Source organism: Streptomyces sp. AP-93, from assembly GCF_022808175.1.
Lineage (GTDB): Bacteria > Actinomycetota > Actinomycetes > Streptomycetales > Streptomycetaceae > Streptomyces.
Window position 1 is genome coordinate 450644 of the sequence record NZ_JALGBX010000001.1, and the last position, 57671, is coordinate 508314.

General features: G+C 71.9%; 52 protein-coding genes and 1 riboswitch (2 of these 53 running past the window's edge). Of the genes, 34 read left to right on the top strand and 18 right to left on the bottom strand.

From position 1 onward, the window contains the following. The 3 genes from MTF69_RS02145 to MTF69_RS02155 all read left to right on the top strand — a co-directional run. Positions 1–154, top strand: the 3' end of a protein-coding gene (locus MTF69_RS02145; RefSeq protein WP_243330081.1) for a 6-phosphofructokinase. The gene continues 875 nt to the left of window position 1, outside the view; the window shows 154 of its 1029 coding nt (coding positions 876–1029); the start codon falls outside the window, past its left edge; its stop codon occupies positions 152–154. 102 nt (positions 155–256) lie between these two features. Further along, on the top strand, positions 257–1258 hold the full coding sequence (locus tag MTF69_RS02150) for a 2-hydroxyacid dehydrogenase (RefSeq protein ID WP_243330086.1): 1002 nt from the start codon (positions 257–259) through the stop codon (positions 1256–1258). A 91-nt stretch (positions 1259–1349) separates the two neighbouring features. Beyond that, on the top strand, positions 1350–1631 hold the full coding sequence (locus MTF69_RS02155) for a hypothetical protein (RefSeq protein ID WP_243330088.1): 282 nt from the start codon (positions 1350–1352) through the stop codon (positions 1629–1631). A 21-nt stretch (positions 1632–1652) separates the two neighbouring features. Here MTF69_RS02155 and MTF69_RS02160 read toward each other — a convergent pair whose 3' ends face one another. After that, a complete protein-coding gene (locus tag MTF69_RS02160) occupies positions 1653–3563 on the bottom strand; it encodes an anthranilate synthase family protein (RefSeq protein WP_243330089.1) in 1911 nt (636 codons plus the stop codon). Positions 3564–4115: 552 nt separating this feature from the next. Between MTF69_RS02160 and MTF69_RS02165 the strand changes: the two genes are divergently transcribed. Together MTF69_RS02165 and MTF69_RS02170 are read left to right on the top strand one after the other, a co-directional pair. Beyond that, on the top strand, positions 4116–5471 hold the full coding sequence (locus tag MTF69_RS02165; protein WP_243330091.1) for a class II 3-deoxy-7-phosphoheptulonate synthase: 1356 nt from the start codon (positions 4116–4118) through the stop codon (positions 5469–5471). A gap of 169 nt (positions 5472–5640) precedes the next feature. Then, complete coding sequence (locus tag MTF69_RS02170; RefSeq protein WP_243330093.1) at positions 5641–5919, top strand: bacterioferritin-associated ferredoxin; 279 nt, start codon at positions 5641–5643, stop codon at positions 5917–5919. Positions 5920–5934: 15 nt separating this feature from the next. On the opposite strand, the gene bfr is transcribed toward MTF69_RS02170, so the two are convergent. Then, the gene (bfr, locus tag MTF69_RS02175; RefSeq protein ID WP_112446344.1) at positions 5935–6411 is read right to left on the bottom strand and encodes a bacterioferritin; all 477 of its coding nucleotides are present in this window, start codon (positions 6409–6411) and stop codon (positions 5935–5937) included. Between the two features lie 173 nt (positions 6412–6584). On the opposite strand from bfr, the gene MTF69_RS02180 reads away from it, so the two are divergent. Beyond that, positions 6585–7217, top strand: coding sequence for a sulfite oxidase-like oxidoreductase (locus MTF69_RS02180; RefSeq protein ID WP_243330094.1), 633 nt, complete (start codon positions 6585–6587; stop codon positions 7215–7217). A gap of 40 nt (positions 7218–7257) precedes the next feature. Here MTF69_RS02180 and MTF69_RS02185 read toward each other — a convergent pair whose 3' ends face one another. The 3 genes from MTF69_RS02185 to pknB all read right to left on the bottom strand — a co-directional run bounded on the left by MTF69_RS02185 (position 7258) and on the right by pknB (position 10705). Next, entirely contained in the window at positions 7258–7812 is a 555-nt protein-coding gene (locus MTF69_RS02185) for a DUF4396 domain-containing protein (RefSeq protein WP_243330095.1), read from the bottom strand. A gap of 88 nt (positions 7813–7900) precedes the next feature. Continuing rightward, a complete protein-coding gene (locus MTF69_RS02190) occupies positions 7901–8776 on the bottom strand; it encodes a deoxyribonuclease IV (protein WP_243330096.1) in 876 nt (291 codons plus the stop codon). Positions 8777–8785: 9 nt separating this feature from the next. Continuing rightward, entirely contained in the window at positions 8786–10705 is a 1920-nt protein-coding gene (pknB, locus tag MTF69_RS02195) for a Stk1 family PASTA domain-containing Ser/Thr kinase (protein ID WP_243330097.1), read from the bottom strand. Positions 10706–10963: 258 nt separating this feature from the next. Between pknB and MTF69_RS02200 the strand changes: the two genes are divergently transcribed. Continuing rightward, positions 10964–11419, top strand: coding sequence for a GNAT family N-acetyltransferase (locus MTF69_RS02200; protein ID WP_243330098.1), 456 nt, complete (start codon positions 10964–10966; stop codon positions 11417–11419). 53 nt (positions 11420–11472) lie between these two features. On the opposite strand, the gene MTF69_RS02205 is transcribed toward MTF69_RS02200, so the two are convergent. The 3 genes from MTF69_RS02205 to thiO form a co-directional block, all read right to left on the bottom strand. Continuing rightward, positions 11473–12267 carry a thiazole synthase gene (locus tag MTF69_RS02205; RefSeq protein ID WP_243330099.1) on the bottom strand — a complete coding sequence of 265 codons (795 nt, stop codon included), beginning with the start codon at positions 12265–12267 and terminating at the stop codon, positions 11473–11475. A gap of 4 nt (positions 12268–12271) precedes the next feature. After that, entirely contained in the window at positions 12272–12472 is a 201-nt protein-coding gene (gene thiS, locus MTF69_RS02210) for a sulfur carrier protein ThiS (RefSeq protein WP_243330100.1), read from the bottom strand. After that, positions 12469–13680, bottom strand: coding sequence for a glycine oxidase ThiO (gene thiO / locus MTF69_RS02215; RefSeq protein WP_243330101.1), 1212 nt, complete (start codon positions 13678–13680; stop codon positions 12469–12471). The genes thiS and thiO overlap by 4 nt, the downstream gene beginning before the upstream one ends. Then, a riboswitch (TPP riboswitch) is annotated at positions 13678–13790 on the bottom strand. Its footprint overlaps the gene before it by 3 nt. A gap of 158 nt (positions 13791–13948) precedes the next feature. On the opposite strand from thiO, the gene MTF69_RS02220 reads away from it, so the two are divergent. From MTF69_RS02220 to MTF69_RS02240, 5 genes are all read left to right on the top strand, one after another. After that, positions 13949–15193: an FAD-dependent oxidoreductase gene (locus tag MTF69_RS02220; protein WP_243330103.1), complete on the top strand. Its 1245-nt coding sequence runs from the start codon at positions 13949–13951 to the stop codon at positions 15191–15193. A 349-nt stretch (positions 15194–15542) separates the two neighbouring features. Continuing rightward, positions 15543–15908, top strand: a complete 366-nt coding sequence (locus tag MTF69_RS02225) for an Rv2175c family DNA-binding protein (protein WP_243330105.1) — start codon at positions 15543–15545, stop codon at positions 15906–15908. A gap of 89 nt (positions 15909–15997) precedes the next feature. After that, complete coding sequence (gene thiE / locus MTF69_RS02230) at positions 15998–16648, top strand: thiamine phosphate synthase (protein WP_243330108.1); 651 nt, start codon at positions 15998–16000, stop codon at positions 16646–16648. Positions 16649–16760: 112 nt separating this feature from the next. Further along, complete coding sequence (gene metF / locus MTF69_RS02235; RefSeq protein ID WP_243330109.1) at positions 16761–17675, top strand: methylenetetrahydrofolate reductase [NAD(P)H]; 915 nt, start codon at positions 16761–16763, stop codon at positions 17673–17675. 50 nt (positions 17676–17725) lie between these two features. Then, positions 17726–18634, top strand: coding sequence for a hypothetical protein (locus tag MTF69_RS02240; RefSeq protein ID WP_243330111.1), 909 nt, complete (start codon positions 17726–17728; stop codon positions 18632–18634). A 13-nt stretch (positions 18635–18647) separates the two neighbouring features. On the opposite strand, the gene MTF69_RS02245 is transcribed toward MTF69_RS02240, so the two are convergent. From MTF69_RS02245 to MTF69_RS02265, 5 genes are all read right to left on the bottom strand, one after another. Next, entirely contained in the window at positions 18648–20051 is a 1404-nt protein-coding gene (locus tag MTF69_RS02245; protein ID WP_243330113.1) for an NAD(P)/FAD-dependent oxidoreductase, read from the bottom strand. 10 nt (positions 20052–20061) lie between these two features. Continuing rightward, positions 20062–20676: a DUF4126 domain-containing protein gene (locus MTF69_RS02250; RefSeq protein WP_243330115.1), complete on the bottom strand. Its 615-nt coding sequence runs from the start codon at positions 20674–20676 to the stop codon at positions 20062–20064. Between the two features lie 118 nt (positions 20677–20794). After that, positions 20795–21196 carry a DUF3040 domain-containing protein gene (locus MTF69_RS02255; RefSeq protein ID WP_243330117.1) on the bottom strand — a complete coding sequence of 134 codons (402 nt, stop codon included), beginning with the start codon at positions 21194–21196 and terminating at the stop codon, positions 20795–20797. Between the two features lie 284 nt (positions 21197–21480). After that, the gene (locus tag MTF69_RS02260) at positions 21481–22239 is read right to left on the bottom strand and encodes a bifunctional 2-polyprenyl-6-hydroxyphenol methylase/3-demethylubiquinol 3-O-methyltransferase UbiG (RefSeq protein ID WP_243330119.1); all 759 of its coding nucleotides are present in this window, start codon (positions 22237–22239) and stop codon (positions 21481–21483) included. 70 nt (positions 22240–22309) lie between these two features. Further along, on the bottom strand, positions 22310–22807 hold the full coding sequence (locus MTF69_RS02265) for an SAV_6107 family HEPN domain-containing protein (protein ID WP_243330121.1): 498 nt from the start codon (positions 22805–22807) through the stop codon (positions 22310–22312). A gap of 234 nt (positions 22808–23041) precedes the next feature. On the opposite strand from MTF69_RS02265, the gene MTF69_RS02270 reads away from it, so the two are divergent. Genes MTF69_RS02270 through MTF69_RS02280 form a run of 3 tightly spaced genes read left to right on the top strand, consistent with a single transcriptional unit; the run spans position 23042 to position 26744 of the window. Then, entirely contained in the window at positions 23042–24019 is a 978-nt protein-coding gene (locus tag MTF69_RS02270; RefSeq protein ID WP_243330122.1) for an ATP-binding cassette domain-containing protein, read from the top strand. Then, positions 23991–26075, top strand: a complete 2085-nt coding sequence (locus tag MTF69_RS02275; protein ID WP_243330124.1) for a YhgE/Pip family protein — start codon at positions 23991–23993, stop codon at positions 26073–26075. The genes MTF69_RS02270 and MTF69_RS02275 overlap by 29 nt, the downstream gene beginning before the upstream one ends. A 21-nt stretch (positions 26076–26096) precedes the next feature. Further along, on the top strand, positions 26097–26744 hold the full coding sequence (locus MTF69_RS02280; protein WP_243330126.1) for a TetR/AcrR family transcriptional regulator: 648 nt from the start codon (positions 26097–26099) through the stop codon (positions 26742–26744). A gap of 666 nt (positions 26745–27410) precedes the next feature. On the opposite strand, the gene MTF69_RS02285 is transcribed toward MTF69_RS02280, so the two are convergent. The 4 genes from MTF69_RS02285 to MTF69_RS02300 all read right to left on the bottom strand — a co-directional run bounded on the left by MTF69_RS02285 (position 27411) and on the right by MTF69_RS02300 (position 33016). Next, positions 27411–29837 carry a DUF3488 and transglutaminase-like domain-containing protein gene (locus tag MTF69_RS02285; RefSeq protein WP_243330127.1) on the bottom strand — a complete coding sequence of 809 codons (2427 nt, stop codon included), beginning with the start codon at positions 29835–29837 and terminating at the stop codon, positions 27411–27413. After that, on the bottom strand, positions 29834–31252 hold the full coding sequence (locus tag MTF69_RS02290; protein WP_243330129.1) for a DUF58 domain-containing protein: 1419 nt from the start codon (positions 31250–31252) through the stop codon (positions 29834–29836). The genes MTF69_RS02285 and MTF69_RS02290 overlap by 4 nt, the downstream gene beginning before the upstream one ends. After that, positions 31252–32262, bottom strand: coding sequence for a MoxR family ATPase (locus MTF69_RS02295; protein ID WP_243330131.1), 1011 nt, complete (start codon positions 32260–32262; stop codon positions 31252–31254). Before MTF69_RS02295 ends, MTF69_RS02290 begins: the two co-directional genes overlap by 1 nt. A 166-nt stretch (positions 32263–32428) precedes the next feature. Further along, a complete protein-coding gene (locus MTF69_RS02300) occupies positions 32429–33016 on the bottom strand; it encodes a beta-class carbonic anhydrase (protein WP_374321945.1) in 588 nt (195 codons plus the stop codon). Positions 33017–33321: 305 nt separating this feature from the next. Here MTF69_RS02300 and rsmH point away from each other — a divergent pair, with 305 nt between their 5' ends. From rsmH to MTF69_RS02380, 16 genes are all read left to right on the top strand, one after another. Further along, on the top strand, positions 33322–34251 hold the full coding sequence (gene rsmH, locus MTF69_RS02305) for a 16S rRNA (cytosine(1402)-N(4))-methyltransferase RsmH (RefSeq protein ID WP_243330449.1): 930 nt from the start codon (positions 33322–33324) through the stop codon (positions 34249–34251). Next, complete coding sequence (locus MTF69_RS02310; protein ID WP_243330135.1) at positions 34248–34787, top strand: hypothetical protein; 540 nt, start codon at positions 34248–34250, stop codon at positions 34785–34787. The genes rsmH and MTF69_RS02310 overlap by 4 nt, the downstream gene beginning before the upstream one ends. 354 nt (positions 34788–35141) lie before the next feature. Then, positions 35142–37151, top strand: a complete 2010-nt coding sequence (locus tag MTF69_RS02315) for a penicillin-binding protein 2 (RefSeq protein ID WP_243330137.1) — start codon at positions 35142–35144, stop codon at positions 37149–37151. 46 nt (positions 37152–37197) lie between these two features. Further along, positions 37198–38913, top strand: a complete 1716-nt coding sequence (locus MTF69_RS02320; RefSeq protein ID WP_243330139.1) for a UDP-N-acetylmuramoyl-L-alanyl-D-glutamate--2,6-diaminopimelate ligase — start codon at positions 37198–37200, stop codon at positions 38911–38913. Further along, entirely contained in the window at positions 38910–40328 is a 1419-nt protein-coding gene (gene murF / locus MTF69_RS02325; RefSeq protein WP_243330141.1) for a UDP-N-acetylmuramoyl-tripeptide--D-alanyl-D-alanine ligase, read from the top strand. The genes MTF69_RS02320 and murF overlap by 4 nt, the downstream gene beginning before the upstream one ends. After that, positions 40325–41395, top strand: a complete 1071-nt coding sequence (gene mraY / locus MTF69_RS02330) for a phospho-N-acetylmuramoyl-pentapeptide-transferase (protein WP_243330142.1) — start codon at positions 40325–40327, stop codon at positions 41393–41395. Before murF ends, mraY begins: the two co-directional genes overlap by 4 nt. After that, a complete protein-coding gene (gene murD / locus MTF69_RS02335) occupies positions 41377–42825 on the top strand; it encodes a UDP-N-acetylmuramoyl-L-alanine--D-glutamate ligase (RefSeq protein WP_243330144.1) in 1449 nt (482 codons plus the stop codon). Before mraY ends, murD begins: the two co-directional genes overlap by 19 nt. Before the next feature lie 77 nt (positions 42826–42902). Next, positions 42903–44333, top strand: a complete 1431-nt coding sequence (gene ftsW / locus MTF69_RS02340) for a putative lipid II flippase FtsW (RefSeq protein ID WP_243330146.1) — start codon at positions 42903–42905, stop codon at positions 44331–44333. A gap of 6 nt (positions 44334–44339) precedes the next feature. Continuing rightward, positions 44340–45434, top strand: a complete 1095-nt coding sequence (murG, locus tag MTF69_RS02345; RefSeq protein ID WP_243330148.1) for an undecaprenyldiphospho-muramoylpentapeptide beta-N-acetylglucosaminyltransferase — start codon at positions 44340–44342, stop codon at positions 45432–45434. 31 nt (positions 45435–45465) lie between these two features. Further along, positions 45466–46341, top strand: a complete 876-nt coding sequence (locus MTF69_RS02350) for an FtsQ-type POTRA domain-containing protein (protein WP_308401354.1) — start codon at positions 45466–45468, stop codon at positions 46339–46341. Positions 46342–46621: 280 nt separating this feature from the next. Then, complete coding sequence (gene ftsZ, locus MTF69_RS02355) at positions 46622–47821, top strand: cell division protein FtsZ (protein WP_243330151.1); 1200 nt, start codon at positions 46622–46624, stop codon at positions 47819–47821. Then, positions 47818–48549 carry a peptidoglycan editing factor PgeF gene (gene pgeF, locus MTF69_RS02360; protein ID WP_243330153.1) on the top strand — a complete coding sequence of 244 codons (732 nt, stop codon included), beginning with the start codon at positions 47818–47820 and terminating at the stop codon, positions 48547–48549. Before ftsZ ends, pgeF begins: the two co-directional genes overlap by 4 nt. Positions 48550–48552: 3 nt before the next feature. Next, entirely contained in the window at positions 48553–49272 is a 720-nt protein-coding gene (locus tag MTF69_RS02365; protein WP_243330180.1) for a YggS family pyridoxal phosphate-dependent enzyme, read from the top strand. A 151-nt stretch (positions 49273–49423) separates the two neighbouring features. Beyond that, on the top strand, positions 49424–50044 hold the full coding sequence (locus MTF69_RS02370) for a cell division protein SepF (RefSeq protein ID WP_243330182.1): 621 nt from the start codon (positions 49424–49426) through the stop codon (positions 50042–50044). A gap of 60 nt (positions 50045–50104) precedes the next feature. After that, positions 50105–50401 carry a YggT family protein gene (locus tag MTF69_RS02375; protein ID WP_112450285.1) on the top strand — a complete coding sequence of 99 codons (297 nt, stop codon included), beginning with the start codon at positions 50105–50107 and terminating at the stop codon, positions 50399–50401. Positions 50402–50483: 82 nt separating this feature from the next. Further along, complete coding sequence (locus tag MTF69_RS02380) at positions 50484–51755, top strand: DivIVA domain-containing protein (RefSeq protein ID WP_243330184.1); 1272 nt, start codon at positions 50484–50486, stop codon at positions 51753–51755. A gap of 345 nt (positions 51756–52100) precedes the next feature. On the opposite strand, the gene ileS is transcribed toward MTF69_RS02380, so the two are convergent. Next, positions 52101–55247, bottom strand: a complete 3147-nt coding sequence (gene ileS, locus MTF69_RS02385; protein WP_243330186.1) for an isoleucine--tRNA ligase — start codon at positions 55245–55247, stop codon at positions 52101–52103. 586 nt (positions 55248–55833) lie between these two features. Here ileS and MTF69_RS02390 point away from each other — a divergent pair. From MTF69_RS02390 to MTF69_RS02400, 3 genes are all read left to right on the top strand, one after another. Continuing rightward, entirely contained in the window at positions 55834–56706 is an 873-nt protein-coding gene (locus MTF69_RS02390) for a TraR/DksA family transcriptional regulator (protein ID WP_308401355.1), read from the top strand. A gap of 228 nt (positions 56707–56934) precedes the next feature. Further along, entirely contained in the window at positions 56935–57498 is a 564-nt protein-coding gene (lspA, locus tag MTF69_RS02395) for a signal peptidase II (protein ID WP_243330189.1), read from the top strand. 41 nt (positions 57499–57539) lie between these two features. Further along, positions 57540–57671: the 5' end (the start) of an RluA family pseudouridine synthase gene (locus MTF69_RS02400; protein WP_243330191.1), read on the top strand. Its footprint extends 810 nt past the window's final position; only the first 132 of its 942 coding nucleotides appear in the window; it begins with the start codon at positions 57540–57542; its stop codon lies off the right edge, out of view.

The following is a 57671-nucleotide window of genomic DNA, read 5'->3' on the forward strand; positions in this document are numbered from 1 at the left end:
GCACGCGATCGACGCGGTGCGCGACGGGGACTTCGGGAAGATGGTCGCGCTGAAGGGGACGGACATCGTGCGGGTGCCGATCGCCGAGGCGACGGCGAAGCTGAAGACGGTGGACCCGGCGCTGTACAAGGAGGCCGGAGTGTTCTTCGGCTGAGTGGTCGGCTACCCGGCTGGGCCGCAGGGCGGGTCGGGACCATGGGTCGTAAGGTGACAAACGACCCATGGTCCGATTCTTTGGCGCAGTACGGGAGCGAACGTGGAAATCCTGGCATTCGGGGTGCAGGGAGACGAGAAGCCGCTCATCGAGAGGGCCTTCGCGGGACAGCACGAGGTGCGCTGCCTCGACGTCTTCCTGAGCGAGGACACCGCCCCCATCGCGGCCGGGTACGAGATCGTGTCGTCGAGCGTCAACGCGGACCTGAGCGGCCGGGTGCTGCGGACCCTGGCGGCGGGCGGGACGAAGATGATCGCCCAGCGCTCGACCGGCTTCAACAACATCGACCTGGACGTCGCGCGGCAGCTCGGCCTGACGGTCAGCCGGGTGTCGTACTACTCCCCGTACTCGGTGGCCGAGTTCGCGTGGACCCTGGCCATGGCGGTGAACCGGCGGATCGTCCGCGCCTCGAACCGGACGCGGGACTTCGACTTCCGGCTGAACGGCCTGATGGGCCGCGACATGCGCGGCCGCACGGTGGGCGTGCTCGGCACCGGCAAGATCGGCGAGGCGTTCACCCGGATCGCGCACGGGTTCGGCATGAACCTGCTGGGCTGGGACGTGGCGCAGAACCCGGCGTGCGTGGAGCTGGGCATGAAGTACGTGGACAAGGACGAGCTGTTCGCGTCCTCGGACCTGATCAGCCTGCACGTTCCGCTGCTGGAGTCCACGCACCACATCATCGGCGCCGAGGCGCTGAAGACGATGAAGGACGACGCGATCCTGGTGAACTCCAGCCGCGGCGGTCTGGTGGACACGGACGCGCTGGTCACGGAGCTGCGGTCCGGGCGCTTCGCGGGGGTGGGCCTCGACGTGTACGAGGCGGAGGCCGGGCTCTTCTTCCTGGACAAGTCCCTGGTGGTCGTCGAGGACGACACCCTGGCCCGGCTGATCACCTTCCCGAACGTGGTCGTCACCTCCCACCAGGCGTACTACACCCACGACGCGGTGGGCCAGATCATCGACACCACGGTCGCCAACGTCGCGGACTACCTGGCGGGCCGCCGCTCGGAGAACACCCTGAGCCCCGCCGTTCCCTCCTGACGCCCCCCGGGCCGTGGCTTCGGCCCTCCGCGCGGCGCCTCGGTACGGGGCGCCGCGCGGAGGGGCGGGGGCAGGGCCTAGATTCGGCCGCGTGACCATACCTGCCGTCTTCTTCTGGATCCTGCTGGCCTTCGCGGCCGTACAGCTCGTCTACGCCGCCCGGGCGCTGCCGCGCGCGCTCCGGGCCGGACCCGGCGCCCGGACCGACCCGTGGCTGACCTTCACCGACCACGTGCTGTCGATCCCGCTCACCGTCTTCCTCGCGCTGGGCGAGATGGAGGCGGCGTTCTACGCGACGCTCCTGCTGGGCCCGGTCCTCACCTGGAGCCTGGTCCGCTCCTTCCGCTCCGCCACCGCGTCGAAGGAGGCCTAGCGGCCTGGTGGCCTGGTGCGGCTAGGCCTCGGCCGGGGCCCGGACCCCGGCGATCAGCTCGCGGACCAGTTCCGCGCCGCGCAGGGTCAGGACCGACTCCGGGTGGAACTGGACCCCCGCGAAGCCGCCGGAGGCAGAGCGCAGCGCGTGGACCTCACCCGTGACGGGGTCCCGGGAGACCTCGATGCCCCGCAGGGCCAGGGACCGCTCCCGCTCCGCGGAGCAGTGCGCCGCGTACGTGTTGTAGAAGCCGACGACCTCCTCGGCCCCGAACAGCGGGATCCGCGTCTGCGCCCCCTGCGCCGGCTCCGCCTTGCGGACCAGCGGGAGCCCCAGCTCGGCGGCCAGCAGCTGGTGGCTGAGGCAGACCCCGAGCAGCCCGCCCCGGTGCGAGGTCAGGAGCTCGGCCGCCAGCTCGCGCATCGTCCGGATCTTCGGGTCGCCGAAGTCGGCCGGGTCGCCCGGGCCGGGGCCGAGCACGACCGGCCCGTCCCAGGCCAGGGCGGCCGCCCGCAGACCCGGGTCGTCGTAGCGGCGTAGGGTCACCTCCAGCCCGGCCACCCGCAGCACGTGGCCCAGCATCGAGGTGAAGGTGTCCTCCCCGTCCACCACCAGCGCGTGGCCCGTCACCTCCGCCGGCCGCTCCTGCATCCGCAGCCAGAACGGCGCCAGGTCCTCGCGCCGTGCCGCCAGGGCCGCCTGCACGCGGGGGTCGTCGGCCAGCCGCGGCCCGCTGAAGGAGGGCGGCACCGCCGCCGGGCGCACGCCCAGCGCCGCCAGCACCCCCGCCGCCTTCGCGTGCGTCTCCGCCACCTCGCCCGCCGGGTCGGAGTGGCGTACGAGGGTGGCCCCGACGGGCACCCGCAGCGTGCCGTCCGGGGCGATGTCCGCCGTGCGGATGAGGATGGGGGAGTCGAGGGTCTGGGCGCCCGAGGCGTCGAGGCCCAGCAGGGCCAGCGCGCCCGCGTAGTAGCCGCGGCCGCCCGTCTCGTACCGCTCGATGACCCGGCAGGCGTTCTGCACCGGCGATCCGGTCACCGTCGCCGCGAACATGGTCTCCTTCAGGACCTCGCGGACGTCCAGGGAGGAGCGGCCGCGCAGCTCGTACTCGGTGTGCGCGAGGTGCGCCATCTCCTTGAGCCGGGGACCGACGACCACCCCGCCCATGTCCCCGACCGTGCACATCATCTTGAGCTCCTCGTCCACCACCATGGACAGCTCCTCGGTCTCCTTGCGGTCCCCGAGGAAGGTGAGGAGGGAGTCGGCCGTCGGCCCCCCGGCCGGATAGCGGTACGTACCGCTGATCGGGTTCATCACGACCGTGCCCCCGGACATCCGCACGTGCACCTCGGGGCTGGCCCCGACGAGGGTGCGGTCCCCGGTGTGGACCACGTACGTCCAGTACGCGCCCCGCTCGCCCTCCAGCAGCCGCCGGAACAGCGCCAGCGCGTCGGCGCGGCCGAAGCCCTCGATCCGGCCCCCGTAGGTGCGCCGGATGACGAAGTTCGCGCCCTCGCCCCGGCCGATCTCGTCCTCGATGACCCGACGGACGGTGTCCGCGTACTCCTCGTCGGGGACGTCGAAGCCGCCGTCGTCGACCCGCACCGTGTGGGCCGGCAGCGCGGCCAGCGCCTCGGCGAGCGGGATCTCGTACTCCTCCTCGGCGACCAGCACGCTCAGCGGCGTGCCGTCGTCGCGCACGTCGAACCCGCGCTCCCGCATCTGCCGGAAGGGGACGAGGGCCAGGGCGGGCCGCTCGCCGACGGGCAGGTCGGCCAGGTGCCGGGCCTCGTGGACCGGGCCGATCAGCACCTCGACGGTGTCGTGGTCGCGGCCGGGCGTGCGGCGGCGCAGCAGCGCGAAGGGCGGGCAGGTGTCGTCGAGCAGGCGGCTCAGGTGCGGGTGCGAGTACGAGTGCGAGTGCGCGTGCATGGAGTGGGCGTCCTATCCGGTTCCGGAGGGTGGGACGGCCCAGGTGTTCCAGCGGAAACACGGAAGGCCGCCCCTCGGGGCGGCCTTCGTTTCGCTCGTGTCTTCAGGTACGCGCGAGAAGTGGGCCGCCGGGAGCGGGCCACCACCAGTTCTTGTTGGAGTGCGCGTACATGCCGTGAACCCTAGCCCAAGCGGGCTAGTGTAGTGAACGGGTCAGTAACACATTGAATCCTCCCCCAGCCGAAGCGGGGGGATTCCTGGCTCACGCTGCTTGATCGCTCAGCGAGCGACCGAGTCTTCCACGATCAACACCAGCCGGGTTGAAACCAGCCCGGGTGTATGAAGTTATGTAGGTGCTCGTGTCGGCTTGGTTCTCGCTCGGCACGTTGTACGCGCTTGGTTCTCGCAGCGCACGACATGCACGTTACCCAGGGGTGGTTCGCCTTTGGGGCGAAACGGCGCTTCTCGCCATGCGCACATCCGTGCGAGACATCCGTCTCACGTAGTGGTCTCCGACCGGGACGTGCGGTGTGACGCCGTAATGTGTGTGGGGTGACCGTGAACGCAGAAACCCAAGCCCCCGCCTCCAAGGCGACCTGGCGAGACCTTCCCGCGGCGCAGCAGCCTTCGTACCCCGATGCCGAGGCCCTGCGCGCTGTTGTCGCGGACCTCGAGTCGTATCCTCCCCTCGTTTTCGCGGGCGAATGCGACCAGCTGCGCGCCCGTCTGGGAGCCGTCGCCAAGGGCGAGGCGTTCCTGCTGCAGGGCGGCGACTGCGCCGAGGCCTTCGATGCCGTCTCCGCCGAACACATCCGCGCCAAGCTGAAGACGCTGCTCCAGATGAGTGCCGTCCTGACGTACGCGGCCTCCGTGCCGGTGGTCAAGGTCGGCCGCATCGCGGGCCAGTACTCCAAGCCGCGCTCCAAGGACACCGAGACCCGCGACGGCATCACCCTGCCGACCTACCGCGGCGACTCCGTGAACGGCTTCGCCTTCACCGAGGCGTCCCGCGTCCCGGACCCCGAGCGCCTGAAGCGCATGTACCACGCGTCGGCCTCCACGCTGAACCTGGTGCGCGCCTTCACCACCGGCGGTTACGCCGACCTGCGCCAGGTGCACGCCTGGAACCAGGACTTCGTGAAGAACTCCCCGTCCGGGCAGCGCTACGAGCAGCTCGCGCGGGAGATCGACAACGCGCTGAACTTCATGAAGGCCTGCGGCACCGACCCGGCGGAGTTCAAGGCCGTCGAGTTCTACGCCTCCCACGAGGCGCTGCTCCTCGACTACGAGGGCGCCCTCACCCGTACGGACTCCCGCACCGGGCGGCTGTACGACACCTCGGCCCACATGGTCTGGATCGGTGAGCGCACCCGTCAGCTCGACCACGCGCACATCGAGTTCTGCTCGCAGATCGCCAACCCGATCGGCATCAAGCTCGGCCCCACCACCACCGTGGACGAGGCGCTCACCTACGTCGACCGCCTCGACCCCGACCGCGAGCCGGGCCGGCTGACCTTCGTCGTCCGCATGGGCGCCGACAAGGTCCGCGACAAGTTCCCCGAGCTCGTCGAGAAGGTCACCGCTTCCGGTGCGACCGTCGCCTGGGTCACCGACCCGATGCACGGCAACACCTTCGAGGCGGCCTCCGGCCACAAGACGCGCCGTTTCGACGACGTGCTCGACGAGGTCAAGGGCTTCTTCGAGGTCCACAAGGCCCTCGGCACCCACCCGGGCGGCATCCACGTCGAGCTCACCGGTGACGATGTCACCGAGTGCGTGGGCGGCGGCGACGAGATCTTCGTCGACGACCTGCACCAGCGCTACGAGACGGCCTGCGACCCGCGCCTGAACCGCAGCCAGTCCCTGGACCTGGCGTTCCTCGTCGCCGAGATGTACCGCGACCAGTAAGAGTGGGCGCAGTGTGAGCACCGACGCGTGACGGCGGATGGGGCGCGGATCGAATGTGATCCGCGCCCCATCGTCGTTCCCGGCTCTTTTAGGGAACCCTAAGTTTGGGTATGGTTAGGTAAGCCTCACCGAATAGGGGATGGCTCGCCGAACCATTCCTGCCAGGGAGGTGAACCGCGTGTACGTCTGCTCTTGTTTCGGGATCACCGACAAGCAGGTCAAGGACCACGCGGCCGCCGGTGCCTGCACCCCCCGCCAGATCGCCTCGGCGACGAAGGCCGGCACCGACTGCGGGTCCTGCGTGCGAACCATCCAGGGCCTCCTCGGCCGCGGGGCCTGCCCGCGCCGTGAGCTGCTGGAGAAGGGCGACGCCGCCGCCGTGCTCGCGGCCGATCCGCTGGTACCGGCACTGGTACCGGCTGGTGCAGAGCTCGCCGAAGCCGCGTAGGGCGCCCCGCAAGGACTAGCTCGGCTGCTCGATGAGCTGCGCGATGTAGAGCGCCTCGCCGATGGACTCGATGAGCTCCAGCTGGGTGTCGAGGTAGTCGATGTGGTGCTCCTCGTCCTCCAGGATCTCCTCGAAGAGCCGCGCCGAGGTGACGTCACCCTTGCCGCGCATGACCTCGATGCCGCGCTTGAGGCGGTCGATCGCCTCGACCTCGACCTGCCGGTCGGCCTGGAACATCTCCGTCAGCGTCTGGCCCACGCGGACGTGGAAGAGGCGCTGGTAGTTCGGCAGACCGTCGAGCATGAGGATGCGCTCGGTGATCTTGTCCGCGTGCTTCATCTCATCGATGGACTCTTCGCGCGTGTACTTGGCGAGCTTGGTCCAGCCCTTGTTGTCCTGGATCCGGTAGTGGAGCCAGTACTGGTTGATGGCCGTAAGTTCGCCGGTCAGCTGCTCGTTGAGAAACTCGAGGACCTCGGGGTCGCCCTGCATCGCAGAGGCTCCTTCCAAGCAATGTCAGCAATGTGACGGGGCAGGTGCGCGCATCCTTGCACCGCCACAGGAGGCCGTCCAGTAAGTGCCTCCTTAGTGGGAGTTACCTGGACTTGCCCGAATCCGGGCGAAGCTGGTCATGACCACCCCGCCAAGTCTGTCACCATGGAGACATGGGTCAGCCGGAAAGCCGGGAATCTCCGGGATCAGAGCAACTGGAGCTTCCCCCGGGGCAGCGGTTGCAGCGAGGCTGGCCGGTCACCCACTACGGACCGGTACCCAAGTTCAAGCCCGAGCGCTGGGAGTTCCGCGTCTTCGGCGCGACGGCCGACGGTGAGAAGCACTGCTGGAACCACGAGGAGTTCGCGGCCCTGCCGTTCGACTCCGTCGAGGCGGACCTGCACTGCGTGACGAAGTTCAGCATGACCGGCGCCGAATGGGGCGGCGTGCTCACCCGTACGATCCTCGCCCTCGCTCCTCCGTCCCCGCAGGTCACGCACGTGATGGTGTGGGCCGAGTACGGCTTCAGCTCCAACATGCGCCTCGCGGACTTCGCCTCCGAGCGGGCCGTCTTCGCCACCCATCAGGGCGGTGAACTGCTCACCGCCGAGCACGGTTTCCCGCTCCGGCTGGTCGTGCCGCACCTCTACGCGTGGAAGGGCCCCAAGTGGGTCCGCGGCATCGAGTACATGACCGCCGACCGCCGCGGCTTCTGGGAGGAGCGCGGCTACCACAACATCGGCGACCCCTGGCGCGAGCAGCGCTACTCGTACCAGGAGGAGCCGGGGGACGGCCCCGAGCTGTAGTCCCGCAGGTCAGGGGCGCGCGGTTTGGCAGGTCAGGGGATCAGTGGTGGTACTGGTGGACCACCGCGTGGCCCTTGCCGCGGCCGATCAGCCACTTGTTGACCGGCGTCGTGACGATGAAGGCCACCGCGAAGGCGATCGCGAGCGCCGTCCAGAACAGCGCGTCCGACAGCATCGCGTCCATGGCTCCGGGCCAGAGCAGGAGCACCCCGTTGTCGATCACTTCCATGACGGTGATCGAAAGGGTGTCCGCCGCCAACGCCACCCGGATGGCCGTACGGAAGTCCAGGCCGGCGGAGCGGATCCCGCGCAGGGTGAGCGCGTAGCCGAAGACGAACGCCAGGGTGATCGCGAGGACCATCGTCGGGGCGTTCCCCCAGCCGAGTGCCGTGCCGATGACCATGCCGAGCACCTCTCCGATGGCGCACCCGGTGAGGCAGTGGAGCGTGGCCTGCGCGGCGGCGGCCCAGGTGACCTTCCCGCCGCCCGTGGTGTGGTGGTGGCCGTGGTGCTCGTGCCCCGCGTGGCCTTGCTGCTGCTGCTGGTGCTGCTGCCCCTGGTGGTGCTCGTGCTGCTGCTCGTGCGCGTGTTCCATGACAACCCCCTGGCGTGGCACGCCGGATAGCGGCTCTGTCGGTCGATATGACAGAACCGTATACCCCCCAGGGGTATTCCTCAACAGATCAGCCGAGCTCGCGCAGCTCCTTCAGCAGCGCCACGTCCGCCGCGTGCCCTTCCTTGCCGCCGGGCGTCTCGGTGATCAGGGGTACGCCCTCCATCGCCGGATGCGTGAACAGTTCCGCGAAGGCGTCCCGGCCGATGTGGCCCTGCCCGATGTTCTCGTGCCGGTCCTTGTGGGCGCCCACGCCCTCCTTGGAGTCGTTGGCGTGCACCAGCTTCAGCCGGCCCTCGCCCACCGTGTCCACCAGCAGGTCAAGCGTCTGCTTCGTCCCGCCCGGCTCCGCCAGGTCGTGCCCGGCCGCGAAGATGTGGCAGGTGTCGAGGCAGATCCCCAGCATCGGATGGCGGTCGAGGGCGTCGAAGTACGGGCCGAACTCCTCGGCGGTCGAGCACAGCGAGGAACCCTGCCCGGCCGTGGACTCCAGCAGCAGGAAGGGGTCGTCGTCATGGGTCAGCTCGTCCAGCAGCGGCAGCATGTGCTCCCTGATCTGCGCGTACGCCGCCTCGCGCGGCCGCCCGCCGGTCGCCGAGCCGGTGTGCACGACCACCCCGAGCGCGCCGATCGCCCGGGCCCGGCGCAGCGAGTGCCGCAGCGATTCCACGGACTTCAGGGCGGTCGCCTCGGTGTGCGAGCCGAAGTTGATCAGGTAGGGCGCGTGGACGTAGGCCGGGATCCCTTCCGCCGCACAGGCCTCGCGGAACAGCTCGTCCTGCGCCGGATTGCCGACCGGGGTGGCCCAGCCGCGCGGATTGGCGACGAAGACCTGGACGGCCTCGGCACCCATCTCGCGGGCGTACGCCAGCCCCACCGAGGCGAGCCCGCCCGCGACGGGCACGTGCCCGCCGACTGGATTGCGGCCCATTGAATTGTTGTTCATGGCGTGCTGTTACAGCCCCTTGGTCCTGATGGTGATCGTGCTGCCCTCGGCGGCGTTCTGGCCCGCGGGGACCGACTGGGAGTCGACGGTGTTGCTGAAGGAGAGGAAGGGCCTGTCGACCTTCACCTTGAAGCCCAGGCCCTCCAGGGTTGCGCGGGCCGCGTCGACCTCCTGGTCGGTGACGTCCGGGACCGGGATCTGGCGGGGACCCTTGGATACGGTGAGGGTGACCGTGTCGCCCGTGGCGGCCTGGGTGCCGGCGCCGATCGACTGGTTGGCGACCGTACCGGCGGGGGAGGGGGAGTTGACCGCCTCCGGGGCCGTCTCCACCTTCAGGCCGAGGCCCTCCAGGGTGGAACGGGCCTGGTCGAGGGAGGCGCCCGTGACGCGGGGGACCGGCACCGGGCGGCCCTTGCTGACGACCATCGCGACCACGGTGTCCAGGGCCCGCTTCTGGCCGCCCGTCGGGTCCGTGCTGATCACGGAGCCCTGCGCGACGTCCTGGCTGAAGGCCTGCGTCACGGCGCCCGGCGTCAGGCCGGCCGAAGTCAGCTCGGCCTTCGCGGCCTCCAGGGGCTTGCCCTTGAGGTCGGGAACGATCACGACTTCGGGCCCGCGCGAGATGGTGAGCGTCACCGCGCCGTTGCCGCGGATGCGCTTGCCCCCGGCGGGGTCGGTGTTCATCACGGTCCCCTTGTCGAAGGCCGCGCTGAACTTCCGGTCGATCCGCTTCACCCCGAGCCCGGCCGCCGAGAGCTGGGACTTGGCCTCCGTCTCGGTCTTGCCGAGCAGGTTCGGGACCTTGGTGAACTGGCCGGAGCTGATGTACCAGACGCCCGTACCGAGGCCGAGGAAGAGCAGGACGCCGAGCACGGTGAGCAGCACGCCGGGACGGCGGAACCGGGCGGCGGCCGGCGCCGACGCCGGCGCCGGGGGCAGGGGCAGGGGCGGAGCCGCGAGCCGGGAGGTGTGGGACACGGGCTCGGCGTGCGAGGTCACCGGGCGGGGGATCACGCTGGTGCGGTCCTCGGCGGCGGTCCGCTCCGCGGCGCGGGCCTGCGGCGGTACGGCATCCAGCTCGGCGTCGCCGAGCTGCGCGCGGGCGTCCATGGCCAGCCCGAGGAGGGCGGCGGCGTCGTAGGGGCGCAGATCGGGGTTGCGCGCGGTGGCCTGGGCGACGAGCTCGTCCAGCGCGGCGGGCAGCCCGGGGACGGCGGCAGAAGGGGGCGGAACGTCCTCGTTGAGGTGCTGGTAGAGCACCTGGGCGGGGTTGGCGCCGGTGTGCGGCTTGGAGCCGGCGAGCATCTCGTAGAGGACGACACCGCAGGCGTAGACGTCCACGCGGGTGTCGGCGACGCCGTTCTCGATCTGCTCGGGTGCGAGGTAGGAGACGGTGCCGAGGACGGACCCGGTGGTGTTGGTCACGGAGTCCACGGACCGGACCAGCCCGAAGTCGGCCACCTTGACCCGGCCGTCGTCGCCGATCAGCACGTTCTCGGGCTTCATGTCCCGGTGTACGAAGCCGGCCCGGTGTGCGGCGCCGAGGGCGGCGAGCACCGGTTCGAGGATGTCGAGGGCCGCGCGGGGCTGGAGCGCGCCGCGCTCGCGGAGCACGTCGCGCAGCGTGCAGCCGGAGACGTACTCCATGGCGAGGTACGTGTACGGGCCGTGCGTGCCCTGGTCGAAGACGGCCACGACGTTGGGGTGGGCCAGGCGGGCCACGGACTTCGCCTCACGGATGAACCGGTCGACGAAGCCGGGGTCGGCGGCGAGGGCCGGGTGCATCACCTTCAGCGCGAGGACCCGGTCCAGGCGGGTGTCGACGGCCCGGTAGACCGTGGCCATGCCGCCGGCCGCGATGCGGGCGTCCACGCGGTAGCGGCCGTCGAGCGTCTGCCCGACGAGGGGGTCATCCAGGGTCGTGTCCACCCGGCGATTCTACGAGGGTCGCTCGGACTCCCGTCCCGGGTGGTGGGTGCTTGCAGCCCATCTGTGACGTGGTGCGGGGCCCTCGCCCCAGGCGCTGGACATCGCATCGCCTCAGAGGTCTGAACGCCCGGCGCGGGTGCGCTGTTCGAGCGTGGCAAACTCGTCGAGCGTTCTGAGGGCCGGCCCCGATCCCATGTGGCCTGGTGAACGCGATGCGGCACCCCGTGGCACCGAGTGACCAGAAGAAGGAGGAGCACAGTGAAGATCGTGGTCGACGACCTCTCGGGCCCCGAGGTCGCCAGGTTCCTGGACGAGCATGTCCGGCAGATGCGGTCCATCACGCCTCTGGAGAGCAAGCACGCCCTCGATCTCGATGCCCTCCGCAAGCCCGAGATCACGTTCTGGTCAGTGAGGGATGGCGATGCCTTGGTGGGCTGCGGTGCGATCAAGAGGCTGGACGCGGGCCACGCAGAGCTGAAGTCGATGCGCACTGCACCCATACGCAAGCGGAGCGGGATCGCCTCCCTGCTGCTGGAGCACATCATCGCCGAGACCAAGCGCATGGGTTTCACGCGACTGAGCCTGGAGACCGGTACGGCCGAGTTCTTCCTACCAGCCAGGAAGCTGTACGAGAAGTTCGGCTTCATCCCCTGCGCGCCGTTCGCTGACTACCAGCCCGACCTGAACAGTACGTTCATGACAAGAAAGTGCTAAAGGCCGGCCCGAATCCCTCTCTCCCCCCACCCGCGGGAACCCGTACCGCCCCCTCAGAACGCCGGGCGTTCCGGGTCGAGGGTGGCGCGGCCCTCCACCGGGGAGGAGGCTTCCGCGAAGCGGCGTTGGGGGATGCGGCCCGCGCGGTGGGCCAGGCGGCCCGCCGATACCGCGTCCCGCATGGCCGCGGCCATCAGGACGGGGAGCTGCGCCCGGGTCACCGCCGAGGCGAGCATGACCGCCGCGCAGCCCAGCTCCATGGCCAGGGCCACGTCCGAGGCCGTTCCGGCCCCCGCGTCCAGGATGACCGGCACCCCGGCCCGCTCGGTGATCAGCTCGAAGTTGTGCGGGTTGCGGATGCCCATGCCGGAGCCGATGGGGGAGCCGAGCGGCATGATCGCCGCACAGCCCACGTCCTCCAGTTTGCGCGCGAGGACCGGGTCGTCGTTGGTGTAGGGGAGGACCGTGAAGCCCTCGTCGACCAGGATCTCCGCCGCGTCGAGCAGTTCGACCCCGTCCGGGAGGAGGGTGCGTTCGTCCGCGACGACCTCCAGCTTGATCCAGTCCGTGCCGAGGGCCTCGCGGGCCAGCCGGGCCGTCAGTACGGCCTCGCCCGCCGTGAAGCAGCCCGCGGTGTTCGGCAGGACCGAGATGCCGAGGCGGGTCAGGACGGACAGGACGGAGCCCTGGACCGTCGGGTCCAGGCGCCGCATAGCGACCGTGGTGAGTTCCGTGCCGGACGCGACCAGCGCCCGTTCCAGGATGTCCAGGCTCGGCGCCCCGCCGGTGCCCATGATCAGGCGCGAGGAGAAGGTCCGGCCGGCGAGGGTGAAGAGGTCGTCCGCCATGTGCTCAGCCTCCCTGGACCGCGGTGAGGACCTCGACGCGGTCGCCGTCGGTCACGGAGGTGTAGGGCCACTGGCCGCGCGGCACCACGGTCTCGTTGAGGGCGGCCGCGACCCCCTTGGTGGCCTCGGTGAGGGTGGCGACCACCGTGGCGAGCATGGTCCCGTCCGCGATCTCGCGCGGCTCGCCGTTGACGGAAATGGTCATGCGAACGACTCCTGTCGCGTGAGGGTGGACGTGAGGGTGGACGTGAGGGCGAAACGGCGCGGGGTGAAGGGGCGGGCGATCTCCGGCAGTTCGCCGGTGGTCAGCAGGTCCGCCATCACGTCCCCGGTCAGCGGGGTCAGCAGGACCCCGTTGCGGTAGTGCCCGGTGGCCAGGTGCAGCCCGGGGAGTTCGGTCGGGCCGAGGAGGGGGGCGTTGTCCGGCGATCCGGGCCGCAGCCCGGCCCGGGTCTCCACCAGGGGGAGTTCGGTGATCCCCGGCACCAGTTCGTGGGCGTCGCGCAGGAGTTCGTAGACGCCGCCCGCGGTGACGGTGGTGTCCCAGCCGAGTTCCTCGCTGGTGGCGCCGAGGACGAGCTCGCCGTTTTCGCGGGGTACCAGATAGACGTGGCTGCCGCGCACCACGGCCCGTACGGTCCGCGACAGGAACGGGGCGTACGACGCGGGCACCGCGAGCCGCAGCACCTGCCCCTTCACCGGCCGTACGGGAGCCACGGCCTCGGGCGGTACGCCGTCCAGCCGGCCGCTGAGCGAGCCCGCCGCCAGCACCACCTGGTCGGCGCGCAGCTCCGTACCGTCCGCGTCGTCGAGGACCGCGCCGCAGGCCCGGTCGGTGGTGGTCAGCAGCCGCGCCGCCCCGGCGCGGTGCAGGGCGACCCCGGCCCGTTCGCAGGCGGCCAGCAGGGCGGCCGCGAGGCGGCGGGGATCGACCTGGTGGTCGCCGTCCACGCGCAGGCCGCCGCGTACGCCCGGAGCCAGCATCGGCTCCAGGCGGCGGCACTCGCGGCCGGTCAGCCACTCGGACTCCAGGCCGCAGCGGCGCTGGAGGGCGTGCAGCTCGCGCAGGTGCAGCCGGTCGTCGGCGTCGAGGGCGACGGCGAGGGTGCCGCAGGCGCGGTAGCCGATGTCCACGCCGCCGCTGGCTTCGGCGAGCTCGGCGGCGAATTCGGGGTAGCGGGCGGCGGAGGCGAGGTTGAGCCCGAGCAGGGTCTCCTCGCCGTAGTGCAGCTCGGTGACGGCGGCCAGCATGCCGGCCGCGACCTGGGCGGCGCCGCCGCCGGGGGCCGGATCGGCCAGCGCGGTGCGCAGCCCGCGCCGGGCCGCCCGCCAGGCGGTGACCAGGCCGATGATGCCGCCCCCGATGACGAGGACGTCGTAGCCGGGACTCCGGCCGTTCCTGGATGAATGCATGGGCGTCCAGCCCCTCCCTTCGCCGGCATGACCCGGATCAGGTTCGTACGGTCGGAGGCCGGCCAGCCTCCCTCTCAGCCCGGTGCGCCCGGACTCCCGCGATAGGTTCGGTGCCAGAGTAACGCCGAGGCCGACGGCCGGTAAGGCTGCCTCCCCGGTGCCGGTCCTCGCGCGCTCCTCGAGAGGTCCTCGCGCGGTCCCCGTCGGCTCCCCGGTAGGTCCCCGCCCGCTGTTCCTGGCGGATCGTCAGTTGATTAGGGTGTGCCGCGTGAGCGAGCAGACGCAACAGCAGACGCAGCAGGCGGACATCACTCGGAGCGGCGTGGTGATCGTCGGCGCCGGGATGGCCGGGGTCCAGACCGCGGTCGCCCTCCGGGAACAGGGCTGGACCGGCCCGGTCACCCTGCTGGGAGCCGAACCCCACCAGCCCTACGACCGGCCCCCGCTGTCCAAGGCGGTGCTCCTCGGCAAGGCCGAGGACTCGGCCTTCGACGTCGACTTCGAGGAGCTCGGCATCCAGCTCCGGCTGGGGGTCGAGGTCACCGGGCTGCGGGCCGCCGACCGGGAGGTGGACACCGAGGCGGGCCCGGTGCCGTACGAGTTCCTCGTGCTGGCCACCGGAGCCGTCCCGCTGACCCTGCCCGGCGCGGAGGGCGTCCCCGGGGTGCACCTGCTGCGCACCCTGGACGACGCGGCCCGGCTGCGGCCCGTACTGGCGGCCGGCTCGGCGGTGGTGGTGGTCGGCGCCGGGTGGATCGGCGCCGAATTCGCCACGGCCGCCCGTGAGGCGGGCTGCGCGGTGACGGTGGTCGAGGCGGCCGACCGGGTGCTGGCGGGCGCGCTGCCGGCCGAGGTCGCCGAGCCGATGGGGCGCTGGTACGCCCAGGAGGGCGCCGAGCTGCTGACGGGCGCGCGGGTGGCCTCCGTGGAGCCGGGCCGAGTCCTGCTGGCCGACGGGCGGGAGCTGCCGGCCGAGGCGGTGGTGGTGGGGATCGGCGCCCGCCCGGCCACCGGATGGCTGGCCGGGTCCGGCGTGGAGCTCGGCCCGGACGGCGCGGTCACCGCCGACGAGTGGCTGCGCACCTCGGCGCCCGGGGTCTACGCCGTGGGGGACTGCGCCTCCTTCCCGTCGGGGCGCTACCGGTCCCGGCTGCTCGTGCACCACTGGGACAACGCGCTCCAGGGGCCCCGGGTGGTGGCGGCGGACATCCTGGCCGGGGGCTCCGGGGAGCAGGTCTACGACCCGGTCCCGTACTTCTGGTCGGAGCAGTTCGGCCGCTTCGTGCAGTACGCGGGCCACCACGCCGGCGCGGACGCCCCGCTGTGGCGCGGCGACCCGGAGGCCGACACCTGGTCGGTGTGCTGGCTGCGGGAGGGCCGGCTGGCCGCGGTCCTCGCGGTGGGCCGCCCGCGCGACCTGGCCCAGGGGCGCCGCCTCATCGAGTCGGGCGCCCTCGTGGACCCGGCGAAGGTCGCCGACCCGGCGATCGCGCTGAAGTCCGCCGTCCTCTGACCCGGCGGGGGCCCGGCGGGGCACGGGCCGGGGCCGGTTCCGGCCGGGCCCCGCTCGCCCCGGCCCGGCCCCTGGGGGCGAAGTCCCCTACCCGCCCTTCGCCCGTTCCCCGGGGGCTTCGCCCCGGACCCCTCCCGGGGCTTCGCCCCGGACGCCGCGCCCCCGGCCTGGGCCTCGGGCCGGTCCCGTTCCGGGCCTGTCCGGGCTTGCGCCGGGTCTCGTGCGGGCCCGTCGGGGCCTGCTTTCGGCCCCGTCCGCGCCCTGTCCGCGCCCCGTCCGCGACCCGTCCGGACCCCGGACGGGGTCGCTCGGGTACCGGCAGTCAGTCCGAGATGGCAGGCTTGTGCTCGTGACCGAGATTGACGCAAAGATCGATGCCCTTGTTCCCGCCTGGCTGTACCTCCCCGACATCGCGGAGATGCTCGACATCGAAGTGACCAAGGTTCGCCAGCTGGTCAAGGAAGGTCAGCTGCTCGCGGTGCGCCGCGGCGAGAACCGCTCCCTCCAGGTCCCCGCGGCCTTCATCGACGGAGACAAGATCGTCAAGGGGCTGGTCGGCCTGCTGACCGTCCTGCGCGACGACCGCTTCACCGACGCGGAGATCCTGGAGTGGCTCTTCACCGCCGACGAGACCCTGCCCGGTACCCCCGTGCAGGCACTGAGCGAGAATCGCGGCACGGAGGTGAAGCGCCGCGCTCAGGCGCTCGCCATCTGACCTGACTCCGCCTCAAGCGCGGTGGGCGGGACCCCGGCCGGGGCCCGCCCACCGCGTACGTACGTACGACACACCACCCGGGGGTACCCATGTCCGCCATCGCCGCCCAGCTGTCCGATGCCCGGCTCTACCTGTGCACGGACGCCCGCAAGCGGCAGGGCGACCTCCCCGAGTTCCTGGACGCCGTCCTCGCCGGCGGGGTGGACATCGTCCAGCTCCGCGACAAGGGCATGGAGGCGGGCGAGGAGCTGGAGCACCTCCAGGTCTTCGCCGAAGCGGCCCGCCGCCACGGCAAGCTGCTCGCCGTCAACGACCGGGCCGACGTCGCACACGCCATCGGCTCGGACGTGCTGCACCTCGGGCAGGGCGACATCCCGGTACCCGCCGCCCGCGCCGTCCTGGGCCGGGAGGTCCTCATCGGACGCTCCTGCCACTCGGAGGCGGAGGTCGACGCGGCCGTCGCCGAGCCCGGCGTGGACTACTTCTGCACCGGCCCCTGCTGGCCCACCCCCACCAAGCCCGGCCGGTTCGCCCCCGGACTCGGCCTCGTCCGGCACGCGGCCTCCCTCGCACAGGGCCGGCCGTGGTTCGCCATCGGCGGGATCGACGCGGGGAACCTGGACGAGGTACTGGACGCGGGCGCCTCCCGCGTCGTGGTCGTACGGGCCCTCACCGAGGCCTCCGACCCCGGCGCCGCCGCCGCCGACCTCGCCAAGCGGGTCCGCGCCCGGCTCGGCTAGCAGGTCCCGGGCGGCCCCGGCCGCCCGCGCCGCGGCACCCCGCCGTCTCATTTTCGCGTCCAATCCGTGGACACCGCTTCGAGGGACACCGGACCGCGTCTAACCTCCCCGTATGGCCCTTGGTACCTCTTCCACCTGGTCGGACCGTGCACACACGGTCCGCGACCTCATCGCGTCCGGGCGCTCGTACTCCTTCGAGTTCTGGGCCCCCAAGACGGAGAAGGGCGAGCGCAACCTCTGGAACGCGCTCCGCCGGGTCGAGGCGGTGGCCCCGAGCTTCGTCTCCGTCACCTACGGGGCCGGCGGCTCCACCCGCGGCGGCACCGTCCGGGCCACCGAGCAGATCGCCGCGGACACCACGCTGACCCCGGTCGCGCACCTCACCGCCGTCGACCACTCGATCGCCGAGCTGCGCAACGTCATCGGGCAGTTCGCCGACGCGGGCATCCGCAACATGCTCGTCGTGCGCGGAGACCCGCCGGGCAACCCCATGGGCGAGTGGGTGCCGCACCCCGAGGGCGTGCACTACGCGGCCGACCTGGTCCGGCTGGTCAAGGAGTCCGGCGACTTCTGCGTCGGCGTCGCGGCCTTCCCCGAGATGCACCCGCGCTCCTCGGACTGGGATACGGACATCCGGCACTTCGTGGACAAGTGCCGCGCGGGCGCCGACTATGCGATCACCCAGATGTTCTTCGATCCGGAGCACTATCTCCGGATGCGCGACAGCGTCGAGAGGGCGGGCTGCGACACCCCGATCATCCCTGAGGTCATGCCCGTTGTGAACATCAAGCAGCTCGACCGGCTCCCGCAACTCAGCAACGCAATCTTCCCCGCGGCCGTGAAAGAGCGCATGCTCGCGGTCAAGGACGACGCGGCCGCTGTACGCTCCATTGGCATCGAGTTCGCCACGGAGTTCTGCGCGCGGCTGCTGTCCGAGGGTGTCCCGGGGCTGCACTTCATCACGCTGAACAATTCCACGGCGACGCTGGAGATCTACGAGAACTTGGGCCTGCACCAGCGGGCCTGACCGGCCGGCCCCGTTCCCCGCGCGGGCGGCCGTACCGAGAGGGGCCCCGCATGGGAATGACGGTCCTCTACATCGCGTTCGGTTTCGTCGCGCTGTGGCTGCTTGCCGAGGTCCTGATGCAGTACAAGGCCCGGCTGCGCTGGCGCCTGCTCGCCTTCGCCGGGTTCGTCGGCGTGGTCGCCGGCGTCGTGCTGCCGTCGGTGCTCGTCATCGGGGCCGGCGCCGTCGCGTTCGCGATCGGCCAGACGCTGGTGACCCTCTCCTTCCGCAAGGGCTTCGTGTCCGGCTGGGCGCTGCGCCGGGGCAAGGCTCCCGAGCCCGAGCTCCCGCAGAGCCGGCGCCGCCGCAGCGGGGGCGCACCGCGCCCGGAACCGGCGCTGGAGGTGACGGCCCTGGAGTACGGGCCCGACACGGCCGAGGACGAGGACTCCGACGAGGAGTCCGGCGCGTTCACCCCGGGGCCCGTCCGCGAACAGGACCAGGGGTACTACCCGGCGCAGCCGGCCGCCGACGCGGCCGCTTCGTACGGGATGCCCGGCGAGACCACCGCCTTCGCCTCCCCGTTCGTCCCGGCCGAGCAGGACGCCCACCAGTACGCGGCGTACTACGACCCGCAGACCCAGGGCGGCTACGACTACACCACCGGCTATCCGGCCCCCGGCGAGCAGCAGGTCTACGCCGCCTACTCGGACCCGTACATCGGCACCGGCGGAGCCGTCGCCCCGCAGCAGCCGTACGGCTACGCGACCCCGTACGGCGGCTACGCCCCGGACCCCTACGCCCCCGACCCGTACGCGACCGGGCAGCAGGAGCAGTACTCCATGGACACCCCGCCCGGCGGGGTCTGGGTCCCGCAGCAGCGCGACGTGAGCCAGCCCTACCCGGCGGAGGAGCCGCAGCAGCAGCCGTACCCGTATCCGTACCAGGGCACGGGCGAGTACGAGCAGTACCGCTACTGAGACGTGATCCGGCCTACCGCGAACCGCGGAAGTCCGCGCCCTCCACGATCAGCCCGGCCACCAGGGCCCCCGTCATCCCGGCGTGGGCCAGCCCGCCGCCCGGGTGCGCCCAGCCGCCGGCCAGGTACAGCCCGGGCACGGCGGTGACGTTCGCCGGGCGCAGCAGCCGGCCCCCGGCCCCGGCCAGCGCGGGCGCGGGCACCCGGCCGTCCACCGAACCCGTCGCCGCCTCGACGTCGGTCGGGGTGCGCAGCTCGTGCCACAGCAGCCGCTCCCGCAGCCCGGGGACGGCCCGCGCGGCCGCCGTCAGCAGGTCCTCGGCCGACGGAGCGGGCGCGGACGCCTCGGTCAGCACGGCGTGCACGGTGACCGCCTCGTGCGCGGCGTCCGGCCGGGTGGCCGGGTCGTCGGGGCGCAGTACGGTCACCGGGCCCAGCAGCGTGCGGTGCGCGGCGTCGGCGTCCCTGGCCCCGCGCAGCGCGGCGAACAGGGTGTACCAGCGGGCGGGTTCCGCCGTACGGGCGGACGCGGAGTCCGGGGCGAGCGGGATCCGCAGCCGGCCGGGGTCGGCCGCGCAGACCACGTGGTCGGCCGCGACCTCGGTGCCGTCGGCCGTCACCAGCCCGGCCGCGCGGCCCTCGCGCAGGAGCACCTCGCGCACCTCGACGCCGAACTCGAAGACGACCTTCCGCTCCAGGCACCGTTCGTACACGGCGCTGGCCAGCTCCCGGATCCCGCCGCGCACGTACCAGCTGCCGAAGGTCTGCTCCATGTAGGGCAGCACCGCCGCCGAGGCGGGCGCGGTCGCCGGATCGACCCCGTACGCCCGTACGCGGGAGGTGAGCAGTTCGTCGAAGCCGCCGCCGCCGAGCTCGCGGGCGGCGACCTCGGCCAGCGTGGGCGGGCGGCGGCGCAGCAGGCCGCTCCCGCGCAGCGCGGGGTACGGATCGCGGCCCAGCGCGGAGCGGTCCGGGTGCAGCGGCTCCTCCAGGAGCGGCCGGCGGGTGGCGTCCCAGGCGTCCCGGGCACGGCCCAGGACCGCGCTCCAGCGGTCCCCGGAGCCGGGTCCGAAGACCGCGTCGACGGCGGCGGCGGCGCCGCCGTGCGAGCCGCCGGGGAAGGTGAGCGTACGGCCGTCCGGGAGGAGGTAGCGGACGGCGGGGTCGATCTGGACGAGCTCCGCGCACTCCTCCAGCGGGCGCTTGCCGGTCTTGACGAACAGATCGCGGTAGACGGCGGGCAGGTGCACCAGCCCGGGGCCGGTGTCGAAGACGAAGCCGTTGCGGGCGTACCGGCCGACGGCTCCGCCGTAGGTCGTCCCGCGCTCGTACACCGTCACCTGATGTCCGGCCACGGCCAGCCGTGCCGCCGTCGCCATCGCGCCCATGCCGGCGCCGATCACCGCAATTCGTGCCATGCCGCTGAGCCTATCGAGCGACGCGGGCCATCTCGTCTGCGAGCCTCTTCTCCTCGCGGCGCTGGGCCCGGCGGCGCCGGAAGCGGCGGATCCGGGACCAGAGGTAGATCAGCAGGGCGAGACCGATGATCAGCAGGACGGCGCAGATGATCGCGGCGGCCTCAGGATTGAACATCGCGAAGGTGACGATCCCGCCCACACCGAGGTCCTCGGCGGTGCTCATGGCGACGTTGCTGAACGGCTCGGGCGAGGTGTTGATCGCCATGCGCGTGCCGGCCTTGACGAAATGGCTGGCCAGGGCGGTGGATCCGCCGACCGCGCCGGCGGTGATGTCGGAGAGCGAGCCGCTCTGCCCGGCCAGCAGCGCGCCGACCACGGCTCCGGACACCGGGCGGATCACGGTGTGGACGGTGTCCCAGAGGGAGTCGACGTACGGGATCTTGTCGGCGACCGCCTCACAGAGGAAGAGGGCTGCCGCCACGATCAGCACGTCGGTGCGTTGCAGGGACGCGGGGACCTCGTCGGTCAGGCCGGTCCTGCCGAAGATGCCGAGCAGCAGGACCACGGCGTATGCGTTGATCCCACTGGCCCAGCCGCTGGTGAAGACCAGGGGGAGCACACTCATCTGGTCATCATGTCCCAGAAGCCGTGATCCGGCGCGGCCCCCCAGACTCCTTCCGGGGAACAGCGAAGGGACAGCCGCCTTCCGGCGGCCGTCCCTTCACCCGAGTCTGTCGGTGGGGCTACTGCCCCGGTTCGTCACGGCGGCGCTGCCACCGTTCCTCGATACGGGTCATCATCGACCGACGCTGCCGGTTCTGCCCTTGGGGCGAACCGCCTGCACTGCCGGAGGCGGGTTGCTCACCAGGCTTGGGTGCCTTGCGCCAACCGGTGACCACGAGCACCGTACAGCCCAGCATGACGAGGAACCCCACCACGCTGATCCACAGTACGTTCGGCACGATCACACCGGTCATGAGGAGCGCGATACCCACCACAATGCCTGCGACTGCCTGGTAAACCCGTCGCCGGGTGTACGTGCGCAGTCCGCTTCCCTCAAGCGCTGTAGCGAATTTGGGATCTTCGGCGTACAGCGCTCGCTCCATCTGCTCGAGCATTCGCTGCTCGTGCTCCGAGAGCGGCACGGGAGTCCTCCTCATCCGTCGGTCGCGGGGGGTAGCGACCAGGGGTCCCCTTCAGGATAGGCGGGGAATCGCCCCCGTGATACCCGCCCTCTACGCCACGTTCTAAAAAACACTGCCCGTAAAAAGTACCGCTTGGGGAATGCTCAGCGCCGTCTTGAACGGCCCACTGAGGACGTTATTCCCCAGAGGTCCGCTCGGCATGCCGGGCGCTGACCCCGATCATACGGGTCACGACGCCGGTTCGGAGGGTGAGTGGCGCACCGCGTTCCCGCAAGGTCCGCAGATCAGGCGGGCTTCTCGCCGAGGACGTGCAGCTGCGTGGCGACCGCGTGGAACGCGGGGAGCTCGGCGGCGGCCTCTTCCAGGCGCAGCAGGGCCTCGACGGCGCCCGGCTCGGTGTCCACCAGAACGCCCGGGACGAGGTCGGCGAAGATCCGCACGCCGTGCACCGCGCCCACGGCCAGACCGGCCTCGGAGACCAGGGCCGAGAGCTGCTCGGCGGTGAAGCGGCGCGGTACCGGATCGCCCGCGCCCCACCGCCCGGCCGGGTCGGCCAGGGCCGTACGGGCCTCCGTGAAGTGCCCGGCCAGGGCGCGGGCCAGGACGGCCCCGCCGAGTCCGGCGCCGAGCAGGCTGAGGATGCCGCCGGGGCGCAGGGCGGCCACCGCGTTGGCCACGCCCTCGGCCGGGTCGTCCACGTACTCCAGCACGCCGTGGCAGATCACCACGTCGTAGGACTCGCGCTCGACGACATCGAGCAGGCCCTGGGCGTCGCCCTGCACCCCGCGGACCAGATCGGCCACGCCGGCTTCGGCGACCCTGCGCTCCAGCCCGAACAGCGCGTTGGGGCTCGGGTCGACCACGGTGACCCGGTGGCCGAGGTGGGCCACCGGCACGGCGAACTTGCCGGTACCGCCACCCGTGTCGAGCACGTCCAGCACGTCCCGCCCGGTCGCCTTCACCCGGCGGTCGAGCGCCTCCTTGAGGACCTCCCACACCACGGCGGTGCGGAGGGAGGCGCGGGGGCGGGAAGTGTCCGACACGGCTGATGGCTCCTCGGCACGTTGGTTGAGCGGTCGATGCCCACCCTATTGCCTCTGACTGCCGGGCAGGTCATCCCACGTCCGGACGCTCCGTGCGCGGCAGCGGCAGGCTCTGGGCCGGACCGGCCGGAGACGGCGGGCGGAGCGCGAGCATCCGCTCCACCAGGCGCAGGAACATCGCGACGGCACGCACCAGATCGTCCGCGTCCCGGCCGGTGGCCGCGCCCGCTATGCCGGCCTCCGCCCGCGCCCGGCGGGCCGCTCCGGAGGCGAAGAGCGCGCTCCACTCGGTCAGTTCGGGCGCTATCTCCGGGAGCACCTCCCACGCGCTGCGGATCCGCGGCCTGCGCCGCGGGTGCACGGGCTCGGGCCGCCCGCGCGCGGCGAGCACGGCCGCGGCGGCGCGCAGCGCGGCGAGATGGGCGGTGGCGTACCGCTCGTTGGACCGGGTCAGCCGGGCGGCTTCGGCCAGGCCCTCGTGGGCCTTGGCGAGCAGGTCGAGGGCGGCGGGGGGTGCGGCCGACTTCCGGGGGACGGGGTGGACAGGGGACGGGGACGGTGTGGCCATGACGAACCTCCTGTCATTGCGTGCGCTTCGCGCTGCCTGGTGTAGCTGCTCCTACGAGTTGAGCTGTTCTTGCGTGTCCCCATCGTGACTGCCCCCACTGACAATCGCGCTGACCTGCGGTTTCGTCCCCAGGGTCGGGGTCCTGTCCGGGCAACTTCCGCCCTCTGTACAGCGGATGCGACCGGGGATGCTAGTTTTTGAACTGACTGGTCAGTTCAAAAGGAGGGGGAGGGCGTGGACAGCCCGCACGGCGCGGCCGTCAAAGCCGAGGACTTCGGAGTCAAGGGCCCGCGCGGCTGGGTGTTCCGGGGTGTCGGGATCGACGCGGCACCCGGCTCGCTCATCGCGGTCGAAGGCCCCTCCGGGAGCGGGCGGACCTGCCTGCTCCTCGCCCTCACCGGCCGGATGAAGCCCACCGAGGGCCACGCCGAGATCGGCCGCCACCGGCTGCCGAAGAAGATGGCCGCGGTCCGCCGCATCGCCGCCCTCGGCCCGGTGCCCGGGGTCAACGACCTCGACCAGGCCCTGACCGTCGCCGAGCAACTGCGCGAGGCAGCACTCCTCCAGCGGCGCTACGACGGACCCGTCCGCGCCCTGCTCCGTCCGCGCGAGGAGCGCCGCGCCTCGACCGCGGCCCGGATCGACGCCGCGCTGGACGCCGCCGGACTGGACGTCGCCGCCCTGCCGAAGGGGCCGCGCACCTCCGTACGGGACCTGGAACGGCTGGAATCCGTACGGCTGTCGGTGGCCATCGCACTGCTCGGCTCGCCGCGCCTGCTGGCCCTGGACGACCTGGACCTCAAGCTCTCGGACTCCGAGCGCGCCGAGGCCTGGGACCTGCTGCGCTCCCTCGCCGCCGCCGGGACCACCGTCCTCGCGGTGTGCAGCGAGGCCCCGTCCGACGCGACGGTCCTGCGCACCGGGCCGGCGGCCACCGCGGCCGGTGCCGCGACCGACGACCCGGCCGCGGCCCCGGCCGCGGGATCCGCCGAGGTGCCCCGCCCCACGGACTCCAAGGTCACCTGGGGCATCCAGGCCACCGCCCCGCACGACTCCGACGGCACCGACGGCACCGCCGACTCCGACGGAACCGACGCCGACGCCGCCGCTGACAGCGACGGCGCCGCCGGCGTCGGCGTCGCGGCCGCCGCCCACGACCCGCACGACACGAAGGGGGACGACGATGCGCTCGCCGAAGCTGGCCGCGCTTGAGCTGAAGCGGTTCGGGCGGGGGAAGCTGCCCCGGGCCGCCCTCGTCTCGCTGCTCCTGCTGCCGCTGCTCTACGGAGCCCTGTACCTCTGGTCCTTCTGGGACCCCTACAGCCGCCTCGACAAGGTGCCGGTCGCCCTCGTCAACTCCGACCGAGGCGCCACCGTCGACGGGAAGCAGATCGACGCCGGCGGCGAGATCACCCGCAAGCTGCGCGACAGCAAGACCTTCGACTGGCGCGAGGTGAGCGCCGAAGAGGCGGCCGAGGGGCTGGAGAACGGCACGTACTACCTCTCCCTCACCATGCCCGCCGACTTCAGCGCGAAGATCGCCTCCAGCTCCGGCGAGGACCCCGCCACCGGAGCCCTCCAGGTCAAGACCAACGACGCGAACAACTACATCGTCGGCTCGATCTCGCGCAGCGTCTTCTCCGAGGTCCGCTCCGCGGCGTCCACCAACGCCTCCCGCGGCTTCCTCGACAAGATCTTCGTGAACTTCTCCGACCTCCACGGCAAGACCGCCGAGGCCGCCGACGGAGCCGACAAGCTCACGGACGGCGCGGGCAAGGCGCAGAAGGGCGCCAAGGACCTCGCCGACGGCCTGGACACGGCGAAGGAGAAGAACGGCGAGCTCACCGGCGGACTGAAGAAGCTGAACGTGGCAGCCGGACAGCTGGAGACGGGTACGAAGGACGTCGCGGCCGGCACCCAGAAGCTCGCCGACAAGGTCGGCGGCGCCGCCGACAAGGCCCGCCCCTTCCTCAAGGACCCCAAGAGCCTCGCGGACAGCGCCGAACTCGTCGCCGACACCGCCCGGGTCGTCAACAACCACCTCGAAGCCTTCGCCAAGGCGGCCCCGGCCGCCGCCACCGTCACCCAGCGCGTCTCCACCGGCGCCGCCGACATCTACGCGAAGACCTGCACCACCGGCGCGCAGCCGCTCCCCGACACCTGCCCGCAGCTGAAGAAGCTCAAGGACGATGCCGCCGAAGCCGCCGAACTCGCCGGTGACGTCGACACCCTGATCAAGAACGCGAACGGCGACCTCTCCACCCTGCGCAAGCAGCTCACCGACCTGGAGCGCGAAGCCCGCCTCCTCGTCACGCGGGCCCCCGGCCTCTCCGCGGACCTCGAAGCCGCGGTCACCCAGGTGAACGCCCTCAACGACGGCGCCCACAAGGTCTCCGACGGCATGGCCCGGCTGCACACCGGCATCGGCTCCGCCACCAAGGGCTCCGGCGAACTCGGCACGGGCGTCGGCAAGCTCGGCGCCGGCGCGCACGACCTCGACGGCGGCCTGGTCAAGCTCGTCGACGGCAACGGCGACCTCGCCGGCGGCCTGCACGAGGGCGCGGCCAAGATCCCGGCCTACGACCAGCAGCAGCGCGATGCCCGGACCGAGGTCATGGCCGACCCGGTACGGCTCGCCAACCAGTCCCTGCACAAGGCGCCCAACTACGGCACCGGCTTCGCCCCGTACTTCATCCCGCTCTCCCTCTGGGTCGGCGCGATGGTCGCCTACATGCTGATCGCACCCCTGAACCGGCGGGCGCTCGCCGCCGGGGCCTCGCCCTGGCGGATCGCCCTCGCGGGCTGGCTGCCCGTGGCCGGGATCGGCGCCGCGCAGGTGGGCGCACTGATGTCCGTACTGCACTGGGGACTCGGCCTGGAGATGGCCCGGCCCGTGCTCACCGTCGCCTTCCTGATGCTGGTCACCGGCTGTTTCGCCGCGATCGTCCAGTGGCTCAACGCCAAGTTCGGCGCGGCCGGGCGGATCCTGGTCCTGGCCGTCCTGATGCTCCAGCTGACCTCGGCGGGCGGCACCTATCCCGTCCAGACCAGCCCCGGCTTCTTCAACGCCATCCACCCCTACCTGCCGATGTCGTACGTGGTCGAGAGCCTGCGCCGGCTCATCACCGGCGGCGACCTCGCCCCGGTCTGGGAGGGCTGCGCGGTCCTCACCGCCTTCACGGTCGGCGCCCTCGCCCTCACCGCTCTGGCCGCCCGCGGCAAGCAGGTGTGGACGATGGACCGGCTGCGCCCGGAACTGAGCCTGTAGCCCGAAGGGACGGGTTGACCTGTGAGAATCAGCGCCATGGAAAGCAGCAGCACCGGTACGGCCGGGGGCGGCGGCCGCCGCCAGGCCACACGGCAGAAGCTCTACGAAGCGGCCGTCACCCTCATAGCGGAGCAGGGCTTCTCCGCGACCACGGTCGACGAGATCGCCGAGCGGGCGGGCGTGGCGAAGGGCACCGTCTACTACAACTTCGCCAGCAAGAACGACCTCTTCGAGGAGCTGCTGCGGCACGGCGTCGGACTCCTGACCGAGTCCCTGCGGACGGCGGCCGAATCGACCGAGGCCAGGGGCGGGACCCGGGTCGAGGCGCTCGACGAGATGATCCGGGCCGGACTGGTCTTCATCGACCGGTACCCCGCCTTCACCCAGCTCTACGTCGCCGAGCTGTGGCGCACCAACCGGACCTGGCAGTCCACGCTGATGGTCGTCCGGCGGGAGGCCGTCGCCGTCGTCGAGACGGTGCTGCGCGAAGGCGTGGAGCGGGGTGAGCTCAGCGCGGAGATCGACGTGCCGCTGACGGCTGCGGCGATGGTGGGGATGGTGCTGGTGGCGGCGCTGGACTGGCAGTCCTTCCAGAGCGAGCGGTCGCTGGACGACGTGCACTCGGCGCTGTCGCTGCTGTTGCGGGGCCGGGTGAGCGGGAACCGCTGACGGTTCCCGCTGCCGGTTCCCGCTGCCGGTGACCCCCGATCGGCGGTGCCGCGGGGGTGGCGGGGCCGCGTAGAACTGGTGGGGCGGGTGAGTATCCGTACCTAGGCGCGGAAATGAGTACCTGCGCGGATGGGCGCGGGGCGCGTTGACGCCAGACTGGGGGCTACGGACAGGGACCCGGGCCGGACCGCCGACACGGGGCGGCAGGTGCGGACCGGGTCTCTCCGGCCGACGGGGTGGGAACACGGCCGAGGCCGGGGCTCGGGGGGATCGAGCCCCGGCCTCGGCCGTGTTCCCGTTCCGGCGAAGCCCGGCCCCGGCTGCGGGTGTGCCGCTGCGCGGGGCGAAGTCCCCGCAGCGACCCTCACCGCTGCGCGGGGCGAAGTCCCCTACCCGCCCTTCGCCCGTTCCCCGGGGCTGCGCCCCGGACCCCCCTGGGGCTCCGCCCCAGACCCCGCGCCTCAAACGCCGGCGAGGCTGAAATTGCCCCACGGGCAATCCAGCCCGCGACGGGCGAAATCCACCCCCGCCGGCGTTTGAGGCGCGGGTCCGGGCGGAGCCCGGGGAACGGTGGAAGGGCGGGTAGGGGACAGCCCCGCAGGGCACCCCGACCCGCCCCCACCGTCAGCCGCGGCCGCGCAGCGGGATGCGGGCCCGGCCCCGCCGTCAGCCGCGGCTGCGCAGGGGGAGCCGGGTGCGGAGGCGGGCCGTGGCCGAGGCCGCGCGGTCGGTCAGCGCCGCCCACCGGGCCGAGACGGCCCAGCGCACGCGCGCCGCCGAGCGGGGGAGGAACAGGGCCCGCAGCCGGGACCATCGGGACACCCCCGCGAGGAGCCCCGCACGGGCCAGCCCCACGTCCTGCGCCAGGTCCCCGTACGAGGGCTCCGACCCCGGCGGAGCATAGAGCGCGCGCTCCACCGAGCCCGCGACCCGGCGTACGGCATCGGCCGCCGCCGGATCCAGCCGGCCCAGGGACACCACCCGGTCCGCCGCCCCCCGGGGCGACAGCGCCTCGTCCGGGACGATCCCGACGTCCCACGCAGCGTCGCCCAGCTCCCGCCAGGCGGCGAGGACCTGCCCCGAGCCGAGCCGCCGCGCGCGCAGTCGCCCGCGCCACAGGAACGGCAGCAGCGGCAGGGCGAGGAGCAGGAGGCCGGCGGCCGTCCAGGCGAGCACGGTGCCCGCCGAGGGGCCGTCGCCCCCCGCGCCCGTGTTCCGCTGCGCCGCGAGCGGACCGCACTCGCCCAGCTTCTTCTGGTCGGCGGGGCAGTCGTCCGCCGTCGAGGGCCTGGCCGAAGGCTGCACCGCGCTCGCGGACGGGGCCGACGTCGGCGCGTTCGGCAGGGGCTGCGGGGTGGTGGGCCGGCTGTATTCCGGGACCGTGATGCCCGAGCGGGGCGTCGGCTCGAAGCGGGTCCAGCCCACGCCCTCGAAGTACAGCTCCGGCCAGGCGTGCGCGTCCCGCATCGAGACGTTGACGACGCCGTCGGACTGCTTGACCCCGGGCGTGAAGCCGACCGCGACCCGCGCCGGGATCCCGAGCGTGCGTGCCATCGAGGCCATCGAGAAGGCGAAGTGGACGCAGAAGCCCTCCTTGTCGGCGAGGAACTTGGCGATGGCCTGCGAACCGGTACCCGAGGACACCTTCGTGTCGTAGCGGAACCCGCCGCTCACCGCGAAGTAGTCCTGGAGTTTGACCGCCGCCGAGTAGTCGTCCTTCGCGCCGCGCGTCACCTCGCGGGCCGTCTGGACGACGACCTCCGGCAGGTTGTCCGGCACCTTCGTGTACTCGGCCGCGATCTCGGGATTCGCCGCCGGCGCGCTGCGCAGCTGCTCCGCCGTCGGGTTCAGCAGCAGGCTGCGCACCGAGTACTGCACGCCCTGGGCGTTCTGGAACTTGTCCTTGCCCAGCTGGTCACCGACGAGCGTCCGCCCGGCCGGCTCGAACCGCCACTTCCCGGCGATGTCCACCCCCGTCGCCGGATACGGCATCGGCAGGTAGCGCTGCGCGTACGTCTGCGCCGAGGAGATGAAGGTCTGCACCTCGGTCGCGCCGTTCAGCACGCCGTCGCTCACCCCGGGCGGGTTCGGCATCCGCTTCGGGACGTCCGTCAGGGCCCGCCCCGAGGCCTCCCACTTGACGCCGTTGAACTCGTCCAGCGCCAGGATCCGCAGGTACTGCTCGCTGAGCTGCGGGCTGTCCGTGCGGTACCGCAGCACCACCCGGTTGTCCTGGGTGTTCAGGCTGCTCTGCAGGGAGACCAGCGGGTTGACCGCCTGGATCGACGGGCCGAGTCCGTTGCCCTCGCCCTCGCCCGCGCCGCCGCCCGGGCCCAGTACTCCGCTGCCCATCGAGGGCAGCACCACCGGCACCGCCAGCGCCAGACCCAGCGCGACCGCGCCGATCCGCCGCCCCGTGCGCACCGGGGCGAGCGCCTGCCCGCCGCCCGGGGATCCGGCGGACACTCTCCCGCGCGGGGCGGCGCCGAAGACCCGGCCCCACTGTGCGAGCCGGTCGCGGCCCTCGGCCAGGAGGAGGAGGAGGTAGCCGCAGCCCGCCAGCACGAAGGAGACCCAGGAGGCGCCGCCGGAGCCGGTGGCCGCGCCCGACAGGCCCGCCGCCACCGAGTACAGCGCCAGCAGCGGCAGCCCGGCCGCGGCGGCCGTGCGTACGGTCACCGCCAGCAGGTCGACCAGCAGCCCGATCAGCAGCACCCCGGACACCAGCAGCAGCCGGATCCCGTCCGTCAGCGGCGCCGGCATCGAGAACTCGTTCACGTCCTGCACGCCCTGGCGGAACAGCGCGCCGAAGTCCGTCACGAGATAGTCCAGCAGTCCGTCGCCGGCGACGGACTGCATCTTCCCGCCGAACAGCAGCATCAGCGCCAGCAGCGATACGAGGACCTGCGCCGCCACGGTCAGCGTCCGGGCCAGCGGCACCCGCCGCGCCCCCGCGCCCACCGCGCTCTGCAGCGCCAGCAGCGCCGCCGCCTGCGGCAGCCAGCCGGCCGATTCCACCAGCGGGTTCAGCGACCAAGCGGTGAACAGCGTCGCCAAAGCCGCGAAGACCGTCAGTCTCGCCCGCCCGCTCATCCCCAGCCCCCCGCCGAACCCGAACCGCCCGCCGCGGCGATCGGCGCGTTGCCCGCCTGCCGCCACAGCTCCCCGAAAGCCACCCCGGGCGGGGCGGCCAGCGCCGTCCAGCCCGCGTCGCGCAGCCCGCCCAGGCGCTCCTCCAGCGGAGGCAGCCCCTGCGACGTCACCGAAGCCAGGCCCTGAGGCCGCCCGGACCAGTCCGCGGAGTCCAGGACGAAGGCGACGGCGCCTCCGCCGCGGCGGCACATCTTGGCCGCCAGTCCCGTCTGTACGTCGTCCAGGTCTCCGAAGAAGGCGATGAGGAGCCCGTCCCCGCCGGCTCCGCCGAGGCCACTGCCGGCGCCGTTGCTCCGTACCGCGTCGCAGGCCCGCGAGAGGCCCGCGCCGTCGGAGTGGCCGACCACCGCGAGGGTGTCCATCAGCAGGCCGGCCGCCTCCGCGGACTCCTGCCCGCCGGAGGTGAAGCCGCCGCCCTCGCGGGGCACGCAGTCACCGGTGTCGGTCAGCAGCCGCACGGAGAAGCCCTGCTCCAGCAGGTGCACCAGGGCCGACGCGGCGGCGGAGACGGCCCACTCGAAGGCGGAGTCGGGGCCGGCGCCCTCGTAGGCGAGGCGCCGGGTGTCCAGCACGACGGTGGCCCTGCTGCGCTGCGGCTGCTCCTCGCGGCGCACCATCAGCTCGCCGTAGCGGGCGGTGGAGCGCCAGTGCACGCGGCGCAGGTCGTCGCCGCGCCGGTAGCCGCGCGGGATCACGTCGTCCTCGCCCGCCAGGGCCAGCGAGCGGCGGCTGCCGTCGCCGTAGCCGGAGGACTCGCCGGTGAAGCGCACCAGGGGCAGCGCCTCGGTGCGCGGGATGACGGTGAGGGTGTCGTAGGCGGAGAAGGAGCGGGTCAGCTCGACCAGCCCGAAGGGGTCGGTGAGGCGCAGCTGGAGCGGGCCCAGCGGGTAGCGGCCGCGCAGATCGGAGCGGACCCGGTAGGACACCTCGCGGCGGCCGCCCGGCTCCACCCGGTCCAGCACGAAGCGCGGCCGGGGCCCCAGCACGTACGGCACCCGGTCCTGGAGCATCAGCAGCCCGGTCGGCATCCGCGAGGTGTTGTCGAGCCGCAGCTGCACCCGGGCCTCGGAGCCGGCGGGCACCCGCATCGGGGTCAGCCGGCGGGTGCCGGTGACCCGGTGGCGGGTGCGGTGCAGGGCCAGGACGCAGAGCAGCGGCAGCACGGCGAGCAGCAGTCCGACCCGGAGCAGCTCGGACTGCCCGAGGACGTACGCGCAGAGCCCGGCGGCGATCCCGGCGGCCAGGAAGGACCGGCCGCGGGTGGTCAGCCCGGACAGCGACGCGCGCAGCCCGGCCGCGCTCCCGGCGGACTGCGGGCCCCGGCCGCCCGCGCCGTGCGGGGCGCCGGCGCTCATCAGAAGCCCCGGATGCCCGCGCCGGGCGGGATCTCGCCGCGCGAGGGCGCGGCCGGTACGGGGGTGCGCTGGAGGATGTCGGCGACGACCTGCTCGGCGGTGCGCCGGCTCAGCTGGGCCTGAGCGGTGGGCAGCAGCCGGTGCGCGAGCACCGGTCCGGCCAGGGCCTGGACGTCGTCGGGCAGGACGTAGTCCCGTCCGGCCAGGGCGGCGGAGGCCTTCACGGCACGCAGCAGGTGCAGGGTGGCGCGGGGCGAGGCGCCCAGGCGCAGGTCCGGGTGGCTTCGGGTGGCGGAGACCAGGTCGACGACGTAGCGCCGGACGGGCGGGGCCACGTACACCTCGCGGACGGCTTCGATGAGCTTGCCGATGTCGTGGGCGTGCGCGACGGCCGTCAGGTCGTCGAGCGGGGAGAGCCCGCCGTGCACGTCGAGCATCCGCAGCTCGGCCTCGGGGCTCGGGTAGCCCACCGAGACCCGGGCCATGAAGCGGTCGCGCTGGGCTTCGGGGAGGGGATAGGTGCCCTCCATCTCCACCGGGTTCTGGGTGGCGACCACCATGAAGGGGCTCGGCAGCGTGTAGGTGGTGCCGTCGATGGTGACCTGGCGCTCCTCCATGGACTCCAGCAGCGCGGACTGGGTCTTGGGGGAGGCGCGGTTGATCTCGTCGCCGATGACGATCTGCGCGAAGATCGCACCCGGTTTGAACTCGAACTCCCGGCGCTGCTGGTCGTAGATGCTGACGCCGGTGATGTCCGAGGGCAGCAGGTCCGGAGTGAACTGGATCCGCTGGACCGAGCAGTCGATCGACTTGGCGAGCGCCTTGGCCAGCATCGTCTTGCCGACGCCGGGAACGTCCTCGATCAGCAGGTGGCCCTCGGCGAGCAGGACGGTCAGCGCGAGCCGGACCACCTCCGGCTTGCCCTCGATCACGCTTTCGATCGATTCCCGCACCTGCTGCGCCGTGCTGGTCAGATCCGCGAGGCTCGCTCGGTCGTCATACGTGGTCACCTGGTTCTCCTCGACCCTTTCCCAGGGCCGGCGCCCCATGGCGCATGACCGGCCCACCCCGAAACACCTCAGAAACCGCGAGCAATCATGAACGCGGACACCGGCCCGGAAGGGTTTCCGGGTGACGTCTCCCCGCATTCTTGACGGCGCTTGGCCCTGGTGTCACTCAAGAGGTGGGATCGATCTCCCGCAGGAGCCCGGTGTGCACGTCGAAGACGAAGCCTCGCACATCGTCCTTGTGGGGCAGGAAGGGGTTCGTGCGGACCCGCTGCATGGACTGGCGGACGTCCTGGTCCACGTCACGGAAGGCCTCGACGGCCCAGGCGGGGCGCTGGCCGACCTCGTCCTCCAGCTCGTGCCGGAAGTCCTCGGTCAGGCTTTCGAGACCGCATCCGGTGTGGTGGATGAGTATCACCGTGCGGGTGCCGAGCGCCCGCTGGCTGATGGTGAGGGAGCGGATGGTGTCGTCGGTGACCACCCCGCCGGCGTTGCGGATCGTGTGACAGTCGCCCAGCTCCAGGCCGAGGGCGGCGTGGAGGTCGAGGCGGGCGTCCATACAGGCCACGACGGCGACCTGGAGGACCGGGCGGGCATCCATGCCGGGGTCGGTGAACTTCGCGGCGTAGGCGCGGTTCGACGACACCAGGCGGTCGGTGACGGAGTGGTCCTCGGCGGCCTGGGGCGCGGAGGCGGCGGGTACGGGTACGGAAGTCGTCATGGATACGACGGTAATGGTCACAGGACGTGTGAGCATCGAGTGAGGGTGGACAAAGAAGGTCACCCGGTCCTGTTGTGAGCTAACCCACAGGGGTGAGGCGCACGCGGCCATCCGGGTGATTCGCGGCATGTGCCGCTTCGGTCGCAGCGGGGCGCACGGCGCGCGGGGCGGTTCGTTGACCGCGGCGACCGTTGCACTAAAGTGACGCGAACCGGCCGGAGCCCGGCCCTGACCGGCCGCCCGGCCCTTTGGTAAGACTCCGCGTGCGCGGCGCGGCGTATGCCTGCCGCGCCGTTATCTGAGAGGGCGCTTTGACTAGCGAGTCCCGACACGTCCCGGTGATGCTCCAGCGGTGCCTGGACCTGTTGGCCCCGGCACTGGAGAGGCCCGGGGCCGTCGTCGTCGACTGCACCCTCGGCCTCGGCGGCCACAGCGAGGCCCTGCTCACCCGGTTCCCCGAGGCCCACCTGATCGGCCTGGACCGCGACAAGGAAGCCCTGCGCCTCTCCGGGGAGCGTCTTGCGCCCTTCGGGGACCGGGCCACCCTCGTCCACGCCATCTACGCCGACCTCGCCGAGGTACTGGACGGCCTGCGCATCCCCACCGTGCAGGGCATCCTCTTCGACCTCGGCGTCTCCTCCATGCAGCTGGACGAGGCCGACCGCGGCTTCGCCTACGCGCAGGACGCCCCGCTCGACATGCGGATGGACCAGACGACGGGCATCAGCGCGGCCGAGGTCCTCAACACCTACGCACCCGGTGAGCTGGTCCGGATCCTGCGCCAGTACGGCGAGGAGAAGCAGGCCAAGCGGATCGTGTCCGCCGTGGTGCGCGAGCGGGACAAGGAGCCCTTCACCAACAGCGCGCGCCTCGTCGAACTGATCCGCGACTCCCTGCCGCAGGCCGCGAAGCGGACCGGCGGCAACCCGGCCAAGCGCACCTTCCAGGCGCTGCGCATCGAGGTCAACGGCGAGCTGTCCGGACTGGAGCGGGCCATCCCCGCCGCGGTGGACCGGATCGCGGTCGGCGGCCGCATCGTGGTGCTCTCGTACCAGTCGCTGGAGGACCGCCTGGTCAAGCAGGTCTTCGCGGCCGGCGCGACCTCGACGGCCCCGCCCGGGCTGCCGGTCGTACCGGAGAAGTACCAGCCGAAGCTGAAGCTGCTGACGCGCGGTGCTGAGCTGCCGACCGAGGAGGAGATCGCGCAGAACCGGCGTGCGGCCCCGGCCCGCTGCCGCGGGGTGGAACGCATCCGGGAGGCGCGGCTGTGAAACGCCTGGGGCGGGTGCTGGGGGGACCGGTCGCCGGACAGGCGGCGCGGACCCCGTTCGTCCTGCTGGTCGTGGCGCTGCTCGGCGGCGGGCTGATCAGCCTGCTGCTGCTGAACTCGGCGCTCAACCAGGGCTCCTTCCAGCTGAGCAAGCTGAAGCGGGAGACCACCGCGCTCACGGACGAGGAGCAGGCGCTGCAGCGGGACGTGGACGGCTACTCGGCGCCCGACGCGTTGCAGCGGCGGGCGCACGAGCTGGGGCTGGTGCCGGGTGGCAGCCCGGTCTTCATCGGGCCCGACGGCAAGGTCGCCGGGACCGCGTCGCCGGCCGCCGAGCCGCCGCCCCCGTCTCCGCCGGCGTCCGCCCCGCCGGTCTCGCCCTCACCGGGCGCAGCCGTGCCGAGCCCGGCCGGCTCCCCGGCCCCGGCGCCCTCGGGCGCTGCCGCCGGTCCGGCCCCCTCGGGCGCTGCCGCTCCGGCCGCCTCCACCGCGCCGTCGGGCGGCGCCCCCCAGCCCTCCCAGACCCCTGGACGGTGACGTCGTGACGCGTACCCCTGCGGGGCATGTCCCCTACCCGCCCTTCCGCCGTTCCCCGGGCCTGCCCGGACCCGGTCCTCAAGCGCCGGACGGGCCGGGGGTGTCCCCGGAGCTCCGCCCCGGACCCGTGGCCGCACGCGGCGCCGTTCCCGGGGACCAGCCCCCGGACCCCCGCGCCTCAAACGCCGGCGGGGCTGGAATTGGCCGGCGTCGGCCTGGATTGCCCGCAGGGCAATATCAGCCCCTCCGGCGTTTGAGGAGCGGGGTCTGGGGCGGAGCCCCAGGGGTTTCGGCGCAGCCGGGCTTCGCACGGCGCAGCCAGGGCTCAGCCCCGTCGGCGCCCGGAGGCTGCGCATGAGCCCGCAGGAGCCGCCGCGGCGGCGGGTGCCCGGCCCCGGGCGGCCCCGGCCCGGCGGGGCCCCGGCGCGGGCTTCGGCGCGGCCGGCCGCCAGGCCCGCCACCCGCCGCCCCGCCCCCGCGAGGAAACCGCACACGATCCGGCTCGGTGCCCCCAAGCCCCGCCTGCGGCTGGTCAGCGTCGGGCTGACGCTGGTGATGCTGGCGTTCGTCGTACGGCTGCTCCAGGTGCAGGCCGTCGACGCCTCCGCGTACTCCGCCAAGGCTTCCGAGAACCGCTTCGCCAGCTACACCCTGGCCGCCGAGCGCGGGGAGATCACCGACCGCAAGGGCGTGGCGCTGGCCACCAGCGTGGACGCGTACGACATCACCGCCGACCCGCACATGTTCACCGTGCAGGAGAGCAAGGCCCCCGACGCCCCCGAGCAGGCGGCCGCGCTCCTCGCGCCGATCCTCGGCAAGGACGCCAAGGAGCTCACCGCGCGGCTGAAGACGAAGAACACCCGCTACGTGGTCCTCGCCCGCCGCCAGACCCCCCAGGTCTGGAACCAGATCAAGGGCCTCAAGAAGGTCTTCGCCGAGAAGGCGTCCGCCGACAAGGACAACAACGGCCCCGGCGCCAACGTCCTGGCCGGCGTGTTCAACGAGCCCAGCAGCAAGCGCGTGTACCCGAACGGCGACCTCGCCGCCGGGATACTGGGTTACGTCAACGCCGAGGGCAACGGCGGCGGCGGCCTGGAGTCCTCCCTCGACAAGAAGCTGGCGGGCAAGGACGGCCGGCTCACCTACGCCCAGTCCGGCGGCCGCCGCGTCCCGACGGCCGGGTCCGACGAGAAGCCCGCCGTGCCCGGCGAGGACATCGAGCTGACCATCGACCGCGACATCCAGTGGGCCGCGCAGAGCGCCATCACCGAGCAGGTCGCCAAGTCGGAGGCCGACCGCGGGTACGTCATCGTCCAGGACACCCGCACCGGCGAGGTCCTCGCCATGGCCAACGCCCCCGGCTTCGACCCCAACGACCTGTCCAAGGCCAGCTCCGCCGCCATGGGCAACGCCGCGCTCCAGGACGTGTACGAGCCCGGCTCCACCGCCAAGGTGATGTCCATGGCGGCCGTCCTGGAGGAGAAGAAGGCCAGGCCCGACACCCACGTCGAGGTCCCCAACCGGCTGCACCGCGGCGACCGGCTCTTCAAGGACGACATCGACCACCCGACCTGGTACCTGACCCTCAACGGGGTCCTGGCCAAGTCCTCCAACATCGGCACCATCCTGGCCACCGGCCAGCTGGGCCCGACGCAGCCCGAGGCCAACAAGGTCCTGTTCTCGTACCTGGACAAGTTCGGCATCGGCCGGCCCACCGGCCTGAACTACCCCGGCGAGTCCCGCGGCATCCTCGCCCCGCCCGAGAAGTGGTCCACTTCCCAGCAGTACACGATCCCCTTCGGCCAGGGCCTGTCCCTCAACGCCATGCAGGCGGCCTCCGTGTACTCGACGATCGCCAACGGCGGGGTCCGCATCGCCCCGACCCTGGTCCGCGGCACCAGGGGCCCCGACGGCCGCTTCACCCCGGCCCCGGCGCCCGCGAAGAACCAGGTGGTCAGCAAGGAGACCGCCAAGACCCTCGCGGAAATGCTGGAGTCGGTGGTCGACGACCAGGAGGGCACCGGCACCAAGGCCCGGATCCCCGGCTACCGGGTCGGCGGCAAGACCGGCACCTCCAACCGGGTGGATCCGGCCACCGGCCGCTACAAGGGCTACACCGCCTCGTTCGCAGGCTTCGCACCCGCGGACAACCCCCGCATCACCGTGTACTGCGCCATCCAGAACCCCACCAAGGGCAGTTACTTCGGTGGCCAGATCTGCGGGCCCATCTACAAGAAGGTCATGGAGTTCGCCCTCAAAACCCTCCAGGTCGCTCCCACCGGAACCGCCCCCGCCGGACTCCCGGTCACCTACGAACCCGGCGCGCAGCCCGGGCAACAGCCCGGCCCGCAGCCGAGCCAGTGACCGCCTTCCCCGTCGGCCCGCCCCAGAAAAGCGTGAGGCACCACCAGTGACAACGATCACCCCCGAATCCGGGAACCACGCGTCCGCCGCCCCCGAGGCCGGGCCCTCGCTTCGCGAGCGGCCCGCCGGGCCCGGTACGCTCACCGCCGTGCCCCACGCTGATCAGCCCAGAACCACCCAGAACGACGCACCGGCAGCGCCGCCGGGAGCGCCACGTCCCCTGTCCGTCCAGCCGACGCCCCTCGGCGAGCTGGCGGAGCTGCTGGGAGTGGAAGTCCCCGGCGCGCAGACGCGGATCACCGGCATCACGCACGATTCCCGTGCCGTGCGCCCCGGAGACCTGTACGCGGCCCTGCCGGGCGCCAAGCTGCACGGTGCGGACTTCGCCGCGCAGGCGGCCGCCCTCGGCGCCGCCGCCGTGCTGACCGACCAGGCCGGCGCGGAGCGCGCCGCGGCCACCGGACTCCCGGTCCTCGCCGTCGCCGACCCGCGCGGCCGGATGGGCGAACTGGCCGCCGCGGTCTACGGACGGCCGGGCGGGGCCCTGCTCCAGATCGGCATCACCGGCACCTCCGGCAAGACCACCACGGCGTACCTCGTCGAGGGCGGACTGCGCGGCGCCGGACGCAGGACGGGGCTCATCGGCACCGTCGAGATGCGCGTCGGCGACGAGCGCATCAAGTCCGAGCGCACCACCCCCGAGGCCACCGACCTGCAGGCGCTCTTCGCCGTCATGCGCGAACGCGGCGTCGAGGCGGTCACCATGGAGGTCTCCAGCCACGCCCTGGTGCTCGGCCGGGTCGACGGCTGCGTCTTCGACGTGGCCGTCTTCAACAACCTGAGCCCGGAGCACATGGAGTTCCACTCCGACATGGAGGACTACTTCCAGGCCAAGGCGCAGCTCTTCACCGAGCGCCGCGCCCGCCTCGGCGTGGTCAACATCGACGACGAGTACGGCCGCCGCCTCGCCAAGGAGTCGCCGATCCCGGTCGTCACCTTCTCCGCCGCGGGCGACCCGGCCGCCGACTGGCGGGCCGAGGAGGTGGTCTCGCGCCACATGGACTCGACCCTGACCCTGGTGGGTCCCGCGGGCGAGCGGGTCCGGGCCACCGCCCCGCTGCCCGGTCCGTTCAACGTGGCCAACACCGTCGCCGCGGTCGTCACGCTCGCCGCCGCCGGCGTCGACCCGCAGACCGCCGCCGACGGCGTCGCCGCGGTCCCCGGCGTGCCCGGCCGCCTGGAGCGGGTCGACGCGGGACAGCCGTACCTGGCCGTCGTGGACTACGCCCACAAGACGGACGCCGTCGAATCGGTCCTGCGGGCCCTGCGCGAGGTCACCACCGGCAAGCTGCACGTCGTACTCGGCTGCGGCGGCGACCGCGACACCACCAAGCGGGCCCCGATGGGCGCCGCGGCCGCCCGGCTCGCCGACACCGCCGTACTGACCTCCGACAACCCGCGCTCCGAGGACCCCCTCGAGATCCTCGCCGCGATGTTCCGCGGCGCCGTGTCCGTGCCGCCCGCCGAGCGGGGCACCGTCCTCGTCGACGCCGACCGGGCGGCGGCCATCGCCGCCGCCGTCGCGCGCGCGGAGGCCGGCGACACCGTGCTGGTGGCCGGAAAGGGCCACGAGCAGGGCCAGGACACCGCGGGCGTCGTACGCCCCTTCGACGACCGTGCGGTCCTGCGCGCGGCCATCGAGAAGCAAGCACGCGAGACCCAAGCACGCCAGCGTCCCCGACAGGCCGAGGTCAACCAGTGATCGCCCTTTCCCTCGCCGAGATCGCCGACATCACCGGCGGGCAGCCCCACGACATACCGGATCCGTCCGTCATGGTCACCGGTCCCGTGGTCTACGACTCCCGCGAGGTCGAGGCCGGCAGCCTCTTCGCCGCCTTCGTCGGCGAGCGGGTCGACGGCCACGACTATGCCGAACGCGCCCTGGCCGCCGGTGCGGTGGCCGTCCTCGCGATCCGGCCCGTCGGCGTCCCGGCCATCGTCGTCCCCGACGTGGTGGCCGCCCTCGGCGCGCTCGCCCGAGCCGTCGTCGAACGCCTGGGCACCGACGTCGTGGCCCTCACCGGCTCCGCCGGCAAGACCTCCACCAAGGACCTGATCGCCCAGGTCCTGCAGCACCACGCGCCGACCGTGTGGACCCCCGGGAACCTCAACAACGAGATCGGCCTGCCGATCACGACGCTGCGGGTCACCGAGGACACGCAGCACCTGGTCCTGGAGATGGGCGCCCGCGGCATCGGCCACATCGCCTACCTCACCGCACTGACGCCCCCGCGCATCGGCGTGGTCCTCAACGTCGGTACCGCGCACATCGGAGAGTTCGGCGGCCGCGAGCAGATCGCGCAGGCCAAGGGCGAGCTCGTCGAGGCCCTGCCGTCCGGGGCGGAGGGCGGCATCGCCGTCCTCAACGCCGACGACCTGCTGGTACGTGCCATGGCCGGGCGCACGAAGGCCCGTACGGTGCTCTTCGGCGAGGCCGAGGACGCCGACATCAGGGCCACCGAAGTCCGGATGACGGACAGGGGGCAGCCTTCCTTCACATTGCGAACACCGACCGGGTGCAGCGACGTGACCTTGCGGCTGTACGGTGAGCACCACGTGTCGAACGCGCTCGCCGCGGCCGCCGTCGCCCACGTACTGGGCATGTCCGTCGACGAGATCGCCACCGCGCTCTCCGGGGCGGGCAGCCTGTCCCGGTGGCGGATGGAGGTCACCGAGCGGGCGGACGGCGTGACGATCGTCAACGACGCCTACAACGCAAACCCCGAGTCCATGCGGGCCGCACTGCGCGCACTCGCCGCGATGGGCGGTGCCGGCAAGGCGAACGGGGGCCGCACGTGGGCGGTGCTCGGCCCGATGGCCGAGCTCGGAGACGACGCGCTCGCCGAGCACGACGCGGTCGGACGACTTGTCGTCCGGCTCAACGTGAGCAAGCTGGTCGCGGTCGGGGGCAGGGAAGCCTCCTGGCTGCAACTGGGTGCATATAACGAGGGTTCGTGGGGTGAGGAGTCGGTGCTCGTGTCCGACGCGCAGGCGGCGGTCGACCTGTTGCGCAGTGAACTGCGCCCGGGAGACGTCGTGCTGGTGAAGGCTTCCAGGTCAGCCGGTCTGGAGCGGGTGGCCCAGGCCCTGCTCGACGGCGAGGTCGCCGGCCGATGAGGCAGATCCTGTTCTCCGGAGTCATCGGACTCTTCCTCACCCTCATCGGCACCCCGCTGCTGATCAAGGGTCTGGCCCGCAAGGGCTACGGCCAGTTCATCCGGGACGACGGGCCGCGCGGTCACGCCGGGAAGAAGGGCACGCCCACCATGGGCGGCATCTCCTTCATCCTGGCCACACTGATCGCGTACGCCCTCACCAAGGTGATCACCGGAAGCCAGCCGACCTTCTCGGGCCTCCTCGTCCTCATGCTGATGGCGGGCATGGGCGTGGTGGGCTTCCTCGACGACTACATCAAGATCGTCAAGCAGCGTTCGCTCGGTCTGCGGGCCAAGGCCAAGATGGCCGGCCAGCTGATCGTCGGCATCGCCTTCGCGGTGCTCGCGCTGATGTTCAAGGACGCGCGCGGACTGGCCCCGGCCTCCACCAAGCTGTCGTTCGTCACGGACTTCGGCTGGTCGATCGGCCCGGTGCTGTTCGTGGTCTGGGCGCTGTTCATGATCCTGGCGATGTCCAACGGCGTGAACCTGACCGATGGTCTCGACGGCCTGGCCACGGGCGCCGCCGTGATGGTCTTCGGCGCCTACACCTTCATCGGCGTCTGGCAGTACCAGGAGTCCTGCGCCAACGCGCAGACCCTGACCAACCCGAACGCCTGCTTCGAGGTACGGGACCCACTGGACCTCGCGGTCGTCGCCGCCGCCCTGATGGGCGCCTGCTTCGGCTTCCTGTGGTGGAACACCTCGCCCGCCAAGATCTTCATGGGCGACACCGGTTCGCTGGCCCTCGGCGGCGCGCTCGCCGGCCTCGCGATCTGCTCCCGCACGGAGTTCCTGATGGCGCTCCTCGGCGGCCTCTTCGTCCTGATCACCATGTCGGTCGTCATCCAGGTCGGCTCCTTCAAGCTGACCGGCAAGCGCGTCTTCCGGATGGCACCGCTGCAGCACCACTTCGAACTCAAGGGGTGGTCGGAGGTCCTGGTCGTCGTCCGGTTCTGGATCATCCAGGGCATGTGCGTGATCGTGGGCCTCGGAGTCTTCTACGCGGGATGGGCAGCCGACAAGTGACCGCCTGGCACGGCAAGAACATCACCGTCGCCGGCCTCGGCGTGAGCGGCATCAGTGCCGCGCGTGCCCTGGCCGGGCTGGGTGCGGTAGTGACCGTCGTCGACAACGGGGACGGCGATCTGCACCGAGCCCGGGCCGCTGAGCTCGGGGAACAGGGCATCGAGGTCCGCCTCGGCGAGCTGGACGGCGGCGGACGCGCGGGCGAGGTACTGCCCGAAGGCACGGACCTCGTGGTCACCTCGCCGGGCTGGAAGCCGGACAGCCCGCTGTTCGCGGCTGCTGCCGCGGCCGGCGTGGACGTCGTGGGCGACGTCGAGATCGCCTGGCTGCTGCGCGGTCCGGACGCCGCCCCCTGGCTGGCGATCACCGGGACCAATGGCAAGACCACCACCACCCAGATACTCGCCTCGATCCTCAGGGCGGCCGGGCTCAAGACGGCGGCCGTCGGCAACATCGGCACCCCGATCATCGACGTGGTGCTCGGCGAGGAGCGGTACGACGTACTCGCCGTCGAGCTCTCCAGCTACCAGCTGCACTGGGCGCCATCGGTGCGCCCCCACTCCGCGGCCGTCCTGAACCTGGCCCCGGACCACCTCGACTGGCACGGCTCCATGGAGGCGTACGCCGCCGACAAGGGCCGGATCTACGAGGGCAACACGGTGGCCTGCGTCTACAACGCCGCGGACAAGGCGACCGAGGACCTGGTCGTCGAGGCGGACGTGGAAGAGGGCTGCCGGGCCATCGGCTTCACCCTCGGCGCCCCCGGCCCCTCCATGTTCGGCGTCGTCGACGGCATCCTCGTCGACCGCGCCTTCGTGGAGAACCGGCAGAAGAACGCCCAGGAACTCGCCGAGGTCGCGGACGTCAACCCGCCGGCCCCGCACAACATCGCCAACGCCCTCGCGGCGGCGGCCCTGGCCCGCGCCTTCGGCGTCGAGCCGCGCGCCGTCCGCGACGGACTGCGCGACTTCCGGCCGGACGCCCACCGGGTCAGCCACGTGGACGAGGTGGGCGGGGTCACGTACGTCGACGACTCCAAGGCCACCAACACCCACGCCGCGGAAGCCTCCCTGGCGGCCTTCGAGCCGGTCGTCTGGATCGCCGGCGGCCTCGCCAAGGGCGCGACCTTCGACGAGCTCGTGCAGAAGGCGGCGAAGCGGCTGCGGGGCGTGGTGCTGATCGGCGCCGACCGGGCCCTGATCGCCGAGGCACTGGCGCGACACGCCCCGGAGGTCCCGGTCGTGGACCTCGCACGGACCGACACTGGGGCGATGCTCGCGGCGGTCCGGGAAGCGGCCCGGCTGGCGGAGCCCGGCGACACGGTTCTGCTGGCACCTGCCTGTGCCTCGATGGACATGTTCGCGAACTACAGCAAGCGTGGGGACGCGTTCGCCGACGCGGTGCGCGAACTGGCCGCCGAGCAGGCCTAGGTCCGGCTCGATCCAGGGCAGGTTCCCTCCGGCCGACCGGCTGCTCGCCTCGTACGAGTTGGAGGGGAAGATCACAGATGCCGGCCAAGCAAGTGCTGCCGGGGCGGCGGCCGTCCGCCGACAGGACCGCCAGGGAAGCCAGGGGCGCCAAGGGAGCCAAGCCCGGCGCGCCCAGGGCGCCCGGGGCCGGCCGGATGCTGGGCCGGGGGCGCCCGGCGCCGCGTCCCGGGCGGCCCGCCGGGGGCGGACCGCTGACCCGGCTGAGGCGTACCCAACGGCAGTTGCGCCGGGCCTGGGACCGGCCCCTCACGGCGTATTACCTGATCTTCGGCAGCTCGCTGCTCATCACCGTGCTCGGCCTGGTGATGGTGTACTCGGCCTCCATGATCAAGGCGCTCCAGCTCGGCCTGGGCGACGCGTACTTCTTCAAGAAGCAGTTCCTGGCGGCCGCGATCGGCACCGGGCTGCTGCTCCTCGCCTCCCGGATGCCCGTCAAGCTCCACCGGGCCCTGTCCTATCCGGTGCTCACCGGCACGCTCTTCCTGATGGTCCTGGTGCAGGTGCCCGGGATAGGAGTGTCGATCAACGGCAACCAGAATTGGATCTCCCTTGGCGGTCCGTTCATGCTGCAGCCCAGTGAGTTCGGCAAGCTGGCCCTCATCCTCTGGGGCGCCGACCTGCTGGCACGCAAGGGCGACAAGGACCTGCTGAGCCAGTGGAAGCACCTGCTGGTGCCGCTGGTCCCGGTCACCTTCCTGCTGCTCGGGCTCATCATGCTGGGCGGGGACATGGGCACCGCGATGATCCTCGGAGCCATCCTGTTCGGCCTGCTGTGGCTGGCCGGGGCGCCGACGCGGATGTTCGCGGCGGTCCTGGCCTTCGTGGGCGTGCTCGTCGCACTGCTCATCAAGACCACCCCGCACCGCATGGAACGGCTCCAGTGCATCGGCGTGACCGAGATCCCCGCGAACGGCGGGTGCTGGCAGGCGGTCCACGGAATCTACGCCCTCGCATCGGGCGGATGGTTCGGTTCCGGGCTGGGTGCCAGTGTGGAAAAATGGGGGCAACTGCCAGAGGCCCACACCGACTTCATCTTCGCCATCACCGGCGAGGAACTGGGGCTGGCGGGGACGCTGTCGGTGCTCGCCCTGTTCGCGGCCCTAGGCTATGCGGGTATCCGCGTGGCCGGACGCACGGAGGACCCCTTCGTACGGTTTGCCGCGGGAGGCGTGACCACCTGGATCACGGCGCAAGCCGTGATCAACATTGGTGCGGTGCTCGGTCTGCTGCCGATCGCCGGGGTCCCGCTCCCGCTGTTCTCCTACGGTGGGTCAGCCTTGCTGCCGACCATGTTCGCGGTCGGACTGCTCATCGCCTTCGCGCGTGAGGAGCCGGCGGCACGGGCGGCGCTCGCGATGCGGAGGCCCAAGAACGGCCGGCCGCGGACCGGGCAGAGATGGAAGTCGATGAGACGGCGCGTCAAGAAGCGTCCGTCCGGAGAGCGGTGAATTTCGGTGCATGTCGTACTCGCCGGTGGGGGGACCGCCGGCCACATCGAGCCGGCGCTGGCCCTCGCGGACGCCCTGCGCAGGCAGGACCCTTCCGTGGGCATCACCGCCCTCGGCACCGAACGCGGACTCGAAACCCGCCTGGTGCCCGAGCGCGGCTACGAGCTGGGACTGATCCCGGCCGTCCCGTTGCCCCGTAGGCCCACACCCGAGCTGATCACCGTCCCAGGACGGCTGCGCGGCACCATCAAGGCCGCGGAGGAGATCCTCCTGCGCACCAAGGCCGACTGCGTCGTCGGCTTCGGCGGCTACGTGGCCCTGCCCGGCTACCTCGCGGCCAAGCGCCTCGGAGTGCCGATCATCGTCCACGAGGCCAATGCCCGGCCCGGACTGGCCAACAAGATCGGCTCCCGGTACGCGTTCGCCGTCGCGGTATCCACCCCCGACAGCAAGCTGCGCGGCGCCCGCTACGTGGGCATCCCGCTGCGCCGCTCCATCTCCACCCTCGACCGGGCACTGGTCCGCCCGGAGGCGCGTGCCGCCTTCGGCCTGGACCCCAACCTGCCGACGCTGCTGGTCTCCGGCGGCTCGCAGGGCGCCCGCCGCCTCAACGAGGTGATCGAGCAGGTCGCGCCGACCCTCCAGCGCTCCGGGGTCCAGATCCTGCACGCGGTCGGCCCGAAGAACGAACTGCCGCGTGTCGACAACATGCCCGGGATGCCGCCGTATGTGCCGGTACCGTACGTGGACCGGATGGATCTCGCGTACGCCGCCGCCGACATGATGCTCTGCCGCGCGGGCGCGATGACCGTCGCCGAACTGTCCGCCGTCGGGCTGCCCGCCGCCTACGTCCCGCTGCCGATCGGCAACGGCGAACAGCGGCTCAACGCCCAGCCGGTGGTCAAGGCCGGCGGCGGCCTGCTCGTGGACGACGCGGAACTGACGCCCCAGTGGGTGCTCAGCCAGGTCCTCCCGGTCCTCGCCGACCCGCACCGCCTGTACGAGATGTCCCGCGCCGCCGCCGAGTTCGGCCGCCGGGACGCCGACGAGCTGCTCGTCGGCATGGTGTACGAGGCGATCGCAGCCAACAGAGCCCGCTGACGCGGGAAGCACCGACGCAGGAGGCACAGGAGTGGCCGGAGCGAGCACCGCGCAGCGTGGCGGTCCGGGAGCCGCCGGGAAGGGCTCCGGCCCCCTCAAGCGGCTGGGGACCCCGAAGGCTCCCAAGCCGCCGAAGCCGCCCAAGGGATCCGGCCCCGGGGGACCCCGTGGGCCGCGCCCCGGCGGGCGGCTCCCGGGAGGACTGCGCCGGGGGCCCCTCGTGGTCGCCGGCCTGGTCCTCGCCCTGCTCCTGGCCGCCGGCTGCACCTGGATCCTCTACGGGTCCTCCTGGCTCCGGATCGAGAAGGTCACCGCCGCCGGCACCGAGGTCCTGACCCGGGAACAGGTGCTGGCGGCGGCGGCCGTCCCCGTCGGAGCGCCCCTGGTGTCCGTGGACACCGACGAGATCGAAGCCCGCGTCCGCGGCCGCCTGCCCCGCGTCGATTCGGTCGATGTGGTGCGGGCCTGGCCGCACGGAATCGGGCTGAAGGTGACGGAACGCAAGCCCGTTCTGCTCATCAAGAAGGGCGCGCAGTTCGTGGAAGTGGACGCTTCCGGTGTGCGATTCGACACGGTCGGACAAGCACCGACGGGTGTTCCGCTCCTCGAGCTGAGCTCCCGGCAGTCTCCGAGCGGCCGCCGTTTCGACGAGGAACGGCTGCTGCACGAGGCCGTCGGCATCGCCGGCGTCCTCCCCGAAGGCATCCGCAAGGTGACCGTGCAGGTCAAGGTCCGGTCCTACGACTCGGTCGTGCTGGAGCTGACCGGCGGCCGGACGGTGGTCTGGGGGAGCGACGAGCAGAGCGCGGCGAAGGGCCGCGCGCTGACGGCGCTCCTGAAGGCCTCGCCCAAGGCTGACCGATTCGACGTGAGCGTCCCCACCGCCCCGGCGGTGTCCGGTAGTTGACGTCCGGTCGAACAGCGTCGCACCCTGGTTGGCCACCGATACGGGTGATCACATAGGGTGAAAAGAAAAACGGGAGGTTCGGCGTGTTCGTTGAACACGCGCTACTTGTCGACTTAGTGTCCTGTTCGGAAGAGTCCAAGGAACAGACACACTCATAACCCTAAACTTCAGGGTTAGGGTTCGGGTCGGCGCGTACGGACCGTCCCAATTTCGGCATCAGTCGTCGCACCGCAGGCCCGCGAGGCGAACGACACGTAACTCGAGGCGAGAGGCCTTCGACGTGGCAGCACCGCAGAACTACCTCGCAGTCATCAAGGTCATCGGTGTCGGCGGCGGTGGTGTCAATGCCATCAACCGAATGATCGAGGTCGGTCTCAAGGGCGTCGAGTTCATCGCCATCAACACAGACGCCCAGGCGCTGTTGATGAGCGACGCCGACGTCAAGCTCGACGTCGGCCGGGAACTCACCCGGGGTCTCGGCGCCGGCGCCAACCCGGATGTCGGTCGCAAGGCGGCAGAGGACCACCGCGAGGAGATCGAGGAGGTCCTCAAGGGGGCCGACATGGTCTTCGTCACCGCCGGCGAAGGCGGCGGCACCGGAACGGGCGGCGCACCCGTCGTCGCCAACATCGCGCGCTCGCTGGGCGCCCTGACGATCGGTGTGGTCACCCGGCCGTTCACCTTCGAGGGCCGGCGCCGCGCGAACCAGGCCGAGGACGGCATCGCCCAGCTCCGCGAGCAGGTCGACACCCTCATCGTCATCCCCAACGACCGCCTGCTGTCCATCTCGGACCGCCAGGTCAGCGTGCTCGACGCCTTCAAGTCGGCGGACCAGGTCCTGCTGTCCGGCGTCCAGGGCATCACCGACCTCATCACCACCCCGGGTCTGATCAACCTCGACTTCGCGGACGTCAAGTCCGTGATGTCCGAGGCGGGCTCGGCCCTGATGGGCATCGGCTCGGCCCGCGGCGACGACCGCGCGGTGGCCGCGGCCGAGATGGCGATCTCCTCGCCGCTGCTGGAGGCGTCCATCGACGGCGCCCGCGGCGTGCTGCTCTCCATCTCCGGTGGCTCGGACCTCGGTCTCTTCGAGATCAACGAGGCCGCGCAGCTGGTGAGCGAGGCCGCGCACCCCGAGGCGAACATCATCTTCGGAGCCGTCATCGACGACGCGCTCGGCGACGAGGTACGGGTCACCGTCATCGCGGCCGGGTTCGACGGCGGACAGCCCCCGGCCCGCCGCGACAACGTCATCGGCGCGGCCTCCACCAAGCGCGAGGAGCCGGCCCCGGCTCCGGTCCGCGCCGCCGAGCCGGCCCGTCCGGCCTTCGGCGGACTCGGCTCGGTCACCCCGCGCGAGGAGCCGGTCCGCAGCGAGCCGGTCCCGGTCGCCGAGGCTCCGGCCCCGCAGGTCCCGACGGCCCGGCCGTACCAGGACAGCCCGGCCGAGGAACTGGACGTCCCGGACTTCTTGAAGTGACCTTGGAGCAGTACAGCGAGAGCGGCGCCCACTTCGCCTTCACCGACCGGTGGGGCGGGGTGAGCGCCGTTCCGTACGAGGAGCTCAATCTCGGCGGCGCGGTCGGAGACGACCCGGCCGCCGTTCGTGCGAACCGGGCCGCCGCGGCGAAGGCGCTGGGCATCGCGCCGGACCGGGTGGTCTGGATGAACCAGGTGCACGGCCGGGACGTGGTGGTGGTCGACGGCCCGTGGGGGCCGGACGAGCCGGTCCCCGCGGTGGACGCGGTGGTGACCGCCCGTCGGGGGCTCGCCCTCGCGGTCCTCACCGCCGACTGCACGCCCGTCCTGCTCGCCGATCCCGTCGCCGGCATCGCGGGAGCCGCCCACGCCGGGCGGCCCGGGCTGGTGGCCGGAGTCGTGGGCGCCGCCGTCGAGGCGATGGTCTCGCTCGGGGCCGACCCCGCGCGCATGGTGGCCCGTACCGGACCGGCGGTGTGCGGGCGCTGCTACGAGGTTCCGGCCGAGATGCGGGCGGCGGTCGCCGAGGTGGTGCCGGCCGCGTACGCCGAGACGAGCTGGGGGACACCGGCCGTCGACGTGGTGGCCGGGGTGCACGCGCAGCTCGCCGAGGCGGGGGTGGCCGACCTCGGCCGTTCCCCGGTCTGCACACTGGAGTCGCGGGACCACTTCTCGTACCGCCGCGACCGGATGACCGGGCGGCTTGCCGGATATGTCTGGTTGGACTGAAGAATGACGGATCGTAAGTCCGAGCTCGCCGAGAACCTCGCGCGGGTGGAGGAGCGGATCGGGGCCGCCTGCGCGGCCGCCGGGCGCAAGCGGGAAGAGGTGACCCTCATCGTGGTCACCAAGACCTACCCGGCGAGTGACGTACGACTGCTGGCGGACCTGGGTGTCCGTCACGTGGCGGAAAACCGGGACCAGGACGCGGCCCCCAAGGCCGAGGCCTGTGCGGATCTGCCGCTCACCTGGCACTTCGTCGGCCAGTTGCAGACGAACAAAGTCCGTTCCGTGGCGGGATACGCGCACCTCGTGCAGTCCGTCGACCGCCCCAAGCTCGTCGCGGCCCTCTCGGCGGCCGCGGAGGGCGCCGGACGGGAACTGGGCTGCCTGGTGCAGATCGCCCTCGACGCCGAGGCGGGCGAACGGGGGGCCCGCGGCGGCGCGGCGCCCGAGCAGCTCGCCGAGTTGGCGGACCTCGTGGCCGCGGCCCCGGGGCTGCGCATCGACGGCCTCATGACGGTCGCTCCGCTGGCCGGGCGCTACGCGGGACGCGAACAAGCGGCCTTCGAGCGGCTGGTGGAATTGTCATCCCGCCTGCGCGCGGACCATCCGGCTGCCACGATGGTGTCGGCCGGGATGAGCGCAGACCTGGAACAGGCCGTTGCGGCCGGTGCGACACATGTACGCGTCGGCACTGCGGTACTCGGCGCGAGACCCCGGCTCGGGTAACGTCGCGAAGAAAGTCGGACCACAGCAGAAAATATGGTCATTTCCGCTGATGAGCGGACAGGCCACGTGGATCGCGGGCAGTTGGTGACATTCGTGACACGGCGATACACCTGCGACAGGGCGATCCACCACAGAGCGGAGGACTCAGAGAATGGCCGGCGCGATGCGCAAGATGGCGGTCTACCTCGGCCTCGTGGAGGACGACCGGTACGACAACCCGGGGTACGACCCCGACGACGAGTTCGAACCCGAGCCGGAGCCGGAGCGGTCGCGCGACCGGGACCGCCGACAGCAACCCGTTTCGCATCAAACGCCCGTATCGGACGAACCGGTACGAGTTGCCCAGCCTCCGGCGCCAAGGGAACCCATCCCAATGCCGGTTGAAAACGGACGTCCTGCGCGAATCGCCCCCGTGGCGTCCATCACACCCGAACGCTCGAATCTGGAGAAGAACGCCCCCGTGATCATGCCCAAGGTCGTCTCCGAGCGGGAGCCGTACCGCATCACGACGCTGCACCCCCGGACCTACAACGAGGCCCGTACCATCGGGGAACACTTCCGTGAGGGCACTCCGGTGATCATGAATCTCACGGAGATGGACGACACGGACGCGAAGCGTCTGGTCGACTTCGCCGCGGGCCTCGTCTTCGGTCTGCACGGCAGCATTGAACGCGTGACACAGAAGGTGTTCCTGCTGTCTCCTGCTAACGTCGATGTCACGGCGGAGGACAAGGCCCGCATCGCGGAGGGCGGGTTCTTCAACCAAAGCTAGACCGATCCGTCAGATACGGGACCGGGTACAGGGCGGAAGCAGGGGAGAGGGAAGCGCGGGATGGGCGTAGCACTGCAAGTGGTTTACATCGCGCTGATGTGCTTCCTCATCGTGCTGATCTTCCGACTGGTCATGGACTACGTGTTCCAGTTCGCACGTTCATGGACACCCGGCAAGGCGATGGTGGTCGTTCTGGAGGCCACCTACACTGTCACCGATCCACCGCTCAAGCTCCTTCGGCGGCTCATCCCGCCGTTGCGTCTCGGGGGCGTGGCACTCGACCTGTCCTTCTTCGTTCTGATGATCATCGTTTACATCCTCATCAGTTTCGTGAGCACCGCTGCGAGAAGCGTGTGAACGATGAGCTTCCCCGCAGGCGCGGGGACAGTCCCGATACGGTCCTGCCGACTGCCGACGACTACGTAGAGGTGAAGAAGACATGCCGCTGACTCCCGAGGACGTGCGGAACAAGCAGTTCACGACCGTCCGCCTGCGAGAGGGCTATGACGAGGACGAGGTCGACGCCTTCCTCGACGAGGTCGAGTCCGAGCTGACGCGCCTGCTGCGCGAGAACGAGGACCTGCGCGCCAAGCTGGCGGCCGCCACGCGTGCCGCCGCGCAGAACCAGCAGCAGGGCAGCATGCGCAAGCCCGAGCCCCAGGACCAGCGTGGCCCCGGCGCCCCCGTGCCCGCGGCCATATCCGGCCCCCCGCAGCAGCAGCCCCAGATGGGTCCGCCGCAGCTTCCGGGTGGCCAGCCCCAGCTTCCGGCCGGCCCCGGTGGGCACGGTCAGCAGGGTCCCGGCCCGATGGGCGGCCCCATGCAGCAGCACACCATGGGTGGGCAGCAGCAGATGGGCCAGCAGGGCATGGGTCAGCAGGGCATGGGCCAGCAGGGCATGGGCCAGCAGGGTCCCGGCCCGATGGGCAACCCCATGCAGCAGCAGTCCATGGGTGGCCAGAACCCGCTCGGCCAGCAGATGGGCCAGCAGATGGGCCAGCCGATGGGCCAGCAGATGCAGCCCATGGGGCAGCAGATGCAGCCGATGGGCCAGCAGATGCACCAGCAGCCGCAGCAGCTTCCGCAGCAGGGTCCCGGTGGCGACAGCGCCGCCCGCGTCCTGTCGCTCGCGCAGCAGACCGCCGACCAGGCGATCGCGGAGGCCCGCTCCGAGGCCAACAAGATCGTCGGCGAGGCCCGGTCGCGCGCCGAGGGCCTGGAGCGGGACGCCCGCGCCAAAGCCGACGCGCTGGAGCGGGACGCGCAGGAGAAGCACCGCGTCGCGATGGGCTCCCTGGAGTCCGCCCGCGCCACGCTGGAGCGCAAGGTCGAGGACCTGCGGGGCTTCGAGCGTGAGTACCGCACCCGTCTGAAGTCCTACCTGGAGTCGCAGCTGCGCCAGCTGGAGACGCAGGCCGACGACTCGCTGGCTCCGCCGCGGAACCCCGCCGGTCCCGCGCTGCCGCCGTCGCCGACCCCGTCGATGGCTCCGGCCGGTGCGATGCACTCCATGGGCGGTCCGTCCATGGGCGGCGGCCCCTCCCCGATGGGCGGTCCGTCCCCGATGGCCCCCTCCTACGGTGGCGGCCAGCAGCAGATGTCCCCGGCGATGACGCAGCCGATGGCTCCGGTGCGGCCGGCTGGTCCGCAGCCGATGCAGCAGGCGCCGTCTCCCATGCGGGGCTTCCTGATCGACGAGGACGACAACTAAGCGGTAGCCGTCGGCAGACGGTTCGGGCCGGGCCCGGTTCCCCTTCGGGGGTGCCGGGCCCGGCCCGTTTCCGTACCCGGGCCCGCCCGGGGGCGGTGCCGCTGCGCGGGGCGGCGTTCCCCTACCCGCCCTTCGCCCGTTCCCTGGGGCTCCGCCCCAGACCCCGGTCCTCAAACGCCGGACGGGCTGGAAGATCCAGCCCGTCCGGCGTTTGAGGACACGGGCGCGGAGCGCACGTACAGGGTCCGGGCGGAGCCCGGGGAACGGTGGAAGGGCGGGTAGGGGAAACGCGAAGCGGCCCGCACCCCCCTGGCGAGGGGGCGCGGGCCGCTCGGGCCGGGAGGGCTACGCCTTGCGGAGGCGGAAGGTGAGGCCGAGGGGCTCGTCCTCGAAGGGGTCGCCGTACGACGCGTCCGCCTCGCCGGAGGCGTAGTCCGTGGCCAGGACCTCGTCCGCGATGAGCGAAGAGTGGTCGGTCAGGGCCGCCACCAGCTCCGGGTCCGACGAGGACCAGCGCAGGGCGATCCGGTCGGCCACGTCGAGGCCGGAGTTCTTCCGGGCCTCCTGGATCAGGCGGATCGCGTCACGGGCCAGGCCCGCGAGCCGCAGCTCCGGAGTGATCTCCAGGTCCAGGGCGACCGTCGCGCCGGAGTCGGACGCCACCGACCAGCCCTCGCGCGGGGTCTCCGTGATGATGACCTCCTCGGGGGTGAGGGTGACGGTCTCGCCGTTCACCTCCACCGAGGCCCCACCGGAGCGCAGGGCCAGGGACAGCGCCGCCGCGTCGGCCGCGGCCACCGCCTTCGCCACGTCCTGCACGCCCTTGCCGAAGCGCTTGCCCAGTGCGCGGAAGTTCGCCTTGGCCGTGGTGTCGACCAGGGAACCGCCGACCTCCGAGAGGGAGGCCAGCGAGGAGACGTTCAGCTCCTCCGTGATCTGGGAGTGCAGCTCGGGGGAGAGGGTCTCGAAGCCCGATACGGCGACCAGCGCGCGGGACAGCGGCTGGCGGGTCTTCACGCCCGACTCGGCCCGGGTCGCGCGGCCCAGCTCCACGAGGCGGCGTACCAGCTGCATCTGCTGGGACAGGACCGGGTCGATCGCCGAGGCGTCAGGGGCCGGCCACGTGGTCAGGTGCACCGACTCCGGGGCGTCCGGGGTGACCGGGACGATCATGTCCTGCCAGACCCGCTCCGTGATGAAGGGGGTGAGGGGGGCGAGGAGGCGGGTGACCGTCTCCACGACCTCGTGCAGCGTGCGCAGCGCGGCCGCGTCGCCCTGCCAGAAGCGGCGCCGCGAGCGGCGGACGTACCAGTTGGAGAGGTCGTCCACGAAGGAGGAGAGGAGCTTGCCGGCGCGCTGGGTGTCGTAGGACTCCATCGCCTCCGTGACCTCGGTGGTGAGGGTGTGGAGCTCCGACAGCAGCCAGCGGTCGAGGACCGTGCGGTCCGCGGGCGCCGGGTCGGAGGCCGACGGGGCCCAGTTCGACGTGCGGGCGTACAGGGCCTGGAAGGCGACCGTGTTCCAGTAGGTGAGGAGCGTCTTGCGGACGACCTCCTGGATCGTGCCGTGCCCGACGCGGCGCGCCGCCCACGGGGAGCCGCCCGCCGCCATGAACCAGCGGACGGCGTCCGCACCGTGAGTGTCCATCAGCTGGATCGGCTCGAGGGTGTTGCCCAGGTGCTTGGACATCTTGCGGCCGTCCTCGGCGAGGATGTGGCCCAGGCAGACCACGTTCTCGTAGGAGGACTTGTCGAAGACGAGGGTGCCGACCGCCATCAGCGTGTAGAACCACCCGCGCGTCTGGTCGATGGCCTCCGAGATGAACTGCGCCGGGTAGCGCTTCTCGAAGATCTCCTTGTTCTTGTGCGGGTAGCCCCACTGCGCGAACGGCATCGAACCCGAGTCGTACCAGGCGTCGATGACCTCCGGCACGCGCGCCGAGGTGAGGGTGCAGCCCTCCGCCGTGCAGGGGAACGTGACCTCGTCGATGTACGGGCGGTGCGGGTCCAGGTTCGACTGGTCCGTGCCCGTCAGCTCGCCGAGCTCCTTGAGGGAGCCGACGCAGGTGAGGTGGTTCTCCTCGCAGCGCCAGATGGGCAGCGGGGTGCCCCAGTAGCGGTTGCGGGACAGCGCCCAGTCGATGTTGTTGTTCAGCCAGTCGCCGAAGCGGCCCTGCTTGACGGAGTCCGGGAACCAGTTGGTCTTCTCGTTCTCCCGCAGCATCGCGTCCTTGACGGCGGTGGTGCGGACGTACCAGGACGGCTGCGCGTAGTAGAGCAGCGCGGTGTGGCAGCGCCAGCAGTGCGGGTAGCTGTGCTCGTAGGCGATGTGCCTGAAGAGCAGGCCGCGCGCGTCGAGGTCGGCGGTCAGCTTCTCGTCGGCCTTCTTGAAGAAGACCCCGCCGACCAGCGGGACGTCCTCCTCGAAGGTGCCGTCGGGGCGGACCGGGTTCACGACGGGCAGGCCGTACGCGCGGCAGACCGCGAGGTCGTCGGCGCCGAAGGCGGGGGACTGGTGGACCAGACCGGTGCCGTCCTCGGTCGTGACGTACTCGGCGTTCACGATGTAGTGGGCCTCGGCCGGGAACTCCACCAGGTCGAAGGGGCGCTGGTACGTCCAGCGCTCCATCTCCTTGCCCGAGAAGGACTCGCCGGTGGCCTCCCAGCCCTCGCCGAGGGACTTCTCCAGCAGCGGCTGGGCGACGACCAGCTTCTCCTCACCGTTGGTCGCCACCACGTACGTGACGTCCGGGTGCGCGGCCACGGCGGTGTTGGAGACCAGGGTCCAGGGGGTGGTCGTCCAGACGAGGAGCGCGGCCTCGCCCGCGAGGGGGCCGGAGGTCAGCGGGAAGCGGACGTAGACCGAGGGGTCGACGACCGTCTCGTAGCCCTGGGCCAGCTCGTGGTCCGAGAGGCCGGTGCCGCAGCGGGGGCACCAGGGGGCGACGCGGTGGTCCTGGGTGAGCAGGCCCTTGTTGAAGATCTCCTTCAGCGACCACCACACGGACTCGACGTACTCGGGGTCCATGGTGCGGTAGGCGTCGTCGAGGTCGACCCAGTAGCCCATCCGGTTCGTGAGCTCGGTGAACGCGTCGGTGTGGCGGGTCACCGACTCGCGGCACTTGGCGTTGAACTCGGCGATGCCGTACGCCTCGATGTCCTTCTTGCCGTTGAAGCCCAGTTCCTTCTCGACGGCGAGCTCGACGGGCAGGCCGTGGCAGTCCCAGCCGGCCTTGCGGGCCACGTGGTAGCCGCGCATGGTGCGGAAGCGGGGGAAGACGTCCTTGAAGACGCGGGCCTCGATGTGGTGCGCGCCGGGCATGCCGTTCGCGGTGGGCGGGCCCTCGTAGAAGACCCACTCGGGGCGTCCCTCGGACTGCTCCAGGGTCTTGGCGAAGGTCTTGCTCTCGCGCCAGAAGTCGAGGACCGCGTGCTCGAGGGTAGGCAGGTCGACCTGGGCGGGTACCGGGCGGTACTGCGGCGGTGTGGTCATGAGGCTGAACTCTTCCTCCGGCGGGGTGTCACTTCCGTCCGGAGGGACGAGAGCCGCCCTCCCCGAATCAGGGACAAGCCGTTCCCGCGGTACCACCCTCCTTGGCCTGCGGACCTGTGGTCCGCCGGCCCCCTCATTGGGGTGCGAAGCCGGTTCTACTCGCCCTACGGGAATCCCGTGGGCTTTCTTCCGGCGGCTCCGGGGTGATCCTTCGCATCGCGCTCGCCCCCGGGCTCTCACCGTCCCCGGGTCGCTCCTGGCTGCGTCCGACGCTACTCGTCCCCATCCATGCTTCTCGCTGGGCCCAGTGTACGGGCCGGGGGGCCGGGCGGCAGACCGGTTTACGGGGCGTGGCGCGGGGGTCCGGGCGTGGCGCGGACCGGGGCCTGGAGTGACCCGAATGGGCCGACGGGCCGCTCCGGGGTGCGGTGGGGCGGGTGGGGCGGATTACCGGGCTCCCTGCTGGGCACAACGGATGCAGGTTGACCTCGATGGACGCGTGCCCCGTTGCCGTGGGGCCGGAGTCGATTTATCGTTCCGGCACGATTCGCGAGCAATGATCACAGTATGTGAAGGGGCCGCGGCCATGGTGGCGAAGAAGACCGCCGGGAGTACTGCCAAGAAGGCTGTCGGGAAGGCTGCGGAGAAGCCGGCGCAGGAGTCGGTGACGGAGGTGGCGGCCCCGGATCCGGAGGCCGGACCGGTGGAAGGGGCTGTCACCGGGAAGAAGGCGGCGGTCACGAAGAAGGCGGTCACGAAGAAGGCGGCGGTCGGGACCGAGGCGGCGTCGGGCACCACGACGGCGGAGGCCGGCACGAAGGCCACCGGAACGAAGAAGGCGGCCGCCGGGAAGGCGCCTGCCGGGAAGGCGGCCGCCGTCAAGAAGACGGCCGCGAAGAAGGCCACGGCCAAGACGGCCGGGGCCGAGGGGGCGGCGCAGGCCGCGCACGAGACGGGAGCCCGGAAAGTGGTTGCCAAGAAGAGCACCGGCACGGCCAGGAAGACGGCCACTGCCGCGACCAGCGGGCTGCCCAAGGCGCGGGCCACGGCGGGCCTGGCGCCCGGCGAGCTCGCCGTACGGCCCGGAGAGGACCCCTGGACCCCTGAGGAGGTCGCCGAGGCGCGGGCCGAGCTGGAGAGCGAGGTGCTGCGGCTGCGCGCCGAGCTCCAGGCCTCCGACGCGGCCATTTCCGGGCTGATGCGGGACTCCGGAGACGGCGCGGGCGACGACCAGGCCGACACCGGGACCAAGAACATCACCCGGGAGTCCGAGCTCGCCCTCGCCGCGAACGCCAACTCGATGCTGGAGCAGACCGAGCGCGCGCTGGAACGGCTGGAGGCGGGCACGTACGGCCTCTGCGAGAACTGCGGCCAGCCCATCGGCAAGGCACGGATGCAGGCCTTCCCGCGGGCCACGCTGTGCGTGGACTGCAAGCAGAAGCAGGAGCGGCGGCACTGAGCGCGGGCTGAGGGCGGGCCGAACGGGGCGGAGCGGGTCCCGGGAGGCCGCCTGGCGGGCGCCGGAGGGCCGCGGGGCGTCGCCGGCGGGTTCCCTCGGGGTCCGGCCGGGGCGGCAGCCCAAGGGCACCCTGACGTACTCTCGTGTCCGTCAGGGTCCAGGAACCTGGCGGGTCGGTCGGCGCCGTGCCGTCCAACAACCTGGTTCGAGCTAGTTCGAGGGACTCACGTGGCAGAGGCGGAGCGCATCATCGGTACGCCGGAGGTCGGGGAAGACGGCACCCAGCCCGAATCCGCGGCGCCCAAGGGGCGGCGGCGGATCGTCGCGCTGCTCGTCGTGGCGCTTCTCGCCTACCTCGTCGACCTGGGCAGCAAGATGCTGGTCGTCGCGAAGCTGGAGCACCAGCCGTCGATCCAGGTGATCGGCGACCTGCTGAAGTTCGACGCGATCCGCAACCCCGGCGCCGCCTTCGGCTTCGGCGAGGCCTTCACGATCATCTTCACCTGCATCGCCGCCACCGTCATCGTGGTGATCGTGCGGCTCGCGCGGAAGCTGTACAGCCTCCCCTGGGCGATCGCGCTGGGTCTGCTGCTGGGCGGGGCGCTGGGCAACCTGACCGACCGGATCTTCCGCTCGCCGGGCGTCTTCCGCGGGGCGGTCGTCGACTTCATCGCACCCGCCCACTTCGCCGTCTTCAACCTCGCGGACTCGGCGATCGTGTGCGGCGGGATCCTGATCGTCCTGCTGTCCTTCAAGGGCCTGGACCCGGACGGCACCGTCCACAAGGACTGATCGCGGGAATGGTCTTCTGTCGAGTCCTGCATACTCGACAGGTGAGTACGATTCCCGAGATCCGCACCCTGCCCGTACCCGATGGCCTCGAGGGCGAGCGCGTCGACGCCGCCATCGCCCGTATGTTCGGTTTTTCCCGGACGAAGGCGGCCGAACTCGCGGCCGCGGGAAAG

Bases quoted from the DNA above. Each gene is read 5' to 3' on its own strand.
- MTF69_RS02160 (WP_243330089.1), bottom strand. From the start codon at position 3,563: ATGCACGCGCACTCGCACTCGTACTCGCACCCGCACCTGAGCCGCCTG.
- bfr (WP_112446344.1), bottom strand. From the start codon at position 6,411: ATGCAGGGCGACCCCGAGGTCCTCGAGTTTCTCAACGAGCAGCTGACC.
- MTF69_RS02180 (WP_243330094.1), top strand. From the start codon at position 6,585: ATGGGTCAGCCGGAAAGCCGGGAATCTCCGGGATCAGAGCAACTGGAG.
- MTF69_RS02185 (WP_243330095.1), bottom strand. From the start codon at position 7,812: ATGGAACACGCGCACGAGCAGCAGCACGAGCACCACCAGGGGCAGCAG.
- MTF69_RS02190 (WP_243330096.1), bottom strand. From the start codon at position 8,776: ATGAACAACAATTCAATGGGCCGCAATCCAGTCGGCGGGCACGTGCCC.
- MTF69_RS02205 (WP_243330099.1), bottom strand. From the start codon at position 12,267: ATGGCGGACGACCTCTTCACCCTCGCCGGCCGGACCTTCTCCTCGCGC.
- thiS (WP_243330100.1), bottom strand. From the start codon at position 12,472: ATGACCATTTCCGTCAACGGCGAGCCGCGCGAGATCGCGGACGGGACC.
- thiO (WP_243330101.1), bottom strand. From the start codon at position 13,680: ATGCATTCATCCAGGAACGGCCGGAGTCCCGGCTACGACGTCCTCGTC.
- thiE (WP_243330108.1), top strand. From the start codon at position 15,998: ATGTCCGCCATCGCCGCCCAGCTGTCCGATGCCCGGCTCTACCTGTGC.
- metF (WP_243330109.1), top strand. From the start codon at position 16,761: ATGGCCCTTGGTACCTCTTCCACCTGGTCGGACCGTGCACACACGGTC.
- MTF69_RS02240 (WP_243330111.1), top strand. From the start codon at position 17,726: ATGGGAATGACGGTCCTCTACATCGCGTTCGGTTTCGTCGCGCTGTGG.
- MTF69_RS02245 (WP_243330113.1), bottom strand. From the start codon at position 20,051: ATGGCACGAATTGCGGTGATCGGCGCCGGCATGGGCGCGATGGCGACG.
- MTF69_RS02250 (WP_243330115.1), bottom strand. From the start codon at position 20,676: ATGAGTGTGCTCCCCCTGGTCTTCACCAGCGGCTGGGCCAGTGGGATC.
- MTF69_RS02265 (WP_243330121.1), bottom strand. From the start codon at position 22,807: ATGGCCACACCGTCCCCGTCCCCTGTCCACCCCGTCCCCCGGAAGTCG.
- MTF69_RS02275 (WP_243330124.1), top strand. From the start codon at position 23,991: ATGCGCTCGCCGAAGCTGGCCGCGCTTGAGCTGAAGCGGTTCGGGCGG.
- MTF69_RS02285 (WP_243330127.1), bottom strand. From the start codon at position 29,837: ATGAGCGGGCGGGCGAGACTGACGGTCTTCGCGGCTTTGGCGACGCTG.
- MTF69_RS02290 (WP_243330129.1), bottom strand. From the start codon at position 31,252: ATGAGCGCCGGCGCCCCGCACGGCGCGGGCGGCCGGGGCCCGCAGTCC.
- MTF69_RS02300 (WP_374321945.1), bottom strand. From the start codon at position 33,016: ATGCTCACACGTCCTGTGACCATTACCGTCGTATCCATGACGACTTCC.
- rsmH (WP_243330449.1), top strand. From the start codon at position 33,322: ATGCTCCAGCGGTGCCTGGACCTGTTGGCCCCGGCACTGGAGAGGCCC.
- MTF69_RS02315 (WP_243330137.1), top strand. From the start codon at position 35,142: ATGAGCCCGCAGGAGCCGCCGCGGCGGCGGGTGCCCGGCCCCGGGCGG.
- mraY (WP_243330142.1), top strand. From the start codon at position 40,325: ATGAGGCAGATCCTGTTCTCCGGAGTCATCGGACTCTTCCTCACCCTC.
- murD (WP_243330144.1), top strand. From the start codon at position 41,377: ATGGGCAGCCGACAAGTGACCGCCTGGCACGGCAAGAACATCACCGTC.
- ftsW (WP_243330146.1), top strand. From the start codon at position 42,903: ATGCCGGCCAAGCAAGTGCTGCCGGGGCGGCGGCCGTCCGCCGACAGG.
- MTF69_RS02365 (WP_243330180.1), top strand. From the start codon at position 48,553: ATGACGGATCGTAAGTCCGAGCTCGCCGAGAACCTCGCGCGGGTGGAG.
- MTF69_RS02370 (WP_243330182.1), top strand. From the start codon at position 49,424: ATGGCCGGCGCGATGCGCAAGATGGCGGTCTACCTCGGCCTCGTGGAG.
- MTF69_RS02375 (WP_112450285.1), top strand. From the start codon at position 50,105: ATGGGCGTAGCACTGCAAGTGGTTTACATCGCGCTGATGTGCTTCCTC.
- MTF69_RS02380 (WP_243330184.1), top strand. From the start codon at position 50,484: ATGCCGCTGACTCCCGAGGACGTGCGGAACAAGCAGTTCACGACCGTC.
- ileS (WP_243330186.1), bottom strand. From the start codon at position 55,247: ATGACCACACCGCCGCAGTACCGCCCGGTACCCGCCCAGGTCGACCTG.
- MTF69_RS02390 (WP_308401355.1), top strand. From the start codon at position 55,834: ATGGTGGCGAAGAAGACCGCCGGGAGTACTGCCAAGAAGGCTGTCGGG.